This is a genomic window from Actinomadura sp. 1N219, assembly GCF_044326405.1.
Taxonomy (GTDB): Bacteria; Actinomycetota; Actinomycetes; order Streptosporangiales; family Streptosporangiaceae; genus Spirillospora.
Window position 1 is genome coordinate 344822 of the sequence record NZ_JBIRAY010000009.1, and the last position, 56578, is coordinate 401399.

General features: G+C 70.9%; 52 protein-coding genes (2 of these 52 cut by a window edge). 17 read left to right on the forward strand and 35 right to left on the reverse strand.

From position 1 onward, the window contains the following. From ACH35V_RS26830 to ACH35V_RS26840, 3 genes are all read left to right on the forward strand, one after another. Positions 1 to 740, forward strand: the 3' portion of a protein-coding gene (locus ACH35V_RS26830; RefSeq protein WP_395976151.1) for a serine hydrolase. Its footprint begins 202 nt before the window's first position; only the last 740 of its 942 coding nucleotides appear in the window; the start codon falls outside the window, past its left edge; its stop codon occupies positions 738 to 740. Between the two features lie 130 nt (positions 741 to 870). Further along, positions 871 to 3738, forward strand: a complete 2868-nt coding sequence (locus ACH35V_RS26835; protein WP_395976153.1) for an AAA family ATPase — start codon at positions 871 to 873, stop codon at positions 3736 to 3738. 56 nt (positions 3739 to 3794) lie between these two features. Beyond that, positions 3795 to 5336 carry a toprim domain-containing protein gene (locus tag ACH35V_RS26840; protein WP_395976155.1) on the forward strand — a complete coding sequence of 514 codons (1542 nt, stop codon included), beginning with the start codon at positions 3795 to 3797 and terminating at the stop codon, positions 5334 to 5336. A gap of 3 nt (positions 5337 to 5339) precedes the next feature. On the opposite strand, the gene ACH35V_RS26845 is transcribed toward ACH35V_RS26840, so the two are convergent. Next, positions 5340 to 6674, reverse strand: coding sequence for an amidase (locus tag ACH35V_RS26845; protein ID WP_395976157.1), 1335 nt, complete (start codon positions 6672 to 6674; stop codon positions 5340 to 5342). Positions 6675 to 7171: 497 nt separating this feature from the next. Here ACH35V_RS26845 and ACH35V_RS26850 point away from each other — a divergent pair, with 497 nt between their 5' ends. Both ACH35V_RS26850 and ACH35V_RS26855 read left to right on the forward strand, forming a co-directional pair. Beyond that, a complete protein-coding gene (locus ACH35V_RS26850) occupies positions 7172 to 9673 on the forward strand; it encodes a phosphoketolase (RefSeq protein WP_395976159.1) in 2502 nt (833 codons plus the stop codon). Then, positions 9661 to 10746, forward strand: coding sequence for an acetate/propionate family kinase (locus ACH35V_RS26855; protein WP_395976161.1), 1086 nt, complete (start codon positions 9661 to 9663; stop codon positions 10744 to 10746). The genes ACH35V_RS26850 and ACH35V_RS26855 overlap by 13 nt, the downstream gene beginning before the upstream one ends. Positions 10747 to 11094: 348 nt before the next feature. Here the strand turns inward: ACH35V_RS26855 and ACH35V_RS26860 are convergent, their stop codons facing one another. Beyond that, positions 11095 to 11481: an ATP-binding protein gene (locus ACH35V_RS26860; protein WP_395976163.1), complete on the reverse strand. Its 387-nt coding sequence runs from the start codon at positions 11479 to 11481 to the stop codon at positions 11095 to 11097. A gap of 162 nt (positions 11482 to 11643) precedes the next feature. Between ACH35V_RS26860 and ACH35V_RS26865 the strand changes: the two genes are divergently transcribed. From ACH35V_RS26865 to ACH35V_RS26875, 3 genes are all read left to right on the forward strand, one after another. Beyond that, complete coding sequence (locus ACH35V_RS26865) at positions 11644 to 12453, forward strand: Scr1 family TA system antitoxin-like transcriptional regulator (protein ID WP_395976165.1); 810 nt, start codon at positions 11644 to 11646, stop codon at positions 12451 to 12453. Beyond that, positions 12441 to 12629: a DUF397 domain-containing protein gene (locus tag ACH35V_RS26870; RefSeq protein WP_395976167.1), complete on the forward strand. Its 189-nt coding sequence runs from the start codon at positions 12441 to 12443 to the stop codon at positions 12627 to 12629. The genes ACH35V_RS26865 and ACH35V_RS26870 overlap by 13 nt, the downstream gene beginning before the upstream one ends. A gap of 92 nt (positions 12630 to 12721) precedes the next feature. After that, entirely contained in the window at positions 12722 to 12907 is a 186-nt protein-coding gene (locus tag ACH35V_RS26875) for a DUF397 domain-containing protein (protein ID WP_395976169.1), read from the forward strand. Between the two features lie 50 nt (positions 12908 to 12957). On the opposite strand, the gene ACH35V_RS26880 is transcribed toward ACH35V_RS26875, so the two are convergent. The 4 genes from ACH35V_RS26880 to ACH35V_RS26895 form a co-directional block, all read right to left on the reverse strand. Continuing rightward, a complete protein-coding gene (locus tag ACH35V_RS26880; RefSeq protein WP_395976171.1) occupies positions 12958 to 13578 on the reverse strand; it encodes a dihydrofolate reductase family protein in 621 nt (206 codons plus the stop codon). Then, complete coding sequence (locus tag ACH35V_RS26885; RefSeq protein WP_395976173.1) at positions 13578 to 14072, reverse strand: SRPBCC family protein; 495 nt, start codon at positions 14070 to 14072, stop codon at positions 13578 to 13580. The genes ACH35V_RS26880 and ACH35V_RS26885 overlap by 1 nt, the downstream gene beginning before the upstream one ends. Before the next feature lie 3 nt (positions 14073 to 14075). After that, positions 14076 to 14417: an ArsR/SmtB family transcription factor gene (locus tag ACH35V_RS26890; protein WP_395976175.1), complete on the reverse strand. Its 342-nt coding sequence runs from the start codon at positions 14415 to 14417 to the stop codon at positions 14076 to 14078. Positions 14418 to 15313: 896 nt separating this feature from the next. Next, positions 15314 to 15895, reverse strand: a complete 582-nt coding sequence (locus ACH35V_RS26895; RefSeq protein ID WP_395976177.1) for a hypothetical protein — start codon at positions 15893 to 15895, stop codon at positions 15314 to 15316. A gap of 759 nt (positions 15896 to 16654) precedes the next feature. Here ACH35V_RS26895 and ACH35V_RS26900 point away from each other — a divergent pair. Beyond that, complete coding sequence (locus ACH35V_RS26900; protein ID WP_395976179.1) at positions 16655 to 16984, forward strand: hypothetical protein; 330 nt, start codon at positions 16655 to 16657, stop codon at positions 16982 to 16984. 61 nt (positions 16985 to 17045) lie between these two features. Here ACH35V_RS26900 and ACH35V_RS26905 read toward each other — a convergent pair whose 3' ends face one another. The 4 genes from ACH35V_RS26905 to ACH35V_RS26920 form a co-directional block, all read right to left on the reverse strand. Then, positions 17046 to 17609 (reverse strand): dihydrofolate reductase family protein, encoded by a 564-nt coding sequence (locus tag ACH35V_RS26905; protein WP_395976181.1) that lies wholly within the window; start codon positions 17607 to 17609, stop codon positions 17046 to 17048. Position 17610: 1 nt separating this feature from the next. Further along, positions 17611 to 18426 (reverse strand): alpha/beta fold hydrolase, encoded by an 816-nt coding sequence (locus tag ACH35V_RS26910; protein ID WP_395976183.1) that lies wholly within the window; start codon positions 18424 to 18426, stop codon positions 17611 to 17613. Between the two features lie 58 nt (positions 18427 to 18484). Continuing rightward, on the reverse strand, positions 18485 to 19204 hold the full coding sequence (locus tag ACH35V_RS26915) for a helix-turn-helix domain-containing protein (protein WP_395976185.1): 720 nt from the start codon (positions 19202 to 19204) through the stop codon (positions 18485 to 18487). A 143-nt stretch (positions 19205 to 19347) separates the two neighbouring features. Next, on the reverse strand, positions 19348 to 19845 hold the full coding sequence (locus ACH35V_RS26920; RefSeq protein WP_395976187.1) for an Lrp/AsnC family transcriptional regulator: 498 nt from the start codon (positions 19843 to 19845) through the stop codon (positions 19348 to 19350). Positions 19846 to 19947: 102 nt separating this feature from the next. Here ACH35V_RS26920 and ACH35V_RS26925 point away from each other — a divergent pair, with 102 nt between their 5' ends. Continuing rightward, complete coding sequence (locus ACH35V_RS26925) at positions 19948 to 23685, forward strand: indolepyruvate ferredoxin oxidoreductase family protein (RefSeq protein ID WP_395976189.1); 3738 nt, start codon at positions 19948 to 19950, stop codon at positions 23683 to 23685. 7 nt (positions 23686 to 23692) lie between these two features. Here the strand turns inward: ACH35V_RS26925 and ACH35V_RS26930 are convergent, their stop codons facing one another. Then, positions 23693 to 24535 carry a DUF6338 family protein gene (locus tag ACH35V_RS26930; protein ID WP_395976304.1) on the reverse strand — a complete coding sequence of 281 codons (843 nt, stop codon included), beginning with the start codon at positions 24533 to 24535 and terminating at the stop codon, positions 23693 to 23695. Between the two features lie 217 nt (positions 24536 to 24752). On the opposite strand from ACH35V_RS26930, the gene ACH35V_RS26935 reads away from it, so the two are divergent. Both ACH35V_RS26935 and ACH35V_RS26940 read left to right on the forward strand, forming a co-directional pair. Beyond that, on the forward strand, positions 24753 to 26135 hold the full coding sequence (locus ACH35V_RS26935) for a protein kinase (RefSeq protein ID WP_395976306.1): 1383 nt from the start codon (positions 24753 to 24755) through the stop codon (positions 26133 to 26135). A gap of 92 nt (positions 26136 to 26227) precedes the next feature. After that, complete coding sequence (locus ACH35V_RS26940) at positions 26228 to 26632, forward strand: hypothetical protein (protein ID WP_395976191.1); 405 nt, start codon at positions 26228 to 26230, stop codon at positions 26630 to 26632. 67 nt (positions 26633 to 26699) lie between these two features. On the opposite strand, the gene ACH35V_RS26945 is transcribed toward ACH35V_RS26940, so the two are convergent. Continuing rightward, positions 26700 to 27530, reverse strand: coding sequence for a transporter substrate-binding domain-containing protein (locus ACH35V_RS26945; protein ID WP_395976193.1), 831 nt, complete (start codon positions 27528 to 27530; stop codon positions 26700 to 26702). 211 nt (positions 27531 to 27741) lie between these two features. Further along, on the reverse strand, positions 27742 to 29169 hold the full coding sequence (locus tag ACH35V_RS26950) for an MFS transporter (RefSeq protein WP_395976195.1): 1428 nt from the start codon (positions 29167 to 29169) through the stop codon (positions 27742 to 27744). A gap of 65 nt (positions 29170 to 29234) precedes the next feature. On the opposite strand from ACH35V_RS26950, the gene ACH35V_RS26955 reads away from it, so the two are divergent. Further along, on the forward strand, positions 29235 to 29720 hold the full coding sequence (locus ACH35V_RS26955) for a helix-turn-helix domain-containing protein (protein ID WP_207934220.1): 486 nt from the start codon (positions 29235 to 29237) through the stop codon (positions 29718 to 29720). A gap of 18 nt (positions 29721 to 29738) precedes the next feature. Here the strand turns inward: ACH35V_RS26955 and ACH35V_RS26960 are convergent, their stop codons facing one another. From ACH35V_RS26960 to ACH35V_RS27035, 16 genes are all read right to left on the reverse strand, one after another. Then, positions 29739 to 30434: a GTP-binding protein gene (locus tag ACH35V_RS26960; RefSeq protein WP_395976198.1), complete on the reverse strand. Its 696-nt coding sequence runs from the start codon at positions 30432 to 30434 to the stop codon at positions 29739 to 29741. Beyond that, on the reverse strand, positions 30415 to 30921 hold the full coding sequence (locus tag ACH35V_RS26965) for a DUF742 domain-containing protein (RefSeq protein ID WP_395976200.1): 507 nt from the start codon (positions 30919 to 30921) through the stop codon (positions 30415 to 30417). Before ACH35V_RS26965 ends, ACH35V_RS26960 begins: the two co-directional genes overlap by 20 nt. A gap of 6 nt (positions 30922 to 30927) precedes the next feature. Further along, positions 30928 to 31458, reverse strand: coding sequence for a roadblock/LC7 domain-containing protein (locus tag ACH35V_RS26970; protein WP_395976202.1), 531 nt, complete (start codon positions 31456 to 31458; stop codon positions 30928 to 30930). Then, positions 31455 to 34316 (reverse strand): nitrate- and nitrite sensing domain-containing protein, encoded by a 2862-nt coding sequence (locus ACH35V_RS26975; RefSeq protein ID WP_395976204.1) that lies wholly within the window; start codon positions 34314 to 34316, stop codon positions 31455 to 31457. The genes ACH35V_RS26970 and ACH35V_RS26975 overlap by 4 nt, the downstream gene beginning before the upstream one ends. A 110-nt stretch (positions 34317 to 34426) precedes the next feature. After that, entirely contained in the window at positions 34427 to 34792 is a 366-nt protein-coding gene (locus tag ACH35V_RS26980) for a hypothetical protein (RefSeq protein ID WP_395976206.1), read from the reverse strand. 42 nt (positions 34793 to 34834) lie between these two features. After that, positions 34835 to 35497, reverse strand: coding sequence for an ATP-binding protein (locus ACH35V_RS26985; RefSeq protein ID WP_395976208.1), 663 nt, complete (start codon positions 35495 to 35497; stop codon positions 34835 to 34837). Positions 35498 to 35779: 282 nt separating this feature from the next. Further along, positions 35780 to 36361, reverse strand: a complete 582-nt coding sequence (locus ACH35V_RS26990; RefSeq protein WP_395976210.1) for a PadR family transcriptional regulator — start codon at positions 36359 to 36361, stop codon at positions 35780 to 35782. 75 nt (positions 36362 to 36436) lie between these two features. After that, positions 36437 to 38212, reverse strand: a complete 1776-nt coding sequence (locus ACH35V_RS26995) for a fatty acyl-AMP ligase (protein WP_395976212.1) — start codon at positions 38210 to 38212, stop codon at positions 36437 to 36439. Between the two features lie 6 nt (positions 38213 to 38218). Then, positions 38219 to 40132, reverse strand: coding sequence for an acyl-CoA dehydrogenase family protein (locus tag ACH35V_RS27000; RefSeq protein ID WP_395976214.1), 1914 nt, complete (start codon positions 40130 to 40132; stop codon positions 38219 to 38221). Between the two features lie 34 nt (positions 40133 to 40166). Beyond that, positions 40167 to 40613, reverse strand: coding sequence for a nuclear transport factor 2 family protein (locus tag ACH35V_RS27005; RefSeq protein WP_395976216.1), 447 nt, complete (start codon positions 40611 to 40613; stop codon positions 40167 to 40169). Between the two features lie 33 nt (positions 40614 to 40646). Continuing rightward, positions 40647 to 41615 (reverse strand): SGNH/GDSL hydrolase family protein, encoded by a 969-nt coding sequence (locus ACH35V_RS27010; protein WP_395976218.1) that lies wholly within the window; start codon positions 41613 to 41615, stop codon positions 40647 to 40649. A gap of 56 nt (positions 41616 to 41671) precedes the next feature. Further along, positions 41672 to 42367 (reverse strand): SGNH/GDSL hydrolase family protein, encoded by a 696-nt coding sequence (locus ACH35V_RS27015; protein ID WP_395976220.1) that lies wholly within the window; start codon positions 42365 to 42367, stop codon positions 41672 to 41674. 31 nt (positions 42368 to 42398) lie between these two features. Then, on the reverse strand, positions 42399 to 42656 hold the full coding sequence (locus tag ACH35V_RS27020; protein ID WP_395976222.1) for an acyl carrier protein: 258 nt from the start codon (positions 42654 to 42656) through the stop codon (positions 42399 to 42401). A gap of 459 nt (positions 42657 to 43115) precedes the next feature. After that, entirely contained in the window at positions 43116 to 44138 is a 1023-nt protein-coding gene (locus tag ACH35V_RS27025) for a sulfotransferase family protein (RefSeq protein WP_395976224.1), read from the reverse strand. Between the two features lie 141 nt (positions 44139 to 44279). Next, positions 44280 to 45977: an alpha/beta hydrolase gene (locus tag ACH35V_RS27030; protein WP_395976226.1), complete on the reverse strand. Its 1698-nt coding sequence runs from the start codon at positions 45975 to 45977 to the stop codon at positions 44280 to 44282. A gap of 391 nt (positions 45978 to 46368) precedes the next feature. Next, positions 46369 to 46806, reverse strand: coding sequence for a hypothetical protein (locus tag ACH35V_RS27035; protein WP_395976228.1), 438 nt, complete (start codon positions 46804 to 46806; stop codon positions 46369 to 46371). A gap of 70 nt (positions 46807 to 46876) precedes the next feature. On the opposite strand from ACH35V_RS27035, the gene ACH35V_RS27040 reads away from it, so the two are divergent. After that, the gene (locus tag ACH35V_RS27040) at positions 46877 to 47485 is read left to right on the forward strand and encodes a hypothetical protein (protein WP_395976230.1); all 609 of its coding nucleotides are present in this window, start codon (positions 46877 to 46879) and stop codon (positions 47483 to 47485) included. A gap of 8 nt (positions 47486 to 47493) precedes the next feature. On the opposite strand, the gene ACH35V_RS27045 is transcribed toward ACH35V_RS27040, so the two are convergent. The 3 genes from ACH35V_RS27045 to ACH35V_RS27055 form a co-directional block, all read right to left on the reverse strand. Beyond that, complete coding sequence (locus ACH35V_RS27045; RefSeq protein WP_395976232.1) at positions 47494 to 48009, reverse strand: DUF892 family protein; 516 nt, start codon at positions 48007 to 48009, stop codon at positions 47494 to 47496. Between the two features lie 13 nt (positions 48010 to 48022). Further along, a complete protein-coding gene (locus tag ACH35V_RS27050; RefSeq protein ID WP_395976234.1) occupies positions 48023 to 48184 on the reverse strand; it encodes a hypothetical protein in 162 nt (53 codons plus the stop codon). 77 nt (positions 48185 to 48261) lie between these two features. Beyond that, positions 48262 to 48924 (reverse strand): DUF6084 family protein, encoded by a 663-nt coding sequence (locus ACH35V_RS27055; RefSeq protein ID WP_395976236.1) that lies wholly within the window; start codon positions 48922 to 48924, stop codon positions 48262 to 48264. Positions 48925 to 49133: 209 nt separating this feature from the next. Here ACH35V_RS27055 and ACH35V_RS27060 point away from each other — a divergent pair, with 209 nt between their 5' ends. Then, complete coding sequence (locus ACH35V_RS27060) at positions 49134 to 50198, forward strand: aldo/keto reductase (RefSeq protein ID WP_395976238.1); 1065 nt, start codon at positions 49134 to 49136, stop codon at positions 50196 to 50198. A gap of 29 nt (positions 50199 to 50227) precedes the next feature. On the opposite strand, the gene ACH35V_RS27065 is transcribed toward ACH35V_RS27060, so the two are convergent. Next, positions 50228 to 50821 carry a TIGR03086 family metal-binding protein gene (locus ACH35V_RS27065; RefSeq protein ID WP_395976240.1) on the reverse strand — a complete coding sequence of 198 codons (594 nt, stop codon included), beginning with the start codon at positions 50819 to 50821 and terminating at the stop codon, positions 50228 to 50230. A gap of 159 nt (positions 50822 to 50980) precedes the next feature. Continuing rightward, positions 50981 to 54145, reverse strand: coding sequence for an AfsR/SARP family transcriptional regulator (locus ACH35V_RS27070; RefSeq protein ID WP_395976242.1), 3165 nt, complete (start codon positions 54143 to 54145; stop codon positions 50981 to 50983). Between the two features lie 597 nt (positions 54146 to 54742). Between ACH35V_RS27070 and ACH35V_RS27075 the strand changes: the two genes are divergently transcribed. Further along, a complete protein-coding gene (locus ACH35V_RS27075) occupies positions 54743 to 55981 on the forward strand; it encodes a hypothetical protein (RefSeq protein ID WP_395976244.1) in 1239 nt (412 codons plus the stop codon). Continuing rightward, the gene (locus ACH35V_RS27080) at positions 55978 to 56481 is read left to right on the forward strand and encodes a hypothetical protein (RefSeq protein ID WP_395976246.1); all 504 of its coding nucleotides are present in this window, start codon (positions 55978 to 55980) and stop codon (positions 56479 to 56481) included. The genes ACH35V_RS27075 and ACH35V_RS27080 overlap by 4 nt, the downstream gene beginning before the upstream one ends. Here the strand turns inward: ACH35V_RS27080 and ACH35V_RS27085 are convergent. After that, on the reverse strand, positions 56447 to 56578 hold the 3' portion of the coding sequence (locus ACH35V_RS27085) for an ATP-binding protein (RefSeq protein WP_395976248.1). 1962 nt of this gene lie beyond the right edge of the window; only the last 132 of its 2094 coding nucleotides appear in the window; the start codon falls outside the window, past its right edge; its stop codon occupies positions 56447 to 56449. The two genes, ACH35V_RS27080 and ACH35V_RS27085, sit on opposite strands and share 35 nt — an antisense overlap.

The following is a 56578-nucleotide window of genomic DNA, read 5'->3' on the forward strand; positions in this document are numbered from 1 at the left end:
CGCTGCTCGTCACGTTCCACCGGCAGGCCGGAGAGGGGCTGATCGACCCGTCCGAGCAGGTCACGCTGCCCGCGGAGGGCCGCACCACCGGGCCCACCGGGGTGTCGGGGATGCTGGACGAGGCGCGCATGTCGCTCCGCGACCTCACCTTCCTGATGATCACGGTCAGCGACAACGCAGCCGCCGACGTCGTGCTGGAGCGGGTCGGCCGGGACGCGGTCAACGCGACGTCCGCGGCGCTCGGGCTGCGCGACACCGTCGTCGAGGCCAGCGGACGCGAGCTGCACGAGACCCTCCTCGCGGACGCCGGGGCGGGCAGCGTCGCCGACGTGTGGGCCAAACTGGACGAGCCCGGCGTGCGCCCCCGCCTCCGCGCCCTCGATCCAGCCCGGACGAGCCGCAGCACCCCCCGCGACATGACCCGCCTGCTGTCGATGATCTGGCGGGACGAGGCCGCCCCGCCCGCAGGCTGCGCGGCGATGCGAAGGCTGTTCGGGCTCCAGGTGTGGCCGCACCGGCTGTCGTCCGGGTTCCCCTACGACGACGTGGTCGTCAGCGGCAAGACCGGGACGCTGCCGACGCTGCGCAACGAGGTCGGCGTCGTCGAGTACCCCGACGGCGGGCGGTACGCGGTCGCGGTGTTCACGCGATCGCCGCTGCCCGTAGCCGTCCTGCCGCAGGCGGACGCCGCCATCGGCGCCGCCGCACGCATCGCCGTCGAGCACCTCCGCCGCCCCTGATCGGAGCGCCCTCGCCCGGGCGACCGAACGTGACAGCCCCAATACCTCTGATCGGACGGACCGCTAACCCGGCACTCCCTCGGGAAACGTAGGCTGTACCCCTGCTTTGATCGTTCTTGGGGAGACTTCTTTGCGGCTGCCGGAGCATCTGGAGCCATTGCTCACCGACGAGCCGGTGCTCGACGTCTACTCGCACGGCCCGTGGCGCGTCCCCGACGGGCTCTTCGAGGAGATCTCGGACCGGATCGACGGGCTCGCGGCCGACCCGCGGGCCGCGGACCTGACCACCGACGAGCACAAGCTGCTGACGCTGCCCGCGTCGCTGGTCACCGCGGAGATCTTCGGCATCCTGGCGTTCCTGCCCGGCGGCGGCGCGATCAAGGCGGGCTCGTGGTCGCAGCTCCCCGAGCGGCTGCTGTACAAGCACCTCGTCAACCCCGGGCCGCTCAGCACCCGCATGACCCGCTGGGACGCGCCCGGCGGACGGTGGCGGCCGCCGGTCGACTGGCTGATCGAGGCGCCGGACCGGGAGTTGGCGATCGAGCTGGCGCGCGACTGCCTGTCCGTCCTGGAGGGCGTCCAGCCGCTGGAGGAACGCCGCAAGGCGCTGCTGCGGATGTACGACGACCCGCCCGAATGCGACGTCAACCTGCCGAAGATGGAGCTGCGCGAGCACTGGCACGCGCACGCGGGCGACGACATCGTCACCGCTGTGCCCGAGCTGCTCGGACCTGTCGGCTACCTGGAGTGGGTGTGCGGGGGGCTGCTCGCGTCCTACGAGCATCTGACGGAGGTGGCGCCGCGCGAGGAGAGCGTCGAGGTCCACCTGATCCAGTTGCTGCTGCAGGGCAGCATGGAGCACGTCCCGGCTGAGCTTGCCGTGGCGCTGGGCGAGGACCGCTACGGCGATCTGCAGCAGCGGTTCCCCGGCGAGCGGCGCGGGTTCAAGCCGGGCGCGTGGCAGGAGCGGACGCGGGCGTGGCTCGTCCGGGCGCTGGTCGCCGGGGCCGCCGACGCCTGCCGCGGCTGGCTCGACATGGCGATGCGGTTCGTCGCCGTCGTGCAGGGGCTGCCGGGCGACCCGTGGTTCCCGAAGGCCGAGTGGATCCCGGTCGGGCAGTTCCAGACCGACCTGCGGCGCCTGTACGCGCCGCGCCGCCGCGTCGTGAACCCGCTCACCGAGACGTTGAAGAGCGTCCCGGCGAAGGCCCCCCGGCCCGCCGGGCCGCGCACGCGCGGACGTCCGGAGATCGCGACGTCGCTGGTCGGGCAGCCCGAGGTGGTGCAGGCGCTGGAGGAGCTGACCCGCGGCGACGAGCCCGTCCGGCTGCTGCTCGCCGGGCCCGACGCCACCGGCAAGCGCGACGCCGCGCAGGAGCTGGCGAAGGCCCTCGCGTTCGGCCGCGACCCGCACTGGGTCACCGACAACCTGTTCACCGGGCAGCGGCTGTCGGACGCCGTCGCCAAGCTGCACGCCGACGCCCGCGACTGCGCCGGCGACCGGCTGCTCATCATCGAGGGCCTGGACGGCATCGTCACCGATCCCGGCAACGGCGAGGCGATCGCGTCCGAACTGCACCGGCTGCTGGCCGTCCACCCGGATCTGCACCTGGTGGCGCTGTGCGACGCGGGCGGCGAGGACCGGATCCGCGAGATCAACCCCGTCCTGCCGCAGCGGTTCCGCATCGCCCGGACGCGCCCGTTCACGGCGGAGGGCCACGCCGAGCTGTTCCGCCGCGCGCTGGAGGCCCGCGGCGCCCGCGGCACCCGGCAGGCCGTGGACGCGGCGGGCGCGCTGCTGGCCGCGACGCCGCCGATGCAGACGCTCCGCAACGCCCGCCTCGCCCCCCATCTCGCCGACCAGGTCGTCGCCGCCGTCCGCGCCCGAGCCGCCAAGGACACAGCGCAGCCCGCCAAGAACACAGCACAGCTCGCCAAAGACACAGCGCAAGCCACCAAAGACACAGCGCAGGCCACCAAGGAGGCAGCGCAAGCTGCCAAGGACGCAGCGCAGGCCGCCGACGGCACGGCGCCGGAGGACGAGAGCCGGGACGCGAAGCCGGTCGTCCGCAAGCAGGACATCCCAGAGACGCTGGACACCTCGCTCGCCGCCGGGAACCCGCTCGCCGAGCTGCACTCCCTCACCGGCCTCGACACCGTCAAGCACGAGATCGCGCTCATCGTCGCCGGGACGCACGCGGCGCGGCTGCGCAGCGAGTCCGGGCTGCAGATCACCCCGCCGACCCGGCACATGGTGTTCACCGGCAACCCCGGGACCGGCAAGACGATGGTGGCGCGGCTGCTCGGCCGCATCTACAAGCGGCTCGGGGTGCTGTCGTCCGGGCATCTGATCGAGGCGTCCCGCGCGCACCTCGTCGGCGAGTACATCGGGCAGACCGCGCCGCGCACCCGCCGGCTGGTGGAGCGCGCGCTCGGCGGCGTCCTGTTCATCGACGAGGCGTACACGCTGACGCAGTCCCCGCTGAAGGGCGACTACGGGCACGAGGCGATCGCCGAGCTGGTCAAGCTCATGGAGGACCACCGCGACGACCTCATCGTGATCGTCGCCGGCTACCAGCAGGAGATGGCGGAGTTCCTCGCCGCCAACCCGGGCCTGGACTCGCGCTTCCCCAAGCAGATCCACTTCCCCGACTACACCGACGACGAGCTGATCACCGTGTTCGGGCAGCTCGCCGCCGCGGACGGCTTCAAGCTCGCGCCCGGCACCGACGACGTCCTGCTCGCGATGCTGCGCCGCGCGCCCCGCGGCCCGTCGTTCGGCAACGGCCGCCTCATGCGGAACATGCTGGACGTCGCCGTCGCCAACCAGGCCGACCGCGTCGCGACCGCCGCCTTCGCCGCCGCCAAGAAGAAGAACGATGGCACCGGCAAGAAAGCGGGCCGAACGCCCACGAAGAAGGAACTGATCACCCTCACGGCCGACGATCTGCCCCCGCTCCTGGATCATCCCGAGGAATTCTTCGGCCTGTATCTGTAGGCGGGCGGGTATGACGTAGATGGCTTCCCCGCCCGCTAGACGGCGAGGAGGCCTCCATGCGCCCGGACGACCGGCGTCTCCTGCGCGGCATCGCCGACCAGGAGACGGCCCGCCTGCGGGACGGAACCCGGCCCTGGTCATGGTGGCTAGAACGCGCCGTCCTGCACGGCCGCCGCCACGGCTACACCGCCATCCTGCTGATCGGCGCGCAGTGGCGCGGGGCCACGGACGTCCGCGCTTATGAGGAGTGGCGTTGGGCGGGCCGCCAGGTCAAGAAGGGCGAGACGGGCATCCGCGTCCTCGGCCGGACGGGCGCGCCGCGCGCCGTCTTCGACGTCTCGCAGACGGACGGCCTCCCCCTCCCGGACCGATCCGGACTCCCCGACCGATCCGTGCCGCCCCCGCCCGACGCCGGACGCCACCTCGCGGCCATCACGGCGAAGGCCCCTGAGCGAGGCGTGCGGCGGATCGAGGCCGACTCCGTCGCGTTCCTGGTCGCGGCCTGGCTCGGGCTGGACCCGCCCATGCCCGCCTTCCCGGCGCGGGCGTTCTGGGCGGGCCCGGGATTGGGCGACCGCATCCTCCGGACGGCCCGGCGCCTGCACGGACGCGTGTCGGGCGCGTCCCAGACCGGCGTCATGGCGGACGCCCAGCGCTTCTTCCGTGCCCGGCTCGCGGCGAGCTGGGTGCCCGGCTACCTGGCCGGACGCGGATTCCCGCCAGGCGTCCAACGTCGCTGGCAGATCGGATGCGCACCCGCGGGCCCGCACGCGCTCACCGAACACCTGCGGACGCTCGGCCACGGCGACGAGGACATCGCCGCCGCCGGGCTGGCACGTCCCGGCGGCGGCGCGGGACGGCTCCGCGACACCTTCCGGGACCGCGCCATGTTCGCGATCCGGACGCCGGACGGCGCGATCGCGGGCTTCATCGGCCGCCGCCGCGACGGCGGCCCCGGACCCAAATACCTCAACGGCCCCGACACGCCGCTCTTCCACAAGGGCGAGCTGCTCTACGGCCTGCACGAGGCTCGCGACCGGCTCGCCGCCGGGGCGCGTCCCGTCCTCGTCGAGGGGCCGCTGGACGCGATCGCCGTCACGATGGCGGGCCCCGCCGAGTACGCGGCCGTCGCGACCTGCGGCCTCGCTCTCACCGCCGCGCAACTGGACGCGCTCGCGGAGGTCGCCGATCTGGCGACGGCGGGCGTCCTCGTCGCGCTGGACGGCGACCCGGCCGGACGCTCTGGAACCGTCCGGGCATGGGAGCGGCTCGCCGGAGTCGGCGGCCCGGTCGAGACCGCGGGCCTGCCGGACGACCTCGACCCCGCGGGCCTCCTCCAGGCCGAGGGCCGCGCGGCCGTCCTGCACGCCCTCCGCACCCGGACGCCGCTGATCGACACCGTCGTCGACGCCGCCGTCGAACGGGCGGGCGGGACGCTCGCCACGCCGGAGGACCGCCTCGCCGCGATCCGCGCGGCGTCCAAGGTCATCGCCGTCCGCCCGGCGGAGGCGGCGCGCCAGGTCGTCCGCGTCGCGTCCCGCGTCGACGTGCCGCCCGCGCTCATCACCGAGGTCCTGGTGGACACCGTCAGCCCGTGAAGGTCAGCCCTTGAGGGACGGCAGTCGTGCCGCCGTGTCGAACAGGAGGCTTTCGGCGCCGCGACGTGTGACGAGTTGCGCCCCGACCGGCAGGCCGCCGACCGTCCCGGCCGGGACGCTCAGCGCGGGCAGGCCCAGCACGTTCCACGCGCAGGTGAGGGCGACCAGCGCCGGTGCGTGCCGGCCGAACGGCCCCTCCGTCTCGCCGATCTTCGGGGCGGTCATCATCATGGTCGGCAGGGCCAGCAGGTCGTAGCGGTCCAGGAGGCCCGCCACCTGCCGGGCGAACTCGTCCCGTTCGCGGAACGCCCGGAGGTACCGCCAGCCCGGCGTCCGCGCGGCCTGTTCCAGGCGTTCCAGCGTCGGCGGCTGGTACAGCTCGGGCGCCGCCGCGACGCGCTCGGCGTGGATCTCGTACGCCTCGCAGTCCTGGATCGCCCTGAAGATCCGCCGCAGCTCGAACAGGTCGAGCGGCTCTGCCGGGGCGTCCGGGAACAGCGCCCGGACCGTCCGCACCACCTCGGGGTCGGCGGCCTGCGGCTCGATCCAGGCGACGCGGCCGTGCGGGGCGCTGTCGTCGACGGGCGACGGGACGGCCTCCGCCGGGCCCGTCAGCGCGTGGTAGGCGATCCGGCAGTCGTCCGCGGACCCGGCGAGGACGCCCACATGGTCGAACGACGGCGACAGCGGGAACACGCCGTCGGTCGGGATGGCGCCGAACGGCGGCTTGAACCCGGCGATCCCGCAGAACGCCGCGGGGATCCGCACCGACCCGCCCGTGTCCGTGCCGAGCGCGAGCGGGACCATCCCGGCGGCGACGGCGACCGCGCTGCCGCTGCTGGAGCCGCCCGACATCCGCTCCCGGTCGTGCGGGTTGCGGACCGGGCCGTTCACCGACACGTCGCCGCTGCCGCCGTACGCGAACTCGTGCGTGCCGGTCTTGCCGACGATCACGGCGCCGGCGTCCCGCAGCATCGTCACGCAGGCCGCGTCCGCCTCCGCGACATGCCCGGTGAAGTGCGCCGATCCCATGCCGGTCGGCAGGCCCGCGACGTCGATGATGTCCTTCACCGCGACCGGGACGCCGTGCAGCGGCCCCCGGTCGATGCCGGACGCGAACTCCTCGTCCGCCCACTTGGCGGCCGCCTCGGCGCCCTCGCGGTCGAGGGTCACGAACGCGTTGAGCTCCGCGTTCGCCTCCGTGCCGATCGACTCCGTGCCGATCGACGCGAACGCGTGCGCCAGCAGCCCCGTCGCCGACGCGTCGCCGGAACGCAGGTCGCGCGCGAGGTCCGCAAGCGTCCGTCCGGTGAAGAACCCGCCCATACCGCCTCCCATCAGTACCGTCTCGTCCAGACGGCGCTCCGATCTGCGTACCATGACAGACCGCCCGAGGACGAGCCCCGTGCCGCGTATCGCACTGCGTGGCTCGTTCATCGCTGAGCGTGAACCTCTCGTCGCAGAACCTCGACCGTCCGTCGACAGCGCTGTCAAACCCCGGAACTTACGCGCGAGTACACGGCAGGCTGCAACGCACCTGGTCAGATGCTTCCGCCGGTTCGCTGGGGGGCGGGGCGGTGGCCGCGCCGCGTCCCGGACGCGGTCACCGCCCCTTGTAGCCGGGGACGTCGACAGGTGGGGGGACAAAGCCACGGCGGCACGGCAAGAACGCACACACCCGCCGCCGCCGTGGCTCTGTCAACCGCAGCGTTCGCCGGTTGCCGGTTGCCGGTTGCCGCGCATCGTCGGGTGACGGTTGAGGCGCCCCATCGCGGGGACGTGATCCTTTCGAGGTCCACGGCGATCCTGCGAGGCGGCACCGAAGGGACGGACCCATGACCCAGCCCGGCACGACTCCGTCCAGCACGACCCACTCCGCGGCGCATTTCCCCGCGACGCACTCCTCTTCGACGCACTCCTCCGCGGGCCATTCCGCCGGGCTTACCGACGACGACGTCCGGCAAATCGACGCGTACTGGAGCGCGGCCAACTACCTGTCCGTCGGGCAGATCTATCTGCTGGACAATCCGCTGCTCCGCGAGCCGCTGCGGCCGGAGCACATCAAGCCGCGGCTGCTCGGCCACTGGGGCACATCGCCCGGCCTGAACTTCTGCTACGCGCACCTCAACCGGGCGATCAAGGCCCGTGACCTCGACATGATCTACATCATGGGGCCGGGGCACGGCGGCCCGGCGGCCGTGGCGAACGCCTGGCTGGAGGGCACCTACAGCGAGGTTTACCCGGACATCTCGCTGGACGAGGCAGGCATGCGCAAGCTGTTCCGGCAATTCTCGTTCCCCGGCGGCATTCCCAGCCATGTGGCCCCGGAGACGCCGGGGTCGATCCATGAAGGCGGCGAACTCGGCTATTCGCTCGCGCACGCGTACGGGGCGGCGTTCGACAATCCGGGCCTCGTCGTGGCGTGCATCGTGGGCGACGGCGAGGCGGAGACCGGTCCGCTGGCGGCGAGCTGGCATTCCGACAAGTTCCTGGACCCGGTGAAGGACGGCGCCGTCCTGCCGATCCTGCACCTCAACGGCTACAAAATCGCGAACCCGGCCGTGCTGGCGCGGATTCCCGAAGAGGAACTCGTCCAGCTCCTCGACGGCTACGGATATCAGCCATTCCTCGTGAGCGGGGACGAGCCCGCGTCCATGCACCGGAAAATGGCCGTCGCGCTCGACCAGGCCCTGGACGAGATCGCCGACATCCAGCGGAACGCCCGCGAGGGACGCGTCTCCGAACGGCGGCGCTGGCCGGTCATCGTCCTGCGGTCGCCCAAGGGCTGGACGGGCCCGAAAGAAGTGGACGGCAAGCCGGTAGAGAACACGTGGCGCTCCCACCAGGTGCCGCTCCCCGGCGTGCGCGACAATCCCGAGCATCTCGCCCAATTGGAGGAATGGCTGCGCTCGTATCGTCCCGGCAAACTGTTCGACGGCGAAGGAAGCCCCGTCGCCGCCTTGCGAGCCCTCGCCCCCGACGGCGACCGGCGGATGAGCGCCAACCCGCATGCGAACGGCGGGCTCCTCCTGAAGCCGCTGATCCTGCCCGATTTCCGCGACTACGCGGTCCCGGTCGGCAAGCCCGGCACGACGTCGTCCGAGCCGACCCGCACGCTCGGGACGTTCCTGCGCGACGTCGTGAAGGCCAACCCGTCCAACTTCCGCATCATGGGCGCGGACGAGACCGCCTCCAACCGGCTCGCGGACGTGTTCGACGCGACCGACCGCGTCTTCCAGGGCGAACGCCTCCCGACCGACGAGCATCAGGGCCCGTCCGGGCAGGTGATGGAGGTGCTGAGCGAGCATCTCTGCCAGGGCTGGCTGGAGGGCTACCTCCTCACCGGACGGCACGGCCTGTTCAACAGCTACGAGGCGTTCGTCCACATCGTCGACGCGATGTTCAACCAGCACGCGAAGTGGCTGAAGGTCACCCGGCACCTCCCCTGGCGCCGCCCGATCGCCTCCCTCAACTACCTGCTCTCGTCCCACGTGTGGCGCCAGGACCACAACGGCTTCACCCACCAGGACCCCGGCTTCCTCGACGTCGTCATGAACAAGAAGCCGGAGATCGTCCGGGTGTATCTGCCGCCGGACGCGAACACGCTGCTGTCGGTCGGCGACCATTGCCTGCGGTCCCGCGACTACGTCAACGTGATCGTGGCCGGGAAGCAGCCCGCGCTGAACTGGCTGCCGATGGACGCGGCCGTAGCCCACAGCACCCGCGGCATCGGCATCTGGGAATGGGCGTCGAGCCCACCCCGCCCCACCGACCCCGCCGACCAGCACGGCGACGGCGGCGACGGCGACGGCGGCGGCGGCGACCCGGACGTCGTGCTCGCCTGCGCCGGAGACGTCCCGACGCTCGAAACGCTCGCCGCCGTCGACCAGCTCCGCCGGCTCTTCCCCGAGCTGCGCGTAAGGGTCGTGAACGTCGTGGACCTCATGCGGCTCCAACCGCCGAGCGAGCACCCGCACGGCCTCCCCGACCGCGACTTCGACGCGCTGTTCACCACCGACAAGCCCGTCATCTTCGCCTTCCACGGATACCCGTACCTCATCCATCGGCTCACCTACCGCCGCACCGGACACCCCAACCTGCACGTCCGCGGCTACAAGGAGGAGGGCACGACCACCACGCCGTTCGACATGGTCATGCTGAACGACCTGGACCGCTTCCACCTAGTCATGGACGTCATCGACCGCGTCCCGTCCCTCGGCGGACGCGTCGCCCACATCCGCCAGCGCATGGCCGACCGGCGCCTCGCCCTCCGCGCCTACACACGCGAGCACGGGGAGGACGCACCGGAGATCCGCGACTGGACGTGGCCGTACTGATGCGCGTCCTCACCGTCAACCCGGGTTCGAGCAGCCTCAAAATAAGCCTGCTCGGCCCGGACGACACGCTCCTGGCCGAAGACTCGGCCCCCGGCCACGAGATCGCCGGGATCGTCGCCGCGATGCCCGCCGAACCGGACGCGATCGGAGTGCGCTTCGTCCACGGCGGCACCGGCTACACAGAACCAACGCTCATCGACGCCACGGTCACCAAGCACCTGCAAGACCTCGCTGACCTGGCCCCTCTCCACCAGCCCGCGTCCCTGCACGCCCTCTCTGAGATCACCACCGCCCTGCCCGGCGTCCCGGCCGTAGCCTGCTTCGACACCGCGTTCCACGCCACACTCCCGGACGCCGCCGCCACCTACGCGCTCCCCGCCGATTGGCGCACCCGCTTCAACCTGCGCCGCTACGGCTTCCACGGCCTGTCGTTCTCCTACGCCACCCGGCGCACACGCGAATTGCTCGGCGCCCTCCCACCCCGCATGGTCGTCTGCCACCTAGGCTCCGGCGCTTCCCTATGCGCCGTCGCCGAAGGCCGCTCAGTCGACACCACCATGGGCTTCACACCCCTGGAGGGCCTGATCATGGCGTCCCGCGCGGGCAGTATCGACCCGGGCATCCCGCTGTGGCTGATCAAACACGGCGTCTCCCCCGAGGACGTCAACTCCGCCCTGGAACGCGACTCCGGCCTGCGCGGCCTCACCGGCACCGGCGACATGCGCCGCATCCGCGAACTCGCCGAGCAACGCGACGTGAACGCCCTGGCCGCCCTGGACGCCTACCACCACCGCCTCCGCGCCTGCACCGCCGCCATGACCGCCTCTCTCGGCGGCCTGGACGCGCTCGTGTTCACCGGCGGCGTCGGCGAGCACGACCCGTCCGTCCGAATGCGCCTAGCCGAGGACCTCGCCTACCTGGGCGTCTCCGTCGACCCGGATCGCAATACCGCCACCGCCGAGGATGCCGACATCACGTCGATGAACGCCTCCGTCCGCACCCTCGTAGTAACGGCCCGCGAAGACCTGGAAATAGCGTCCGGTGTCAGACAGACCCTCGCAACCGTCCGATAAACCACCATCACCGCCGCACCCCACCGACCGGGTCACGCGCCATTCGATCCCGCAACACGTCATCGAGAACGTTCGCCACCCGTCCGACCGCGTAACACGGGTACTGGACAGAGCGCCACACCTGGTAGACCCACTGCCCACGGACCCTTTTCGCCCTGACGCTCAACGCAACGTCCTCAGCGTCCTGGCAAAAGACCCGCAGCGTTGGAGGCGACTCCACATAGACCTTTAGATGCGACCAGCCACGCTCACGCATCGCAGACGCAAGCAGGTCCAGCTGCAATTCCGCAGTGGCGTGCCCATGCCGGACACGCCACCACCACACCACACCCGGCAAGCGCCCCACGTTCACACGCCGAGCCGCGCCCACGTCACCTTCCCGCCGTTGCCCAGCGCCCGGACGCCCCAGTCCTGGACGAGCAGCGACATCATGAGCAGCCCCCGCCCCGACTCCGCCGTGTCGTCCTCGCCCCGCACAACCGGCACCTTGCCGGACGCGTCCTCCACTTCCACCACCAGATGACGGTTCTCCAAGAGAAGACGTACGGAAACGAGTTCCGAGTCGGTGTGCTTATAGACGTTAGTCACCAATTCGGTGACCACCGTACGCCCGACGTAGTCGTCCCCCAGGCTCCACGCTTGGAAAACACCTCCGAGCCACTTCCGGGCAACTCCCGGCGCGCGCGCGGAAGATCGGATTGAGATCGCATCCATCGCCGTACCCATATCGATCATGGTCGGCCCGCCCTTTCTCAACGAGTTTCGAGTATGTCGACCTCATTGAGCCATCATCGGGCTACGCTATGTGACAAATCGCAGGCGACAGTCGGCAAGTCGCCCCAATGCAGATCAGTCGGTTGTTAGTCAGTTGGGCCGTACTTGAGAGAGGATGGATTCATGGCTCCGCAAAGGAAGCGGGGAACGGTCTCGCCCACCCTGCTCGCGTTCGGACGGCGGCTCCACCGGTTCCGTGAGGCGAAGAACTGGACGCAGGAGAGCCTCGCGCGCCGCGCGAACAACGGGCAGGGCGTCACGCCTCAGTACATCGGGGCGGTGGAGAACGGCCGCACGCGCTGCACCCGCGAGTTCGCGATCACGATGGACCGCGAACTGGAGGCCGACAACGAGCTCGTGGAGCTGTACGACGACCTGGTCAAGGACGCCGCCTTCCCGATCTGGTTCGACTGGCACCTCGTGGAGCCTGAGGCCGACGAGATCGAGTCCTACAGCCTCTCGGTCGTCCACGGCCTGTTCCAGACCCCCGCCTACGCCGCCGCCCTGCTCCGAGGCAACACCGATGCGGTCGAGGCGCGCATGAGGCGGCAGGAGATCTTCACCAAGAAGAACCCGCCCAGCTTCTCGCTCCTCCTGGACGAGGGCGTCCTGACCCGTCCCGCCGGAAGCACCGAGGTGATGCGCGAGCAGCTCGAACACTTGGCCACGATCCCCCTGGAGCTGGCCACGATCCAGATCGTCCCGGCCAGCGCCGAGCACGGTGGGAACGCGGGAAGCATTACGATCGCGACAATGGCGGACCGGACCCAGATCGCCTATGTCGAGTCCGGCGCCCGTGGGCTCACCATGAGCGAGCCGGAAGACCTGGCGACGTTGTCACGGACGTTGAAGGAACTACGCTCGTTGGCGCTACCGGTGAGCATGTCCAAGGACCTCATAGTGAGGACGGTGAAAGAAAAATGGTCGACCTGACCGGCGCTACCTGGCGCAAGGCAACCCGCAGCACCTCCAACGGCGGCGAGTGCATCGAAATCGCACGCGTCGACAACACCATCGCCATCCGCGACAGCAAAAATCCCGACGGCCCCAAACTCCTCCTCACCCCCCAAACCCTCCACCACCTCACTCAAGCCATCAAAAACGCCTAAGTAACACCCGGGACGCCCTCATTCACCAGAGAGGGCGTCCCACCCAGCTCTCAGGCCCTAGCCAGCTAATCCCTCAAGAAGAGGCCAGCAAAATGGACCTGAACACCGCTACCTGGCGCAAAGCGACCCGCAGCACTTCTAACGGCGGGCAGTGCATCGAAATCGCACGCATCCACGACACCATCGCCATTCGCGACAGCAAAAACCCCGACGGTCCCAAACTCCTCCTCACCCCCCAGACCCTCCAGCACCTCGCCCAAACCCTCAAGAACGCCTGACCAAACCCTGGACGGCCCGTGTCGTCCGCCGTGTGTCGTCCGCGGTGCGCCTATCGCTCGCGGACGGCATAGGTCAGGTGCGTCACCCTCGGGGAGGGTTCCGCGTGGATCGGCTCCAGGGCGACGCGGCCCGCGTCCACGCCCTCGAACAGGCGGATTCCGGAGCCGAACAGCACGGGCGACAGCGCGATCGAGAACTCGTCGATCAGGCCGGCGTTCACATACTCCAGGATCGTCTCGCCGCCGCCCGCGATGCGGACGTCACGGTCTTCGGCGGCCTCGCGGGCCCGATCGAGCGCGGACTCGATACCGTCGTTGACGAAATGGAAGATGGTTCCACCCGGCCGCTCCCAGGGGTCGCGCTTCTCGTGCGTCACGACGAAGACCGGCGTGTGGAACGGCGCCTCCTCCGGCCACATCTGCTCGCCGGCGTCGAACATGCGCTTGCCCATCACGCTCGCGCCAGTGCGCTCGAACGTCTCCCGCACGATGTCGTTGTCGCGCCCCTCCTCGCCGCCCTCGCCGAGCTTCAGGTTCTCCCGGAAGAACCGCTGCGGAAAGACCCACCGCTGCAGTTCCATCCACTGCCGTCCCATCAACTCCGCGCTGGACTCGGGTGCGATGAACCCGTCCAGCGACATCGACACGCTGAAGAACACTTTTCCGGCCATCAGTCCTCCACTCCCTTGGTGACGTAGGCGGCCAGGTTGCTCAGGGTCTGCCGACCGCCCTCGATCGCGTGGTACTTCTCGACCGCCTCGTCGCGCAATTGCTTGGTGGGGAACACCGTGCGCATCTCGATCCGGGTCGCCGCGCCGTCGGACGCGAACGTCAGGACCGACTCGAAGGCGTTCGGGTCGCCGCGGGACTCACCGTGCAGCAGCGCGATCCGCTCCGCCGGGACGATCTCGGTCCAGGAGATCCACTCGGTGTAGTCCGTGCCGTCTGGTCCGTGCATCACGAAGTCCCACACCCCGCCGACGCGGAACTCGAACGACCGCGTGGTGGTGGTGAACCCCTCCGGCCCCCACCACCGCGACAGGTGCCGGACCTCGGTGAACGCCTCGAACACCAGCTCTGGTGGGGCGTCGATGACCCGGGTGATGACGATCTCGCGGTCGGCCGTCACCGACTGCGCCGACGCCCCTCGTCCCGTCGCACTCATCAGCTATTCCTCCTGCCCTGCCTGCTTGAGGTCCTGCACGTAGGCGTCCAGCCGGTCGAAGCTCTCGTTCCAGAACCGCTCGAACCCGCCGGTCCACTCGTGGACCGGCCGCAGCCCGCGGGCATCAAGGCCGTACAGGCGCTGCTTACCCGCCTTGCGGTCCCGCACCAGCCCGACCTCCCGGAGCACACGCAGGTGTTTGGACGCCCCCGGCTGGGTCATCCCCAGTTCCCGGGCCAACTCCGTCACCGGCCGCTCCCCCGCCCGCAGCAGCACCAGGATCTGGCGGCGCTGCGGCTCAGCGATCGCGTTGAAGACGTCCGACGTCGTCGCTGCTCGTGCCATGCCCGCAATCATATTCCCATATCGGCATGCGTCAACCCAAGGGAACCAGGCGGGCCTTGGCCGGACGACGACCGCGCCGCCCACGCACAGGCCTTGGGTTCCAGGTCGCGATTGACGGGTCAGGGGGCGCGCCAGTGAACTCGACGAACCGGCCCCGCTTCACCACAACCTTGCCCGCGCCGGCGTTCTCAGCCATGGCGGTTGGACTCGACGAAGCACCCCGCCGCGCCCGCGTCCACACTCCCAGGTTCCGCAGCCACTCAAGCATCGACAATGCATCATGGCCCATGAACATCGCCCAACGCCGAAACTGTGAGGGCAGACTCAACAAAAATGGCCCATAACTACCGGCATCGCTTCGCAGTGGAACTCGCTTCCCACCCTCGACTTCGGAGCCTCTACGACCCCTCATACAGGTGGGTGCCGGGCAGGCTCGGCCTACCCGCCCCACGTGCCGCCTCCACCCCCGACCACGAAGCAGAAATCCGAAAGGCCACATATCGGTCAATATTCTCGAAGTTATGTGTTCGATCACGATAAACCTTGAGAGGGCGTCCACCGCCGAAATGGTGGGCGTGGCACCGCTGGACGGGCGTCCCCGGAACGATCATCGGGTCCTGGGACGATCGGGAAGCCGCCGAGATCCTTGGCCAGATCGCCGCGTTGCCGAGCGGCGGCGCCATGCGGTGCTTCCGACCCGGCTTCGGCATCCGAGCCCGCAGCACTGATCAAGTTCTCTTCGAGATCGCATTCTGCTTTGAATGTCACAACATGCTCTTGGGCAAGCCGGCCCCCGACGATCGAGGCGACCTCATCGGCTTCAAAGCAGACAGCCGACGAGCTTGGGACCTGCTCAGCCTGTTCCGAGCCTTCTGATCGGAGCGGCGCAGGAGCTGTTACAGGCCGGCGGGATGGGCGGAGAGCCAGTCGGGATGCGCGGCTTTGAGGGCGTCTCTGATGGCACTGTTGGGCGCGAACACATCTCCGCCGCCGTCGTAGGGATGGTAGAGCCAGCGAAGGTCGAGTGGGGCCAGGCCGACTCCCGCGATAACGTCGTCGGCCACCAGCCGGAGCAGGGGATCCAGGGCCTCTCGACTGCGCGGACGACGGCTGATGTATCGGTGCTCATAGAGAACGTCATCGGGGAACTCATCGTCGTGGACGTGACTGCCCCAGCGCCGGGCGTCCGGATCGACTTCTTGGAGCTGGCTCATGCGAACGACCGGTTCGAGGTCCCCGTTCCACTCGTGAGTGACCACATAAAGCTCGTTGTCATTCGGCCCCAGCTCGTTCAACAGGGTGTGATGCCGCTCGAGCACCATTGCGTACTCGGCCTCGTCCTCGGGGTATCGCTTGGACTCCGGGAGACTGTGAAAGCGAACCCACCGGTCTTTACACACAGACCGCATCTGAACGTCACCTGCTGGGGTTGGCCACTGCAGTTCCCACAGAGCCGACAGCGCATCGAGATCGTTCATGCTCACCACCCCATTCTCGAACCATACGCGCCCGCGCAGGTCACGAGCCCTTTGATACAAACCACCACGCGGCGGCGATGAGTCTGACGCGCCAACGCCCCAGGGCGCAAGGAAACCAGCTACAAATGGGCACGCCGAAGCCCGCCGTCTCGGCTCCTGGCATGTCGCGCGATCGGCGGGCATCGGTTCGGACGCTACCGACCTCCAGGGCGCACCCGCGAGGCCGGTGGTTCGGAAAGGCATACGGCTGGGCCGTAGGCAAGAGCCCGACCGACATCGACCAGCTCACCCTCACCTGCAGCTGGCACAACCGCTTCAAACACAGCCACCCCGACCAGATCCAGATCAATCGAGATCCCTTGAACGGGCGCTACACCTACCGGCTTCGCCCCCCACCCGACCGGCGGCCCGTTTCCGTCATCGGCCGTCCACCACCCCGGCCTCGCAAGTTCTCGCAGCAGAACACCGGCGAGCCGGACCCGCCGAGAGCGCCCCGGCCCACACGGACGGCGGCGTAGGCGGCCTGGTACCCAGCCGCAGGTCGGTCTGCGGACACCCGTAGGCCGTCATCAACGGACAGCCGCAGGCCATGGTCTGCGGACACCCGTAGGCCGTCATCCGCGGACAGCCGCAGGCCATGGTCTGCGGACACCTGTAGGCCTTGGTCTGCGGACAGCTATAGGCCCTGGTCTGGGGATGGGTTTTGTGCGTGCCTTGGCTGGTCGTTCGTGGCGGGTGGCTCCGGTTATTCTTCCTGGTATGGAGCTGGATCGGCCGCTTGTTCGTGATGCCTTTCCCGACCTCGTTGCTGAGCTGATCACTCTCTTGGAGGGTGAGGGTGAAGATGAGTTGGCTCTGCTTGTGCGGGATGTGCGGCTGGTGGCGATGTGCGACTGCGGCGATGACTACTGCCAAAGCATTTACGCTGCGGTCCATCCGGAGGGACAGCCGTATGGCGAGGGCCATCGGTGCGTGTCGTTGCTGCCCCCGGAAGGCATGCTGAATCTGGACGTCCTCAATGGTCGGATCATGTACATCGAGGTGCTGTATCGGACGCCCATGCACAATCAGCTCGGCCCGCAGTCCTGAAGTTCAATTGGAGTGGGCTCGCCGATCACGGCACCCGGAGCCGGCTCAGCGTCACTGCCAATCAGCGGGTGCGTTGGTGGGTGGTGACCAGGATGCCGTCGCCGTACGTCTTCGATTCGGTCAGGGCCCATGTGCTCTTGTCGGGGGTGTCCGTCCAGAGTTTGCGGCCGTGGCCGAGGATCACGGGGAACCACATGAGGCGGATCTCGTCGACGAGGTCGTGCGCGAGCAGGCCCTGGACGAGACGGATGCTGCCGGCCACGGAGATCTCGCCGTCGACGTCTTGTTTCAGGCGGTTGACCTCCTCGGCGAGGTCGCCGGAAAGGACAGTTGTGTTCTGCCATTCTGGGTCAGTTAGCGTGGTGGAGACGACGTATTTCGGCATGCCGTTGTATTTGTCGGCAAGCTCGCCTTCGTACTGCGGCCATGCGGACGCGAAGCCGTCGTAGGTGGCGCGGCCCAGCAGCAGTGCCGCGGACGCGAGCGCCTCGTCGGTCTTGAACTGCTCGCCGTCCTCGCCGCGGTCGAACTCGAAGCTCCAGTTCGGATACTTGAAGTCTTCGCCGCCGGGCGCCTCCACGACGCCGTCCATAGAGATGAACTCGGTCACGACGATCTTTCCCATGTCAGGCTCCCCTGGTGAATTCGCTCAGCGCGGGCGCGAGGACGTCCGCGGTCGTGCTGTGGTTCTCGCCCGGGATCGCTTTCAGCGTGGCGGTCGGCAGGTGGTCGGCGACCGCTCTCGCACCGGCGGCGAGGGCGGGCCAGGTGCTGTCGCCGTAGAGGACGAGTACGGGCACGTTGACCTTGTCCCATAGGGCGGTGCGGAGCGGCTTGCCGGACATGGTGTCTCCGACGATCCGTCCGTCGTAGGCAATCGTCGGCGCGATCGCTTCGAGTCCCGGCCAGAAGTCGCTCTCGCGCATTTCGGCGACGGCCTCTTCGGGCACTCCGGCAGCGGCGGTCATGAACAGGGCCACAGCGTCCCCGGGGCGGCCTTCGGCGACGGCGGCGTCGAGCCGCTCGACGTAGTCGGCGGGAAGCGGAGGGCGGACGTCGTCGACGACGACCGGCGGCTCCCACAGGGCCAGGCGCGCGATGGGGGCGCCGGCCTGCGCCGCGTGGAGGGCGAGGAGCGCCCCGGACGACCAGCCGTACACCGTCGCCGGACGGCCGCCGCCCGCCTGCTCGATGATCGCGGCGAGGTCCTCGATCTCGCGCTCGACGGCGTAGGGGGCGGTGTCGCCGCTCTCGCCGCGTCCGCGGCGGTCATAGTTGATCACCTGGAAACCGCCGGCGAGCAGCTCCGCGGTCTGGGCGTTCTCGGGGGTCGTGGCGCGGTGGGCGGTCGCGCCGTCGATGATGACGATCGGTTCGCCGCCGCCCCACGTGGTGTAGGCGATGGCGGTGCCGTCGGGCGAGGTGACGGTGCCCTGGGACATCGGGTGACACCTTTCTCGTGGTCGGTGCCGCGCTGTGATCGACGCGGCGGCACCCACCCTAGAAACGCTCGTCGCCCTCGATCTTGTACAGGAGCGACAGGGGCTCGTCGCCGTCGCGCCGCTGCAGCCGTGTTGCCGTCCGGCCGATGAACCGCTGGAGGGACCTCGCCAGGTGCGGCTGGTCGTAGTAGCCGAGCCTGTGGACGACGTCCAGGGACGGCGCGCCCTCGCCGAGGAGCACCGCGGCGTGCCGGGCACGGTCGATCTGCCGGATCGCGCCCTGGGTCAGGCCCGTCGCGGTGACGACGCGCCGCTGCACGGAACGGGCGCCGACCTTGGCGATGCCGCCCCACACGACCTCGTCCACGAGCGGGTCGCGCGTGAGGACGCCCGCGCGCACGAGCTTGTGGACGAAGTCCTCCGCGCTCTCGAAGCCGGGGATCTCCCATTCCTCGCCCCGCAGGACGAAGGTGCGCCCGTCGGCGTACGGGCTCTCCACCTCGGCGTCGACGAGCCGGGCGATCGGCAGGTGCGGCATCGACGTGCCGTGCGCGAACGTGATCCCGAACGCCTCCGAATCACCGCTGATCGCCGCGGTCGACGCGGTCGTCTCGGGGCCCCGGAGGGCGGCGTGGACGGCGCCCTCGAACTCCCAGAAGACGATCTCCCAGTTCGACGTCGCGACGGAGGTCATGTTCTCCTGCCCGCTCGTCCGTCCGCGCCAGACGCGCGCGATGTACGGCGAATCGGAATCGCGGTGGTCGCTTTCGATCGGCATGCGGCGTCCTTTCCGTCTCGTAGTGAGGCTATCGAGCGGTCTAGCGGGGTGGTCTCCGGGCTTAGCGGGCGGGTCGTCGGGCTTAGCGGGCTGGTTTCGGGGTTAGCGGGCTGGTTTCGGGGTTAGCGGGCTGGTCTTCAGGCTTAGCGGGGTGGTTTTCGGGGTTCGCGGGCGCGTTTCTCCTCGTCCTCCAGGAGGGGGCCCACGCGGAAGGGGACCTGGTGGGTGAGGACGATCGAGGTGATGCTGCGGCGGACGCCGGGGCAGGCGAGGATCGCGTCGATCACCTCGTGGAGCTGCTTGCCGTTCGGGGCGACCGCGCGGACCAGCAGGTCGCCCTGGCCGGTGATGCCGAGGACCTCCAGGACGCGCGGGATCGCGGCCAGCGCGACGGCGGCCTCGCGGAGGCGGCCCTGCGCGACTTCGAGGGTGACGAACGCGGTCAGCTCGAAGCCGATGGCGCCGAGGTCGACCTCGCGGCCGCGGTGCCCGATGACGCCGTCGCGTTCGAGCCGCTCGACGCGGGCGTGGGCGGTGTTGCGGGCGATGCCCAGCTTGGCGGCCAGTTCGGTGACGCCGATGCGCGGCTGCTCGACCAGGCGGCGGAGTATCTGCAGGTCGAGGAGGGTGGGTCGGGCCACAATGCTCAGCTCCGGCGGTTGTATCGGTCCATATTTGAGCAATCTGGTTAATTGTCCCGCTCTCATCTTGCATACCGCTCAGCGGGGCGGCTCAATGCAGGCATGAGCACCACCGCTACGCCTTCTCCGATCCGCGCCCGGCTTGAGCAGGAGCGGGGGCGGATCGCGATCGGCGGCGTCCACGCGCTCGTCCGGCTGCTGCTCGACCAGCGGCGCGCGGACGCGCGGCGTGGCTGGACGACCGCCGGGTTCGTGTCCGGGTACCGGGGGTCGCCGCTGGGCGGGCTCGACCAGCAGTTGATGCGGGACGCGCGCCTGCTGGAGGACCACGACATCCGGTTCGTGCCGGGGGTGAACGAGGAGCTGGCCGCGACGGCGGTCTACGGGTCGCAGCTTGTCGATCATCTGCCGGGGCCGCGGTACCAGGGCGTCTTCGGGCTCTGGTACGGGAAGGCACCGGGCGTCGACCGGTCGCTGGACGCGTTCAAGCACGCGAACTGGCTCGGCACGTCCGAGCGCGGCGGGGTGCTGGCGGTGGTGGGCGACGACCCGTCCGCCAAGTCGTCGACGCTGCCGTCCGCGACGGAGGGGGCGCTCGCGGAGGCGTTCATGCCGGTGCTCGTGCCCGCGTCGGTGGGCGACCTGCTGCGCCTGGGACGGCACGGGTTCGAGATGTCGCGGTTCAGCGGCGCCTGGACGGGCTTCAAGGTCGTGACCGACGTCGCCGACTCGCACGAGACCGTGGACGCGGAGCAGGTGCCCGACCCGGTCCTCCCCGAGTTCGCGTGGCGCGGACGTCCGTGGAAGCCGACCCGCAGGCCGGGCGTCGATCTGAAGGACACGACGTCGCTGGAGGCGGAGGTCCTGGAGGGGCGGTTGCGGGCCGCGACGGCGTATGTCGCGGCCAACGGCCTAGACCGGGTCGAGGGCGGCGGCGGTGACGCGACCCTCGGGCTGGTCGCCGCCGGACGGACCTACCTGGAGCTGCGCGAAGCGCTCGACCGCCTCGGGTTGGACGACGCGGCGCTGGCCAGGCGAGGCGTCCGGCTTCTGCGGCTCGCGATGGTCTATCCGCTGGACGCCGGACGGGTCCGGGAGTTCGCGCGGGGGCTCCGCGAGATCGTCGTGGTGGAGGAGAAGCGGGCGTTCGTCGAGACCCAGATGAGGGACGTCCTGTACGACGCGGCGGAGCGTCCGGCCGTGTACGGGAAGAAGGGGCCGGACGGCGCCGGGCTCGTCCCGCCGGACGGGGGCCTCGACGCGGACAGGATCACCAAGGCGCTGGCCCGGTTCCTCACCGATCGTGTGGGAGAGGAGCATGTCGATCTGCGCGATCCCGTGCTGCGTCCCCGCAAGCCGACGCTGAATCTGCTCGCGCCCGCGCGCACGCCGTTCTTCTGTTCGGGGTGCCCGCACAACCGGTCCACGGTCGTCCCGGACGGGTCGGTCGCGGCGAGCGGCATCGGCTGCCATGTCATGACCGTGTTCACCGACCGCAGCATCGGCACGACGCAGATGGGCGGCGAGGGCGCGATGTGGGTCGGGGCCGCGCCGTTCAGCGACACCGGGCACATGTTCCAGAACCTCGGGGACGGGACGTTCTTCCACTCGGGGAGCCTCGCGGTCCGGCAGGCCGTCGCCGCCGGCACGAACATCACGTTCAAGATCCTCTACAACGCGGCCGTGGCGATGACGGGCGGGCAGGACGCCGACGGCGGCTCCGACCCGGCGGCGATCACCCGGATGCTGCATGCCGAGGGCGTCGCGAAGATCGTCGTGGTGGCGGACGACCCGTCCCGCTACCCGCGCGGCACGGACTGGGCGCCCGGCGTCCGGGTCCGGCACCGCGACGACCTCGACGCCGTCCAGCGGGAGCTGCGCGAGGTGCCCGGCGTGACCGTGCTGTTGTACGACCAGGCGTGCGCGGCGGAGACGCGGCGCAAGCGCAAGCGCGGGCTCGTCCCGGATCCGCCGACCCGCGTGCTGATCAACGAGGCGGTGTGCGAGGGCTGCGGCGACTGCGGCGTGAAGTCGAACTGCCTGAGCGTGGAGCCGGTCGAGACGGAGTTCGGACGCAAGACGCAGATCAACCAGACGTCCTGCAACAAGGACTACTCATGCCTGGACGGCGACTGCCCCTCGTTCGTCACGGTCGTCCCGGGCAAGCAAAAAGCACACGCGGCACTACCGAAACGCGGCGCGCTGCAGGAGAACGGTGCGCTGGCGGAAAGCGGCTCTGTGCCGGAGTTGGGCGTGCTGCCGGAGATCGGGGTGCTGGCCGAGCCGGGCGTCCGGCCCCTGTCGGCGGACGTCCTGCTCGTCGGCATCGGCGGGACCGGTGTCGTGACCGTCAACCAGGTCCTGGCCATGGCGGCGCTCCTCGACGGACGGCACGCCCGCGCGCTCGACCAGACCGGGCTGAGCCAGAAGGCGGGAGCGGTCGTGTCGCACCTGCGGATCGGCGACGTGCACCGGGACCGTCCGGGAATGGTCGGCGCGGGCGGCGCGGACGCCTACCTCGTGTTCGACTCGCTGGCCGGAACGTCCGAGACGAACCTGCGCCGCTGCGCGCCCGCCCGCACCGCCGCGGTCGTGTCGACCAGCGAGGTCCCCACGGGACGGATGATCACGGACACGGCGGCGTCGCTGCCGCCGAACGCGTCCCTCGTGAAGCAGATCGCCGGCCGGACGGACGCGGACCGCCTCATCGCGCTCGACGCCCTCGGCCTCGCCGAACGCTGGTTCGGCAGCACGACCACGGCCAACTTCGTCGTGGTCGGCGCCGCGTACCAGTCGGGGCTGCTGCCGCTGTCGGCGGACGCGATCGAGGAGGCGCTCGCGCTGAACGGCGTCCAGGTGGAGGCGAACGTCCAGGCGTTCCGCGCGGGGCGCCGCCTCGTCCTCGAACCAGGCTGGGCGGCAGCGGCTTCCGAGCCGTCTTCTTCGCTTTCGGCTTCGGCTGCGGCCTCGGACTCGGCTGCGGGCTCGGCTTCGGCGCCGCGTCCGCTGGACGGGACGGCGCCTGCCGCGATGAGCCTGGTCGACGCGTCTGGCGCGGAGGGTGAGCTGGCCCGTGTGCTGCGGGTGCGCGTGCCCGACCTCGCGGCGTACCAGAACCTCGCGCTTGCCAAGCGGTACCTGGACGCCGTCATGCGCGTCGCCGCGGCAGAGCGCGCGGCCGGTGCCGGCGGGGGGCGGCTCGCGGTCGCCGTCGCGCGCAACCTGTACAAGCTGATGGCCTACAAGGACGAGTACGAGGTGGCCCGCCTGCATCTCGACCCCGAGCTGGGCCGCCGGGTGGAGGAGCAGTTCGGGGCGGGCGCGTCCGTCCGGTACATGCTGCACCCGCCGCTGCTCCGCGCCGTCGGGCTGGACAAGAAGATCGCGCTCGGCCGGACGGCCGGTCCCGCGTTCCACGCGCTGCGCGCGATGCGGCGGCTGCGCGGCACCCCCTTCGACCCGTTCGGGATGACGGCGCAGCGCCGCGCCGAACGCCGCCTCATCACCGTCTACGTCGCCGTCGTCAACGAGCTGGTCGCCGGTCTGGACGACACCGATCTGGACGACCCCGGGCTGGACCGCGCCGGGCTGGACCGCGCCGGGATGAACGGTGCTGGGATGAACGGTGCCGGGCTGGAGAGCGGTGCCGGGCTGGACGGCGGTGCCGGGCTGGACGGTGTTGGGCAGGCGAAGTTTGAGCTGGCCGTGCGGATTGCGGAGTTGCCCGACATGATTCGCGGCTATGAGGACGTCAAGACCGCGAACATCGTCCGCTACGAGGAGCGCCTTCGCGAACTGCTGACCGCTTGGCGCTCCGAGCCCTCCCCGGCGGTCGTCTAGCGCGAGGCTAGGAGAAGGCGCTGGACAGGGCGCCGACCAGCGCGATGAGGACGATCTGCACAGCGAGGACCTTGGCCAGGGCGCGGGGTGCCAGGCGGCCCTCGTAGCAGCGCTCGATCAGGGTCTTGAGCTGGTCGGTCAGGTTCGTGCGGGGCGCGGAATGGCGTGACGCGACGCCCCTGAACGTGACGGACGGCGGCGCGGCGGGCTGCTCGTCGATGGGACGCAGCAGGACGCTCGTGACCGCGCGGGTCGGGACGATCATCTGGTCCCAGTGCAGGGCGTCCAGCGGCAGCGGTTTCCCGTGGCCGTCGAGTTGGAAGATCGGCCCGTACAGGACGATGAAGCGGACCCCGTGGCCGTGCCCGGCGGCGGCGCATTCCTCGCCCAGCATTCCGCGATAGGTCTGGCCGCTGTTCAGCGTGATCTCGAGTTCGATCTCGCGGTCCGAATAGTCCGCGCGGGCGGTCGACATGCGAGGCAGGGCGGGGAAGGGGCCGGGACGGTTCTCCAGCCGCGTCAGGACAACTGCCGCAAATGCGGACAATGTCAGCGAGAAACCGAGAAAGCAGGCGACGGACCAGGCCGCGACCAGCGGGGAGTTCAGCGGCGGGGCGTTCTCGTCGAGAAGGCGGCGCAGGCTCAGTTGCGAATCCCGCCCGAGCAGGCCGAGGACCATCAGCGTACCGGTGGTGATCAACGTCCCCGCGATGACAACGCGGGCGAACTGCGGGCGTGGGTTTGCGGTCCGTCCCCTCTCCCCGGCACCGCGGATCTGATCGAAATGCAGCCCCGGAAGCGCCGCCAAGGCCAGGAGAGCAATAGGCACGACTATAGAAATTTCGGTCATCGTCACCCCTGCCCGTTTGGGGGCCATGAGCCCCAAATCTTCGCAGTTACCCCCTGGAATCTCAACATCACCACCCGCTGTTCTCGCCGCCCGGTCGAACCCGTCCGCCGGACGGCCCGTACCAGCTGGTACGCCGGGGAACGCGCCCGGCCTGGAAGCGTGACAAGGGTTGGTTCGAGTGGAATCGGGCTTGCGGCTGGCGGAGCGTTACCGCCTCGTGGAGCATCTCGGCTCGCCTGCCGGCAGGGCCGCTCGCGCTGACAGAGCCACTCGTGCTGACAGAGCCGCTCGTGCTGACAGAGCCCCTCGTGCTGACAGAGCCCCTCGTGCTGACAGAGCCCCTCGCGCTCGCGGGGCGCTGGAGGTCTGGCGGGCCTGGGACGAGCTGCTCGGACGCCCCGTCGCCGTGAAACTGCTGGCGCCCGCGCGCACCGATCTGCGCCGCGCGTTCCAGGAGGCCGTCAACCGGGCCGCCGGTCTCTCGCATCCCGCGCTGGAAACGGTCTACGACAGCGACCAGGCCCGCGATGCGTCCGGACGCCTCGTCTCCTACGTCGTGACCGAGTTCCTGGACGGCGAGACGCTCGCAGAAAGGCTCCGCCAAGGCCCGCTCAGCGTGTCGGAGACACTCGGCGTCTGCGCGCAGATCGCCGCCGCGCTGGACGCCGCGCACCGGGCCGGAGTGGCGCACGGCGATCTGAATCCGGGCAAGGTCATGCTCGTCTGCGGCGACGTCAAGGTCGTCGATACCGGGATCGGCGGGATCGTGCGCAGCGCCCGCAACGCGTCCGGCCCTCACCGCAACGCGTCCGGCCGCAGGAGGGCCGCCGTGCTCGCGCTGCCCACCGACGCTCAAAGCCAGGCAGGCGACGTGCGCGCCCTCGGCGTCATCATCTCCACCTGCCTCCCGTCCGGGACGTCCGGGGAACCGGCCTTCATCGCCGCGCGCTGCCTCGACGCGACCGCCGTGGACGGGCCGTCCTCGACGGAGATCGCCGCTCTCCTAAGCCGGGACGACGACGGCCCGACGAATGCGGTGTTCGCGCCAACGAATGCGGTGTTCGCGCCGAGGAAGGGCCTGGCGAACGACCCCGTCCAGGCGACGCAGCCGTTCCACGACCACCGGACGAAAGCGCTCCGCCTGCCGCCCCCGCCCCGTCGGCACGCGGCGGGCGCCCGTCTGGCGGCGGTCGCGCTCGTGGTCGCCATTCCCGTCACCGCCGCCGTCGCGATCCTCGTTTCGGCGCCGCGCAGCCCCGTCATCGTCCCGCCGCAGCCCCCGGCGAAGTCCTCCCGGACGCCGCCGCGCGAACCCGGGGCGCGCGAGGTGACCGACGCGCTCGGACGGCTGCGCCCCATTGTGAGCCGCGGCTACACCTCCGGCGAGATCCGATCCGACGTCGCCGTTCACCTCAACGACCGGATCACGAACCTGGAGAAGGCCCTGGCCTCCGACCGCGACCGCGAGGTGAAGCGGCGCGCCGTGAACCGGCGGATCGCCCTGCTGCAGGACGAGATCGTCACCCGGCAGCGGGAGCGCGGCCTGTCCCGGGACGTCGCCGCCGAACTCAACCGCGTCCTCGCGACGATCCAGACATGACGGCCGCGCAGCACGAATGGCGACGCGAGCACCCGCAGCCGCTCCGCGGGAGTCACAGGGTTCACTCCGTTCACGGGGCCGGCGGGTTCCGGATGCCCTGGCTGGCGCTCGCGAGTGTCGCCGCCACGATCGCCGCCGCGTCCGCGCTCGTCCTCGGGATCGGCGACACGCTCGACGGCGACGCCCCGCCCGGCCGCCTGCTCCCCCTCCAGGCGGCGTCTCCTCCGGAGTCTTCCGAGACGCGCATTCACGACGCGCTCGTCAGGCTCCGGCTCTCCGTGAGTCAGGGCGTCGAGGCGGGCGACGTCCGCGGCGACGCCGGGCTCGACCTCACCGCCGCGATCGAGCGCATGCTGGAGCGTCCTTGGTCGCCGCTCGAACACCGGCGCGCGGACGTCAGCTTCCTCCACCAGAGAATCGCCGTCCGGACGCGGGAAGGCGCGATCACCGGTCACCGCGCCGACGAACTCCACCTCATCCTCGACCGCGCCACCTGAGTCCGGAGACGACTCAGCTCAGGCAGCACAGATCAGACAGACGGATCAGACGGATCAGACGGCCGGGTCAGACGCAGCCCTCGAACTGGGGGATTTCGATGATCGACAGGTCCATGCCGCTGCCGTCGAACCATTTGTGCATCAGCTTGGCGGCCGTCCCGTCCTGGTACATCCGGGTGATGGCGCGGTTGAGGGCCTCGCATCCGTCGGGGTCGCCCTTCTGGATTCCGATCCCGGTGTTCTGCTCGCTGATGCGCGCGTTCACCAGCCGGAAGCCGCCGCCCTCGCGCCGGATGAGCCCGGCCAGGATCACGTCGTTGGTGGTGATGGCGTCCACCCGGCGTTCCTTGATCATGGCCATGCAGGTGTCGTAGTCCTTGGCCGGGACGATCTGCGCCGTCATCCCGTTGATGGCCAGGAGCCGTTTCGTCGGGTCGGCTCCCTCGACCGCGCAGAATCTCCGTCCCTTCAGATCCCGCACGCCTTTGACGCCGCGCTCGTCGGAGCGGACGAGCACGTCCTGGTTCGACATGTAGTACGGCCCCGCGTACGCGATCTCCGTCTTGCGCTCCGGTGTGACCGACAGCGTCGCGAGGACCAGGTCGGCGCGGCCCGACGTCAGGATCGTGATCCGCTCGGACGCCAGCGCCTGGACGAACCGGACCTTCTTCCCGAGCCGGTCCGCCACGTACCGCGCCACGTCGATGTCGAAGCCCTCGAACTGCCCGTCCGGCCGCCGGAGGCCGAGACCCGGCAGGTCCGCCCGCACCCCGACCACCAGCGTCTCCTTGTCGAGGAGCGACGCGTCGTCGCTCTGCCCGCACGCCGACAGCAGCCCGCCCGCCAGGACGCCCGCGGCCAGAATTCGGACGGCAGACCATTTCACGGAATTCCTCACGGCGTAACCATAATCGCCATGACCGCATCGGTCAGCGTCAGAGCTACCACAACAGGCACCTCCTCCGGATGAGGTGCCCGTTGTGGTGCGGGGCGGTCGGACGAACCGGGCCGTGAGGTCCGGGTCAAGGCTTCGTCCGGTGCCCCGGGCTTTGCGTGTTGCGTGTGTTTGCGTGTAGGCGTGCGCTGTGGGGGGCTTAGGTTGTGGGGGGCTAGGAGGTGCCGGCGACCACTTCCGTTTCTGTCTCGGGGACGGTGGGCGAGGACGGCCTGGTGCGGCGCGGGTTCATGCCAAGTGCGGCGATCGCGGCGACCGCCATGAACCCGGCGACCGTCAGCCAGGCGTTCACGTATCCGTTGTGCGCGTCGGCGTAGCCGTGCGGGGTGCCGAGGACGGCGACGGCGAGGCTGACGCCGAGGACGCTGCCGATCTGGCGGCTCATGTTCACGACGGCGCTGCCGGTGGCGTAGCGGTGGGACGGCAGGTCGACGGCGGCCGCGGACAGGATGGTGGGGAGCGCGAGGCCGACGCCCGTCCCGCCGATGAGCCAGCCCGGCAGCAGCTCGGTGGCGTAGGCCGGCGCCGGGCCGAGGCTCATCGCGATCATGACCACGCCGAACGCGCAGAGCATGCACCCGACGGCGGTGATCAGACCGGCGGGGACGCGCGCAGCGGCGAGCCTGCCGGCGACGAGGGCCATGATCGGGACCATCAGCGGGCCGGGCGCGACGGCGAGCCCGGTCCGGATGGGCGAGTAGTGCCAGATCTGCTGCATCCAGAGGACGCCGAGCAGGAGGTTGGCGGCGAACGCGACGGTGAACAGCAGGATCGTCGCGTTCGACCAGGAGAACGTCCGGACGGCGAGGAGGGACGGCTCGATCACCGGCGCGGGGTGGCGCAGGGAGCGGAGCCAGAACCAGGCGAGGCCGAGGAGCGCGGCGGCGATGACGACCGTGGTCCGCTCGCCCGGCCAGTCGTTGATCTTCACGAGGCCGAGGGCGAGGAGCGCGATGGCGAGGGTGAGGACGGCGGTGCCCGGCAGGTCGGGGACGCGGGCGGCGGCGCCGTCGCGGGAGTCGGGGACGAAGCGGAGCGCGAGCAGCGTCACCGCGATCCCGATCGGGATGTTGACCTCGAAGACCCAGCGCCAGGAGACGTCCACCAGGACGCCGCCGACCGCGGGGCCGGCCGCGGCGGCGAGCGCGGCGGACGCGGACCAGATCCGCACCGCGCCGGCGCGGCGGGCGGCCGGATAGGCCGACAGCAGGAGCCCGAGGCTGGTGGGGATGAGCGCGGCGGCGCCGGCGGCCTGGAGGACGCGGAACCCGACGAGCCACCACAGCGACGGCGCGACGGCGCACGCCTGGGAGGCGAGCGTGAAGACGAGGAGCCCGGCGATGAGGCCGGGCTTGCGGCCGTAGCGGTCGGCGAGGCGTCCGAGCGGGACGAGCAGCGCGGCGAACACGATCGCGTACCCGTTGAGCACCCAGGACAGGTCGGCCATCGACTGGCCGGGGAAGTCGCGTCCGATGTCGTTGAACGCGACGTTGACGATGAACAGGTCGAGGCCCGCCATGAAGGAGGCGACGGAGAGCACCGCGAGCACCGGCCGGGAGCGCACCTGACTTTGTTCCACCATAGTCAGGGAGGCTAGCGAGCGGCCTGACTTTGGTCAAGCGAAGTCAGCAGGTTTATAGTGGACGGGTGACAATCGCACTTGAGGGGCACTTCGCCGACCGTGACAGCTGGTCGATGCAGAACTGCCCGGTCGCGAGGACGCTGGCCGCGCTGGGCCCGCCGTCGGCGGTGCTCGTCCTCAGCGAGGCCTACTTCGGGACCAACCGGTTCGGCGACTTCGTCCGCAATCTGGAGATGACCGAATCGGCCGTGACCGCACGCCTGCGCCACCTCGTCGACGCCGGCCTGCTCAGCCGGGAGCCCTACCAGGAGCCCGGCCAGCGGACGCGCTACGAGTACCACCTGACGAAAATGGGCCAGGACCTCGCGCCGACCCTCGTCGGGCTCATGGAATGGGGCGAGACCTACCTGCCCGGCGAGGAGGGCCGCCAGGTCATGCTGACGCACGCCGGCTGCGGCGAGCCCGTGACGGCACAGGTCAGATGCGCGGACGGCCACGACGTAGGGGTGGACGAGATCATCATGCGCCCACCCCAGCCCGAGGAGGAGTGACCGGCCGCCGGGGGGCGGTCAGAGGCGGCGGCTGGAGCCGCCGGCGAGGCGTAGGGCGTGCTCGACCAGCGACACCAGCACCTGCTTCGCCGACACCGTGTGGCGCGCGTCGCACAGCAGGACGGGTACGTGCGGGTCGATGTCCAGCGCCATCCGGATCTCGGGCGGGTCGTAGCGTTCGGCGTCGTCGAAGCAGTTGACGGCGACGACGAACGGGGTGCCCTTCTGCTCGAAGTAGTCGATGGACGCGAAGCTCGCCATCAGCCGCCGCGTGTCCGCCAGGACGACAGCGCCGAGCGCTCCGCGCGACAGCTCGTTCCACATGAACCAGAACCGCTCCTGGCCCGGCGTCCCGAACAGGTAGATGGCGACGCCGTCGCGCAGGGTGATGCGGCCGAAGTCCATCGCCACGGTCGTGGTCGTCTTGGTGGCGACGCCGTCGAGGTCGTCCACGCCGACGCCGACGTCGGTCAGCGCCTCCTCGGTGCGCAGCGGCCGGATCTCGCTGACCGCACCGACCAGCGTCGTCTTCCCGACGCCGAACCCGCCGGCGACGAGGATCTTCAGCGCGACGCGCGGGCCGTCCAGCCGTTCGTCATGATCGGCGAGCCCGTCAGCGGGCGCGTCGGCGAGTCCGCCGGCGGGCGTATCCGGAGACTCCGGCGCGTGCTGAGCGTCCGGCTGGGTCGGGGGGTCAGAGCGCGCGGAGTTCATCGAGCACCCTCCTGAGCAGGTTCGGATCAGTGTGCGGCGCGCCCGCGTGCGGGCCGCCCGCCTGTGCGCTCGCGTGCGGTGCGCCCACGTGCGGCAGGCGCGTCTCGGGCAGGCCGGTGAGCGGGTCGCCGAGGGGCGCGGACCACCGCTGGACGTCCACGAGTCCCGAGTCGAGCAGATCGCCGACCAGGACCCTGATCACGCCGAGCGGCAGGTCGAGGTCCGAGGCCAGGTCGGCGAGCGCGTGCGGGCGGCGGCACAGCGCCAGCAGCCGCCGCTGGTGGCGGGACAGCCGGCCGGGATCGGCGGGCCGCCGGCCGGTCGCGACGAGGATCGCCACGATGTCCAGCGGCTCGCCGTTCGCCCGCGTGCGGCCGCGGGTCACCGCGTAGGGACGGACGATGGGTCCGGCGGCGGCGTCCAGCCACCGTTCCCTGCCCGGGCCCCCGTGATCGGGGGCGCCGGCCGCGTCGTCGCCGGGGTCCATCGCACGTCACCTGGTCCCTGGCCCGCCCGGCCCTGGCCCCGGCCCCGGCGACTGACCCGGACCTGGCGACTGACCTGGTCCTGGCGACTGACCTGGTCCTGGCGACTGACCTGGTGGCGGGCCTGGTGAGGGGCCTGGGCCGTTTTGCCTGACGCTCGTGGACAGCTGCCTGCCGACGCGCTTGACCAGCATCGTCATCTCGTAGGCGACGAGGCCCGCGTTCGCGCCGACCTCGCTGAGCAGGGCCAGGCAGCTGTTGGCCCCGGCGGGGACGACGAAGAACAGCCCGTCGTCCATCTCCACGAGGGTCTGCCGGATCTCGCCGGAGTCGAGCTGAGCCCGCGCCCCGGTCGCAAGGCTCTGGAATCCGGCCGCGAGCGCCGCCAGGTACTCGGCGTCCTCGCGGCCGACGCCCCGGGACATGCCCATGACGAGCCCGTCCCGCGACAGGACGACGACCTTGCGGACCTGCGGGACCCGGTCGACCAGATCGTCCAGGAGGAAGTTCAGCTCGGTCGCGACTCCCTGGCGGCTCATGATCGTCCTTCCGTGTCGTCCATCGGGTCCTCGTCGTCGTCCCTGCCGCGCAGCCATCCGGCCTGCAGCGAGGCGAACAGGTCGCGGGACGCCTCCGCCGAACGCGCCTCCCATGAGGCGACCGCGTCCTCGGGGGGCGCGTCCGCGGAGCCGGGTCCCGCGGCGAAGACTCCGGCTTGCGGGGCGGTGTCGCGCAGCTGCGGAGCGAGGTTGCCGCCGCGCACCCGGCGCGGCAGCGGCGTCCGTCCGCCGTTTCCCGCCCGCATCTGGGCTTGCGCTTGTGCCTGCGCCTCGCCGAAGGACGGGGGTGACTCGAAGGCGCCCGCCCCGCCGCCGTAAGGGTCGTGGCCGTAGGGCGGGATGTGGGGGCCCGCGGCCTGGAACGGGCGCGTCGCGTCGTACAGGGGCGTCCCGTATGGAGGGGTTTCGTGCGCCGGTGGTTCGTGCGCTGCTGGTTCATGCGGTGCTGGTGCTGGTTCGTACGACGGCGACGGCGGGGTCTCGTACGACGGCGGGGTCTCGTACCGCTCGTACGACGGCCGGTCCTCGGTGGACGGCGGCGCGTTGAACCCCGCCGCCGCGTCGTACGCCGGCGGATCCGCGAGGGAGGCCGACGCATCGGGCGGCGCGGTGTCGTCGTTAGGGGCGCTGACGGGGGCGGCGGTGTCGTAGGTCGGCGCGTTGAGCATCGCCGTGGACGCGGGCCCCTCCGGCACGGGCCAGGACTTCATCGAGCCGTTCCGCACGGACGCCCCGTTCTCCGCGCGGGCGGACGCCGAGCGGGCTACGGGGACGTGGCCGGAGCCGTCCTCGTCCTCGGGCTGGCCGGCGTCCACGATGAGCTCGCGCGGGATCAGCACGACCGCGCTGACTCCCCCGTACAGCGACGGCTGCAGCGCGACCCGGATGCCGTGCCGTCCGGCGAGGCGGGCGACGACGAACAGGCCGAGCCGGTCGGTGACGGCGAGGTCGAACTCGGGCGGCCGCGACAGGCGCAGGTTCAGCGCGTCGAGTTCGGACTGGTCGAGGCCGATGCCGCGGTCGATGACGTCCACGGCGAACCCGTTGGCGCCCATCTCGCCGCGGACGAGCACCTCGGTCGGCGCGGGCGAGAACACCGTGGCGTTCTCGATCAGCTCGGCGAGCAGGTGGATGATGTCGGCGACGGCCTCGCCGATCACCGCGGCCTGCCCGGACATCACGACGACCTCGACGCGCGTGTAGTCCTCGACCTCGGAGACGGCGGCGCGCAGCACGTCCTCGACGTGCACGGGCCTGCTCCAGCCGCGGCCCGGGGCCGTCCCGGACAGGATGACCAGGCCTTCCGCGTGCCGGCGCATGCGGGTGGTGAGATGGTCGAGGCGGAACAGGTCCTCGAGTGCCTTCGGGTCGGACGCGCCGCGCTCCATCTCGTCCAGCATGCGGAGCTGGCGGTGCAGCAGCGACTGGTTGCGCCACGCGACGTTGAGGAACACGCGGCTGATGCCCTGCCGCAGGTACGACTCGCGGACGGCGGTGTCGATGGCGGTGCGCTGCACCCGCGTGAACGCGTCGCCGACGCGGGCGACCTCCTTGGTCTTGCCGATGACGAGCGGCGGCACCTCGGCGTCGACGTCGACCTCCTCGCCGCGGCGCAGCCGGGCCACCACGGCGGGCAGCCGGTCCTCGGCGAGGTGCAGCGCGGCGCGCTGCAGCCCGCGCAGCTCGCGGGACAGGCTGCGCGCCGCCAGCAGCGACAGCACGACCGAGACGACCACGGCGAGCAGGCCGAACCCGGCCGCGAGGACGAGCCGGATGATGATCCGGTCCCCGATCGGCTTGGCCATCTCGTTCAGCGCCAGGCTCGCCTGCGTGACCTTCTGCGCCCACGCCTGGGACAGCAGCTGGGTGGTCGCCTGCCAGTCGGACGCCGCGGCGGGCAGCCGGTCGCCGCGCGCGCCGACGATCGCGGCCTCGGCGGCGCGGTACCGCTGGAAGCCGTCGGACGCGGCGAGCTGCTCCAGCGGCCCGCGGATCTCGGCGTTCAGGTCGGCGAGCCCGGCGTCGAACTCGCGTCGCCCCTCGGCCGCCCACTGGATGAACGCGGTGTGCTCGGCGGGCGTGAGCTGCCCGTTGCGCGCCATCGCGGCGGTGACGAGCGAGTCCTCGCGGAGCATGTAGGCGCGGGCGTTGCCGAGGCTGATCAGCGCGCGGCCCTGCGTCAGGATGGCGACGTCGTTGACCGTGACCAGCCCGTTGAAGACCTTGATGACCTCGTCCAGGACGGTGCTGTAGGCGTTGATGACGTCGAGCGGTTCGGCGCTTCCGGCGTCGACCTGGGCGCGCAGCGTCGGCAGCGTGTCCAGCGCCTTGATCGCGACGGCCAGGCGCCGCTTCGTCTCGGGTTCGGCCGCGTCGCGCGCCTCGGCCGACATCGCGGTCTTGCGGAAGGACGCCTCCACGGCGCCGGCCCGCACCCGCTGCGCGCCGAGCTTCTGCCTGTCCTTCGCGTCGCGGGTGCTGAGCGCGACGACGCTGAGGGACCGCTCGGCCTGGAGCTGGTTCACCAGGTGGATGCCGGGAAGGCCCATCTTCTCGTATGTGGTCGAGAAGTCGAACTTGTCGGACGCGTCGCCGACCGTGATGTTCGCGGCGAACGCCCACAGGGCGATGAGCGAGACCAGCGGGACCAGCAGCAGGGCCGTGATCCGCAGGCGGATCGGCCGCTTTCGCCTGTGCTCGCGGGCGGACGCATGGTGCGGAGACTCGCCGTATGGGGGCTCAGCGTGCGAAGGCTCGCTGTAGGGAGACTCGCTGTACGGGGGCTCATTGTTCGAGGCGGCCGCGTAGGGGTCCGCCGGCCGGCCTTCGCCAACCATCAGATCACAACCTCAAGCGGGGGAACGGGCCTCGAACCGTGGCCCGCTCTTTCGGTTTCTGGCTTGGCTCTTCGCTCTCGTCGGGCTCGCCGACCTCGTCGCGGATGGGGTCAGGGCCGCGCCTCGTCCAGGGCCGCGCGCGCGACCAGGCCGCGCAGGCGGCCGGTGATCTTCGCGACGGCACGGGCGTGCCCGTGCACGGCCTTCTCGCGCGTGGAGTACCGGCCGACGTCGGCGTGCATCGACAGATCGGACACGATCGTCTGCCACAGCAGCGGCCGCCCGTTCGCCGCGGATCCGAGGTCGATCACGGTGAACCAGGTCGACACGACCACCACGACGCCGCCGACGCGGATGACGTCCTGTGCCAGCAGGCGTCCCCGTACGTCCAGCAGAAGCCGCTGGGCCTCGTCGGAGGTGGCGCGTCTCCCGTCCGAGCGGTAGTAGTCAACGGACTGGTGCTTCTCAACCGACATGTGCTTCCCATCGCTGCGCGGGGTTGCGAGGAAAAGCGGGGCTCAGCGGCCGGGACGCGCGTCCCGCGGCCAGGCGCGGACCTCGCACCAGACGGCCTTGCCGGACGGCGTGTGATCGGTGCCGTGCCGCTCGGCCATGATCGCGACGAGGAACCAACCCCGTCCCGTCTCCTCCATGAGGTCGACGCCGCCACCGTCGGCGAACCGCGTCCGCGGCACGCCGGCGCTCTGGTCGTGGACCTCGATGCGGAGCCGGGTTCCGGCGCGCAGCAGCCGCAGCGACAGCGCCGAGCCGGGGACGGCGGCATGCCGGACGGCGTTGGTGACGAGCTCGGAGACCAGGACCTCCGCGTCGTCGCCGACGTGCCCGATCTCGGAGCCCGTGGTGACGGATCGGCTGAAGCGCCGGGCCTGGGGCACCGATTCATGCTCGGCGGGCAGCGCCAGCTCGCCCAGCAGGATCGGGGCGGCCGGTTCGGCGGGATCGTCCAGCATCGGCGGCCTGGGCGGATGGCTCGCGCCATTGGCCGCAGCCGCGCCGTTGGACGGGCCCGTGCCGTTGGGGACAGCCGTGTCGTTGGACGGGGCTGCGCCGTTGGGGGTAGCCGTGCCGCTGGACGTGGCCGTGTCGTTCGGTGGGGCTGTGCCGTTGGGTGGGGTGGTCAGGGTGTTAGGGAGTTCGATGGTGTGGTGTTCGCCCGACATGCTGAACGCCTCCTTGACTAAGGCGTGTCGCCCGGATCCAGCCCGGCCGGGACGCGGGGCTGGGAGGGGCTAGGGGGTTGGTGCGTGTGCCGCCGCCGTTCGGGCGTGCGGCGGCACGAGGGTCGAGGACGCGGGGCCGGCGACGCGCCGTGCACTCGGTCTCGACCGCGGGCACGACCTTGACGACGTGCACCGGCTTGACGACGTGCGCTGTCTTGACGACGTGCGCTGTCTTGACGCTGTGCACTGTCTTGGTCTGAGCGGTCTCGACCGGGTGGGCGGTCATGACGGTTCGCCTTCCTCGGCATGGGTGCCCGCCCGGGTGCGCAGCAGCCGGGCGGTGCTGGTGAACCACTCGTAGTTCTCCTGCTCGAAGCGCAGGCCGCGCATGCAGGTCAGATACGGGCCGACCGGGGAGCCGGTCCGCAGGAACGTCTCCTCGTCCAGGTCGCCGCGCAGGTGCTTCATGGTGTGCTCGAAGACCTCGATCTTGGCGGCGGACGCCACCGCCCGGTCTTCGAGCTGCGCGATGACGGCGGACGCGGAGATGTGGTCGACGGCCTGGACCATGGCGAGCAGGTTCTCGCGGATGATTCCGGGCTTGGCGGGGGTGGCGGCGAACCGTTCGAGCTCGTCGAGGCCGGCCTGCGTGACGGTGTACACGCGCTTGTTGGGACGGTCGTGCTGGATGACCTGCCGCCCGCTGATCAGACCTTCCGTCTCCAACCTCGACAGCTCGGAGTAGAGCTGCTGCGGTACGGCGTGCCAGAAGTTGGAGACCGACAAATCGAAGATCTTGGCCAGCTGGTAGCCGCTGTACTCGCCGTCGAGCAGCGCCGCCAGCACCGCGTGACGTAGCGCCATCGGCCTTCTCTCCCCGCCTTGACTCAGGGTGAACCCGACGGTAGCAGACAACGACATGAATAGTCATGCTTTTGACTAGGATTGGTTAGGGCGACTTTCCGGTCCGTTGAGAAGTTCCAGGTCGCCGGCGAGCCCGGTGATTTCTCCGTTCAGGAACGCGTCCCGGGTCTGGCGGCGCTGCGTCTTTCCGCTGGTCGTCCGGCGGACCGTGCCCCGTCCGGCCAGGACGACGCTCAGCGCGGGCAGCTCGAACGCGCGGGCGACCTCGGTCCTGATGAGGGACGCCAGCTCGTCCAGCGGCGTCCCGGCGGCGACCCTGGTGCTGATCTCCTGGACGATCACCACGTGTTCCTGGTCTCCGCCCTCGCCGAGGGTGAACGCCGCGCCGGTGAGCGCCGCCGGGTGGGCCGCGCCGGCGGCCTCCTCGATGTCGTGGGCGTGGACGTTGCGTCCGTTGACGATGATGAGGTCCTTGATCCGTCCGGTGACGAACAGTTCGCCGTCGGCGCGGAACCCGAGATCGCCCGTCCGGAGGTAGGGGCCCTCCCCCTCGGACGTGTGCGCGGCGAAGGTCTCGCGGCTCGCGGCCGGGTTCTCCCAATATCCCTGGGCGACGCTTCCGCCGCGGACCCAGATCTCCCCCACCTGCCCCTCCGGCAGCCGGGCGCGGGTCTCGGGATCGACGACGCCGACGTCCAGCGTGACGGGACGGCCGCAGCTCACCAGCCGCCGCGCACCCGTGCCTTCCGGGGCCGGGACGGCCTTGTCGAGGGTGAGGGCGTCGGCGTCGAAGTCGCGGACGACCGGGCCGGTGCCGAGGGGCGCGGCGGTGACGAGCAGCGTCGTCTCGGCCATTCCGTAGCAGGGCATCCACATGCCGGGCCGGAACCCGACCGGCGCGAAACGCTCGGTCATCCTCTCCAGCGTCGCGGCCCGGACGGGTTCGGCGCCGTTCTTGACGACGCGGAGGGACGACAGGTCCAGGCCGTCCAGCTGGCGGTCGGTGACGCGGCGCAGCGCCAGCTCGTACCCGAAGTTCGGCGCGACGGTGATCGTGCCGCGGTACCGGGTGATCAGCTCCAGCCACAGCACGGGACGTTTGACGAACGTGATCGGCGAGGTGAACACGTACCGGCAGCCGAGGTAGAGCGGCTGCAGGACCTGACCGACCAGGCCCATGTCGTGGTAGTGCGGCACCCAGCCGACCCCGACGGTGTCGGACGTCCCCTCGATGCGGCGCTTGATCTCCTCGCCGTTGCACAGCAGGTTCCCGTGGGTGACCATCACGCCTTTGGGTTCGCTGGTCGAGCCGGACGTGTACTGGAGGAAGGCGACCGTGTCCGGGCGGAATTCCGGCGGCGTCCAGAAGGCGGGGTCGGCGGGGTCGGCGTCGGACTCGGCGTCGGCGCTCTGGGTGTCGAGGGCGTGGACGCGTCGTTCCAGGTCGGCGCCGGCCAGCCAGTTCTCGACGGTGGCGCGGTGGGCGGTGTCGGTGAGGATGAGCGCTATGTCGGCGTCCTCGATGATCCGGCGGGTGCGTCCGAACCGTCCGGCGTCCAGGTCGGGCAGCGGCGCGGGGACGGCGATGGCGCGCGCGTACAGGCAGCCCAGGAACGCCGTAAGGAACTCCAGCCCCTCGGGATACAGCAGCAGGACGGCCCTGTCCTGCAAGCCGCGGGCCTGTAAGCGGCAGGCCAGCGCGCGGGCCTCGCGGTCGAGTTCCGCGAATCCGAGCACGTTCTCCTTGTATTTCCCGAGCCGTTCTTCGCTGATGAAGGTGAACGACCGGTCGTCGCCGTGAGCGTGGACGTTCTCCCGGACGAGCGACACGAAGTCCTGATGCTTCTGCATCGACGGTCACTCGTCCTTTGCGTCGGTCAGCTCTGCACCGGTCAGCTCCGCGTCGGCCAGGGACAGCAGTGAGAACCAGCGGCCTTCGTCGAAGTTGCGGAACATCGCGTCCTCCAGCGACGGGAGGAATTCCTCCGACAGCAGGGTGTCGGGCTGCGCGCGCTGGAGCAGGCGTTGCAGGCACAGCACCAGCCACTGCCCGTCGGCGAACGGCCCGCCGAACTGGTGACGGTTGTGCAGCCAGGTGAGGACGCAGGAGAACATCGCGTGCAGTTCGCAGTACCGCTTGGCACGCGCCAACGCAGCCACCGACGACGTGTCGCCGTCGCTCGCCCTGATGCCCTGCTCCACCTTGGCGCGCATGCCGCCGATGCCCGACATCAATTCCTTCAGTTCCGCGGCGACGCCGGGCGCGGCATGGGCGTTGGCCGCGGTCAGCAGCTCCTCCGACATCACGTCGAAGCGCTGGCCGATCTCGTCGCGGCCCTCGTTGGTGAGCTGGAGCAGGCGGCCGTCCGGGGTCCAGGCGGGGGGCGTCCGCGTCCAGGAGAACAGGTCGGCGAGCAGTTCGTCGGCGTCGGAATCACCCGGGCCGCCCGTCCCATCCGGCTGGTCGATCAGGAATGGGAGCTGACCTGCGACGTTGGCGAGGTTCACGTGCGTGGTGCCCTCGAAGATGCTCGCGATCGCGTGGTCGCGCTGCAGCTTCTGGAACACGCCGTGCGCCACGCCCTCGCGCAGGTAGCCGCGCGCGGCGAGGACCGTCCCAATGCTGGCCACGACCTCCTCGCCCAGAACCGGGACGAAGTACTTCACGATGGACGACCACAGGCTCAGCCGTCCGGGCGCGACCGTCAGGCAGCGCGCCACCGGGATCGCGACGCACTCGGCGATCAGCAGGTCCAGATGCGCTTTGACCAGATGGTCGCGGATGACGGGGATCTGGTAGATGTCCGAGCCGTAGAGGGTGCGGCGCCGCGAGTACTCCATCCCGATGCGCACCACCGCGTCCATCGTCCCGACCGACAGCGCGGCGATCGCCGTCCGGGTGATCTGCAGCGTCTTCAGCGTCTGGACGAGCCCGGACCCGCGCCGCCCGATCACCCGGTCGGCCGGGACGCGCGCCCCCGAGAACGCGACGCCGCTCAGGTCGTGGCCGCGGAGCCCGACCGTCCGCACCGGCGGCAGCGTCGACCACGTGTCCGGGTCGAGCTCGTTCTTGTCGACCAGGATGAGGGAGAAGTCACGCGCGCCGGTCTTGGCGTAGGTGGTCACGAAACGTCCGCGGGTGGCGTTGCCGACCGGCCATTTCGTCCCGGTCAGGACGAGGTCGTCGCCCTCGGGCTCGGCCTCCGACTCCGACGCCATCACATCGCTGCCGTGATCGGCCTCCGAGACGCCGAAGCAGGCCAGGTCGCCGTTCAGGACGCCGTCCGCGACCGTGCGGCGCTGCCGGTCGTCCCCCCACAGCCACACCGGGTTCACCGCCAGCAGCCCCGACCCGTACATCACCGCGACGGTCACGCTGCGGCGCGAGATGCCGCGCGTGACGAAGAACAGCTCCTCCAGCGTCGTCAGCCGCCCGCCGAGGCCGCTCGGCACCAGATACTTCGGGAAACCCCAGGCCCGGACGGTGTCGACCGCGCCCGGCGGAAGCTCGTCGCGCTCCTCCGCCTCCACGATCGCCTTGTAGGAGAAGGGCCCGGCGGCGTCGTCCATCGGGTCGCCGAGCCGGCCGTCCAGGTCGGCGGCGATGCGATGCGCGGGCGACAGGCCGGGCTCAAGAGGGTCGGGTCCGGGGGGCGGCGGCTCGGCGCGTCCGGGATGAGGCCGGAGCGGGGGGCGCGGCGCCGGGACGGCACTCGCCAGATCAACGGGGGTCGCGGGGGGAACGGGGTTCGCGGGGATCTTGCTGTCCATCTCTTCCTTCAACTCTCTAGAGGTGGGCCGGGCTCTAGTGCTGAACAGGGTCGGACGGGTCCCCCGATCCCTCCGCCGCCTCCATCCGCCGTCCGACCACCCGGGCGAGCGTCATCGCCGCGGGCAGGGGGCGGACCATGACGGTCAGTCCGGTGACCAGGCCGGTGTCGCCGAACCTGAGCAGGTCGAGCCCCTGGACGGCCTTCCCCGCCACCCGGGCCGTGAAGATCAGCGCCACCGCCGGGGGGCCGCCGCCCGCGGCGAGGCCGCCGGCCGGGGCGGGGCTCACCAGCTCGTCGGTGTACCGGAAGTCCTCGAAGACCTCCAGCAGGACGCCGAGCAGCGTGGCGACCGACTCGCGTCCCAGGTAGGGCCGCACCATCACCGGGCTGTGGAACTCGATGCCAGGGTCGAGCGCACTGGTGATCGCGGCGAGGTCTTTGGCCTCCACCGCCTTCCGGAACGTTCCGCGGGCCGTCACCTGAGCTGCTCCCTTCACCCGCCGTCGGACGGGTCAGTTCGTCGTCTGGGGCGGGACGGTGTCGGCGGGGGGCGCGCTGTCCGCAGAACCGGGCACGGAATCCGACGCGGGATCGGAAAGCGGCTGCCCGGACGAAGAGCTGGGTGAGGAGCCGGGCGGGGAGCTGGGCGGCGGGGTGGACGGGGAGCCGGGCGGGGAGCCGGGCGGGGAGCCGGGCGGGAGGGTGGCGAACGGGTGGGGGGTCGGGGCGGCGGCGCGGGCGAGGTCCTCGGCCCAGGCTCGGTAGCCCGCGGGGGACGGGTGGAAGCCGTCGGACGCGAACAGCCGGCGGTCGCGCGCCATCGACTCGTCCATCGGGGCGTGGACCGCGCCGCCCGCCACGGCCACGTCCCGCATGATCCGGTCCATGGTCCGGGCGCGCGCGCCGAGGACGAGGCGCAGCGGCTGCGGGATGGCCGGGAACCGGTGCACGGGCGGCATCCCCGCGACGACCAGGGTCGCGTCCGCGTACCTGCCGCGCAGGACGGCGACGAGGTCGGCCAGGTCGGCCGTCCACCTGCGCATCGGCCGCCGCCGGATCAGGTCGTTGATCCCCACGGTGACGACGACGAGGTCCAGGGCGGGGCCGAGGACGGGCGGGCCGGCCGCCGCCGGGACGAGGCCGGTCGCGACCCGGCGGGCCGTGGCGCCGTTCTCGCCGGTGACCGACCAGGCCACGCTCCGCCGCAGACGCTCCATCAGCGCCTCCGCGAGGAAGCCCGGCAGCGCCTCCGCGTGCTGCGACGCGCCCACCCCGGCGGCCGTGGACTCGCCGATCACCACGACCCGGAACGCCGGGCCGGCTCCCGGATCGGCCCCGGGGACGAAGCCGTGCTCGTCGCCCGTCGCGGGGTCCAGTCGCGGCGTGCGGCGCACCGTCCGCCATGCCTGGACGGCCAGGACCGGCGCGAGCGGGATGAGCATCATCGACTGGGGGACGCGGGGTCGCCGGCGTCCGTTCAAGAAGGTGAATGGATTCTTCATCTCTATCCCAGACTTCGAAAATTGGCCCCCGAGGCTCAGATCGCCCGCTCGCCGAGCAGGCTCCGTGCGATGTCCGCGATCACCTCCGCGACATAAGCGTGCCCTCTCGGGTTGAGGTGGATTCCATCGGCGCTCCACATCGCGGGGTCAGCGACTTTCGCCACCGATTCGCGCGCGGGAAAAGACATTCCGAACTCGCGCGCGGCGCGGCCGAGCTCCTCGTTGAAGTCGTGAATCCGCTGGACGGTGCGCTTCTTGCGGAACTGCGACATCGGGGCGAGATCGAGCAGCGGCGGGCGCGGCACCGGGATCGCGAGGGCGACCGCGCCGATGCCGGCGGCCCAGCCGAACAGCTCGTCCAGCCGGGCGGCGGCGTCCGGGCGCTCGAACCCGCGGAGCGCGTCGTTCATGCCGCAGCCGAGCACGACCAGGCCCGGCCGCAGCTCCCGGACGGCGGGAAGCTGGTCGCGGACCACGTCCTCGACCGTCGCGCCCGGGTCGGACGCGTTGAGCATCTCCTCGCGGGGAATGCCCAGGTGACGGGCAAGCCGCCCGGCCCAGCCGAGCCACCCGCCGGCGGGGTCGGGATCGTCCTGGCCCTCGGCCACGCTGTCGCCGAGCACCACCATGGCGGGCACGACCGCGCCGGTCACGAGGGCACTGCCCTCGGGGGCGCGAGCCTCGCGAACGCCGACCTCGGGGACGCCGGCCTCGCGGACGCCGCCGCCCATCACGCGCCGCCGCCCGGCGCACCGCCGCCCATCACGCGACGAGTTCGAGCAGGTAGTCGGTGAGGGCGGTCACCGTCTCCCGGCGCCTGGCCTCGGCCACGTCGACCTCGACCTGCAGGTGGTCCTCGATGTCGCTGATGATGCTGATGGCGTACACCGAGTCGACGCCATAGCGCGCGAGTTCCACCGTCGGATCGATGTTTTCAGCGGGCTTGTCGAGGTAGAAGGCGATCCTGTCAAGAAGCCACGATTGAAGCTCGTCGTGGGAAATTGTTTCCGATCTGGTCACCGCACTCCTCCTTATGTCAGAGGATCTTCGTAGCATTAGCGATTGCTATCGGAAGACGAGCAACACGCAAGATACAGGGAAATGGATGATGTGTCTCAGATCCAGATGTGAACGATCGGACACAACCATGTCTCCGTTCCGTAAATTATGTCAGTGGCATGGTAAAAACGGCGCATTGTTACCACTGGGTAACCCGTTCCGTTAAGGGACCCATCCGGAACCATGATCGGAAACCGCCGTCCCCCGCGTCCCACCGATCCGTTCCTTCTCCCGCGCCGCATCACGGCACGCGACCTGCGCCGTTCCCCAGCGGACCCGCGGCGAACCGGCAGCCGCCGCACCCGCCCGCACGCGGGCATACGGCACGTTCCATGAGAATTTCGGACAACTGCACTCGCCGTCCAACACGGTCGGGCGAGCCGCGCCTTGCTCAGAGGGAAGGGAGACCTTGCGGCGGGGTCAGCTCTCGTCCTGCCGGTCGGCCACCCGCACCGGGCCCCGCACCCGGGAGACGACCGGGTTCGGCTCGCGGGCCTGCGCGAACCGGTCCAGCACCGCGTGCGCGTGCCGCGACCGCCAGCGGTGCGCCGCGACCCGGTGGAACCTCGCGAGCTCCGCGGCCCCGGGACGCGCCGCCCCGGAGAGCGTGTAGCCGTGGTCGAGCAGGCGGGACGCGAGGACGTGCTCGACCAGGTCCGCCTCCGAGCCCCTCAGCCGGTCCCGCCACGCCCCGACGTTGCGGGTGTTGGGCTCCTCGTGCGTGCGCAGATGCCACTTCCGCGCGGACGGCACCGTCCGCCGGGCGTGCCGGTACGCCATGGTCATCTCGGCGTCGTACTCCTCGCCCAGGAAGGCGCACAGCCTCACCAGCGCGGGCTCCGGATCGGTCACGAGGTCCTCGTACCGGAGTTCGTAGAACGTTCCGCTCCCCAGGCGCGGGGCGAGCCGCATCCCCGTGTCGACCGCCTCCCGCCAGGTCAGCGCCGCCGCGTAGATGTCGCCCTCGAACCACGGCATCCGCATCAGCGAGCTCACCGCGTCCCGGCCGTCCCGGACGAGATGGACGAACTGCGCGTCCGGGAACATCCGCCGGAGCATCGGCACCCGGCGGAAGTAGCTCGGGCGCTTGTCTCCCCAGCGCGCCTTGCCGTGCCGCCGCGCGTAGGCGCGGAACACGATCGCGAGCGCGGACCCGAGCGTCGGGGGCCCGTGCACGATCTCCTCGATCACGTCCTCGGCGTCCAGCTCCAGGACCCTGAACTTCGTGTCCCCGCCGCGGGTGATCCACTCGGCCAGCGCCCGCCGGTTCCGCTCGCGCTCCAGATCGCCGAACCGGTGCCGGGCCTCGTACGAGGTGTGCACGAACCTCGTCTCGGACGGGAACGCGATGCGCCGGTGCGAGTGCAGCATCTGCTGGAGCAGCGTCGTCCCGGAACGGGGGCAGCCGAGCACGAAGATCGGGCGGCTGGTCTGCGGATTCATGGGCCGCGAAGGTACCCGCGCCCCCTGAGCCGAAGCCCAAAGCCATCTCAACGCAGCCTGAAAGTTCCTTCCGGAACCGATCCGTTCGTGCGATGGCCCGCTGCGCCGCCCCTTCGCGGGGCGCCTGTTCAGCGCGTCCGTTCAGCGCGTTGCCTCCGGGTGGGGGCAGTCGATGTCGGTGGCGGGCAGGGCGCCGGTGCGCAGGTAGGCGTTGACGACGCGGTCCGCGCACGGGACGGGCGTCAGTCCGTCGGCGGCGCGTCCGTAGACGCCGTGCGAGCGGAGGTCGGCGGAGACCAGGCGGGAGCCCTTGAGCCTGCGGTGCATGGCGACGGCTCCGGCATACGGGACGTTGTTGTCGCGCTTTGCCTGAAGGAGCAGCAACGGGACCCGGTTGCGGACGTCCACGCCGGGTTCGCGCGGCTCGGTCTTCCAGAACGGGCACGGGAAGATGGCGTTGGCCGTCGCCGCGAAGACCGGCTGGGTGCAGCGTGCGCGCTCGATGTCCCGCCAGTACCGCTCGGGGTCGGACGGCCAGCCCCCGGCGGGCCAGCCGCCGTCGCCGCAGAAGATCGCGTTGCCGCTGTTGAACTGGTTGTCGAGGTCGGGGCTCGGGGTGTTGAACACGTCCAGCCACACGCGGAGCTCGGGGATCGGCTCTACCGGACGGCCGGCGGCGGCGTCGACCAGGTTGCGGACGGCCCTGGCCAGCACGTCGTCGTACTCCTCCGTGCCGACGAGCTGGCGCAGGATGAGGCCGAGCGCGCTCGCGTCCAGCGTGTACTCGCCGATGCGGAGCGGACCCTCGTCCACGCGGGCGGACAGGCTCTCGACGGTCGCCCTGACCTGGCGGGGAGTGCGTCCGAGGCGGTAGTCGCCGGCGCGGCGGGCCGTCCAGGCGGCCCATTCGTCCAGGCCCTGCTCCTGGGCCGCGCCGGCGGCCTGGAAGTTCTCGTACTGCGTCATCGCCGGGTCGGTCACGCTGTCGATCACGATGCGGTCGGCGTGCCGGGGGAACAGCTGGGCGTATACGGCACCCAGGTCGGCGCCGTAGGAGATGCCGTAGTAGGACAGCCTGCGCTCGCCCAGGACAGCGCGGATCAGGTCCATGTCGCGGGCGACGTTGCGGCTGGACGCGTGGGGCAGCAGCGCGGCGTTGTTCCCATGCTCGTGGCAGCGCCGCGCAGTGTCGCGCGCGTTCCGCACCGACGCCTCGAACGCCTCGCGCCGTGAGTGCGTCGGCTGCGCCTTCGGGGAGATGCCGCAGTAGATCGGGGTGCTGCGTCCGACGAACCGGGGGTCGAAGCCGATCAGGTCGTACCGGTCCGCGGCGTCCTTCATCGCGGTTCTGATGTGCGCCGCGTAGTCCAGCCCCGGGCCGCCGGGCCCGCCGGGGTTGGCCAGCAGGACGCCGCGGCGGTGCGCGCGGTCCTTGGCCTTGATCCGCGAGATCGCGAGCCTGATGGACGGACCGCCGGGAGCCCCGTAGTCGAGCGGTGCCGTGACCTGCGCACACTCCGCCCCCGCCTTGATCAGTTCGGTGGCGCCGGCCGGACACGCACCCCACTCAAGGCGCTGCCCGAGGTGACCTGCCAGACCTGGGGACGGGACCGGGGACGAGAGTGTGGACCCTTGGGACGGCGAGGGCGGGGGCGAGGACCTGCGCGAGGACGGTTGGGACGGCGAGGCCGCGGACGGTCGGGGTGGCGAGCCCTCGGACGGTCGGGGTCGCGGGCCCTCGGACGGTTGGGGTGGCGAGGCTGCGGCGGTGCCCGTCAGGACGACGAGGCCGGCTGTGGCGATCGCGGTGGCGGCCATCGCGGTGCGTGGGTGGGTCATGGGTTTCGATCCCATCGGCTCCGGGCGCGGAGATCATTACGGCTGGCCCGCGGCTCCTGGTGGGGGCAGCCCCACCGCCTCGGCGTTCCGCCGTTCGGGCGACGCGAATGGCAGGTTCGGCTTCCGGCCATTCCTCGCGCAACGCCATACGATCCAGGAAAGGACTTCCCTTATCGCGAGAAGTAAGCTAGAGTAACGATCGGTGTGCCGGGAAGTCTGGTCGGCGGGACAGGATATGTCTCCGACCAGAAGGAGTTTCATGACTCCCCGGCACTTTTTTGTTGCGCCGCGTCCACCACGGCGCCCCGCCCTCGGCCCCCCGTGCGGCCTGACCGTCGCGGCCTGGGCGAACGCGTTCCCAGATAGCTGAGCCGCGCAACCACTCCACCCCTTACCAGGGTCTTTCTTCGCACCACCTTCCCGCCCGGCGACGGCGTTTTCGGACGTCCCGGCGCGCGGTCAATGACGGCTCGATGCGGAAGCGTGCAATCAAATGGGCGAATTCGTCGACGTGGCGCTCGGTTTCCCGACCGCCCTTTTCACCTTCTCTCTCCTCGTCGTCGCCGGGTACTGGACGCTCGTCCTGCTCGGCGGGCTGGGAACCGACGTCCTCGGCGGCGCGGCCGGTGGCATGCAAGCCGGACGCTGGACGGAGATCAAGGCCGCTTACCAACGTTCCAAAACACTGTCGGGCAATGCCGGGGATCCGTCCGTTGGCGCCCTCCTCCACGTGGCCGACAAACTGTCCGCCATAGAGGAGGCCCTTCGCGGCCCCCGATGGCCGCACCTGGTCCCTCCCGGGGCCCGGGAACCTCTTGACGATCTTCACGGTGGATCCGGAGGATTCAGTCGTCCTTGCCGGGAATCGCCCGGCCGGACGCCCGGAGAGGGGTCCGCGCATGCCGCTCGCCATCGACCGAGACCAGAAGATCGTCTTCGCGCACCGGACGAACTTCGTCGGCAAGCCGACCGGTCCCAGCACCGCGTCGTGGGACTACAAGGGCGAGGAGCACGTGATCGTCCGCCCCGACGACGGGCAGCCCGCGAAGACGTGGCAGGTCAAGTGCAAGGAGTGCGGCAAGAGCCTGGAGTTCACCGTGCACGGCGTCGCGGCCACCCGGCGCCGCCAGGCCCGCTGGCGCGCCATCGCCTGGACGGGGCTCGCCGTCCTCATCGCCGCCGTGGCCGGCTGTTTCGTCATCGGCGGCGCCGCACTGGCGGTCCTGATCCCGGCCGCGATCATCGGGTCGGCCACCGGCTACTACGTCGGCGGGATCGCCTCGGACGAGATGGGCATCAGGGGGCACGGCGCCGGAATGCCGATCGTCGCCAAGCACTCCGTGACGCTCGTCGAGTCCCGTCCCGCGGAGTTCGAGGAGCTCGTCTGCGAGAAGTGCGGGCACGAGGAGCCGTACCGCTGGGGCTCACACCTGCGCAAGGGGTTCGCGGAGCGGCAGTACCGGGAGGCCAAGGCGCGGCTGGACGCCCACACCTGCCGTCCCAAGTAGCCGTTACATCAGGTGTCCGGGGGTGGCGGGATGTCCTTGACGCCGTGCTGCCTGAGCGACATGTCGACGGCCAGGTCCCACCGGTCGGACAGCTCCCGCGACATCGCGTACGCGTCGTCGCACATCGCCGTCGCGATCTCCGCCGTCTCCCGGTCCCCGGCGCGCTGCGCGACGCGCCGCAGCATCTCCCCCGCCGCGATCTGCAGGTGGGCGGCGACGTAGGCGTCCCGCATGTGCTTGCCCGCGGGGTCGCGGCGGCTGCGGCCGAGCCCGCCCTCGACCACCGCCGCGAACAGCATCCCCGCGTCCCGCACGATGGACGGCGCGGACCCGTGCGCCTTCAGCCGGGCCTCGATCGCCCGCGTGTGCGCCCGGGACCGCTCGGCGTAGCGGCCGAGCGGCCGACACATCTCCGGCTCGTTCGCCGCCGTGGTCAGCATCTCGCTGAGGGCGGCCTGCACGTGCTGCTGCAGCGCGTGCGCGTCCTTCAGATAGCCGATCAGCTGCCTGTCGACCGTCGTCATGCGCGAAGCCCCGTCACCTGGACTTCCCCGCGCGACGCATACGGCGCGCGCGGCGCGGCGAGCGCGGGCGGCGCGGCGTCGGCAGCTCCTTGACGATCACGGCGATCACGGCGAGCGCGAACAGCGCGATCATCAGGCGGATCACACCCGGGCCGATGCGGAATCCCTTTCTCATTTCTCACTCCCCTCCCCTGTCGATGCGTGTGTGCTCGTTCCCCTTGCAGGCGGCCGGACGATCCCGTCCGGCCACGTTCATGCGGTCGGCTCCCCCTCGCGAAGCACCTCATGCCCGGAGGACGCCTCGCGGCTAAGGGGCTGCTCGTGACTGGGGGACGCCTCGCGCCCGAGGGACGGCTCACGCTTCGAGGACGGCTCGCGCCCGGCGGACGGCTCACGCTTCGAGGGCGGCTCGTGCCTGGAGGGCGGCTCGTGCCTGTGGGGGATCTCGGTCCTGCGGAGGCCGGGGACGGCCATGAGGTCTCGCCACGTTTCGACGGGTAGCAGCGCCGTTGTCTCGTGGCGCCAGGGGGCCTGGCCGGTGCGGGGCGTCTGGCCGTTGCGGGGCGTGCCGTCCTCGCCGGGGTAGAAGACCGTCCCGTCGAAGGCCAGGTCGAGCGGGACGCCGCCGTCGCCCAGCGCGTGCAGGTGCCGCTCGGCCGCCGCCCGCACGCCGTTCCGGCACGGCAGCGTGAGCGTCAGCTCCGTCCCGCCGCGGAACGTCGGGACCGTGGCGCCGACGCGCGCCCACGACAGGCCGGCGGGCGCGATGGTCACGGTCGTGGTGAGCAGCACGCACTGCACGGGACCGCCGTCCATCCGGCGGAGCCCGACGCGCAGGCTCAGCGCCGGCGCCGCCGCGGCCGTCCCGGCCTTGACGCCGAGCACCTCCAGGCCGAGCTCGGGCGGCCCGTTCATGATCAGCACCTCGGTGGACTGCCCGGCGGAACAGGCACGAAACCCGAGCCGCAATCCCGGGCCGCGGGGATTGGGGAGATTTTCCGGTGCCATTCCGGACCCCTGCCGAAACTTCGCGGACGCGTTGCTTGACCTTGAGCGCACTCCAGCTCGTACGTTCGAGCGCGATCGCCGTTCGGGCGCGATCGCCTTCCGAGGGAGTCATCCGCATGCAGTACCGCAAGCTCGGCCGGACCGGCGTCGAGGTCAGCACCCAGTGCCTCGGCGCGATGATGTTCGGCGACGTCGGCAACCCCGACTACGACGAGTGCGAGCGCATGGTCCACCGCGCGCTGGACGCCGGGATCAACTTCATCGACACCGCCGACATGTACTCCGCCGGGGAGAGCGAGCGGTTCGTCGGACGCGCGATCAAGGATCGGCGGGACGAGGTCGTCCTCGCGACGAAGTTCTTCTTCCCGTCAGGCGAGGACCGCAACAGGCGCGGCGGGTCGCGGCGGTGGATCGTCCAGGCCGTCGAGGACAGCCTCCGCCGCCTCGGCACCGACCACATCGACCTTTACCAGATGCACCGGCGCGACTGGGACACTGATTTGGAGGAGACGCTCGACGCGCTCACCGATCTCGTCCGCCAGGGCAAGGTCCTGTACCTCGGCTCGTCGTGCTACTCCGCCGACCAGATCGTCGAGGCGCAGTGGGCGGCGCAGCGGCGGGGCACGGCGCGGTTCGTCTGCGAGCAGCCGCAGTACTCGATCTTCGCGCGGTCGGTCGAGGAGTTCATGCTGCCCGCGGCGCGGCGGCACGGGATGGGCGTCATCCCGTGGAGCCCGCTGGCCGGAGGCTGGCTGACCGGCAAGTACCGGCGCGGCGAGCAGGCCCCGGCCGGATCCCGGTTCTCCGGGACGTCGCATCCGGCGTGGGAGCGGCGCGCCGTGGACGTGGACCCGAACTCCCCCGCCCGCTACGACGCCGTCGAACGCCTCGCGAAGATCGCCGAGAACGCCGGGCTCTCGCTGACGCATCTCGCGCTGGGCTTCGTCGCCGAGCATCCCGCCGTCACGTCGACCATCATCGGCCCGAAGACGATGGAGCAGCTGGACGACCTGCTCGCCGCCGCCGACGTCAGGCTCGACACCGCCGTCCTGGACGCGATCGACGAGGTCGTCCCGCCGGGAACCGACGTCGCGGGCATCGACCACGGCTCCGGAACCCGCGCCCTGAACCCCGAGAACCGCCGCCGTTCCTCGGCGGATCACCTCTCTGCCATGGGCTGACCGGCCGGGGCGGGGCTCAGGGGCGGGGCTCAGGGGCGGGGCTCAAGGAGGGGGCGGCGGCCGAGGAAGGCGATCAGGCGGTCGCCGGCGGGGGCGTCCGGGGCGGGCTCGACGGGGTCGGCGAACAGCGGGCGGCGCGGAGACTCGGGCACCACCAGCGGGCAGATTCTCAGCAGCTCGTCCGCCAGCGCCGCCGGGATGGGCGACGCCCGGCCCGACGCCTGCGCGATGTCCCAGCCGTGGACGGCCACCTCCATCGCCCCGATCGCGGCCATCAGGTCGCCGCCCAGGTGGCGGTCACCGATCTCGACCCGCTCCGGCGAGCAGGACGCGCGCAGCAGCCGGACGGCGCGCACCCGCACCGCCGACACCGGATCGTCGTCCGGTTCGGGCGGCTCCGGCAGCATCGCGACGCGTCCGAGGCGGATGCCGTCGTGCAGCGCCGCGAGGGAGTCGCGGAGGTGGAGCAGCAGCATCTCCAGGTCCCACGACGCGCACGGCGTGCGGCGGGACATCATGCCCGGCGTGACCGCCTGGACGGAGGTCAGCGCGAAGCCGATCGCGCGCTCCATCAGCCCGCCGTCCAGGGGGACGGGCCGCGGCGCATTCGCCTGCTCGTGCATCCGCGCTCCAATCGTGGTGATGGCCTCTGTTCTGTGGACCATCCGCACGACGGAAATTCATCGGGCGGCACAAATCACGCGAGATCTTCTGCACTCGAAGAGCGAAACGCCACAATCGACCCAATATCCCCCCGTTCGCATCGACCGGGTCCGCTCGGGTCAGGACGCGACGCCGTCCACCATCTGCAGCCGGATCGCGATCGACCGGGCCTCCGGAACGTCGAGCATCTCGAACAGGTCGAGGGCCTGCCGCCAGTGGATCCGGGCGGCGTCGGCGCCGCGGAGCTGCAGGATCGCGCCGGCGATCCCCTCGTGCGCCTTTCCCTCCCCGTACAGGTCGCTGATGTCGTGGGCCAGGGAAAGCGCCTGCTGGTAGTGGTCGAGTGCGGCGGTGCACCGTCCGGAGGCGCGGTGCGCGTCCCCGGCGCCCTGCAACGCCCGCACGCGCTGATGCGGGTCCCCCACTTCTCGCGCCAGCCGTTCCGCGTCCTGATGGTGGACGAGCGCCTCCGTCGGACGGTCCATCAGCAGATACGTCACACCGAGACTGTTGAGCGTGTCCGCGATGTTCCGCCGCTCCCCCGTCGCACGGAATACGGCGATCGCCTCGCGATGGCAGCGCAGCGCCTGCTGATATTCGCCCTTGTACAGATGGACGTTCCCGATGTTGCTCTTGAGAATGGCGTTGTTGCGGCCCTCGTCGATCCGGCCGAAAACGCGGGCCGCCTCCAGGTAATGCTGGACGGCGTCGCGATGGTAGCCGCGCTGCCGCTGCACCTCGCCGAGGTTGTTCAGCGCCGCCGCCTCCCCGCGCTCGTCCCCGGTGCGCCGGTACCCGTCCAGCGAACTCCGCATATGGACCATGGCTTCTTCGTAGCGGCCGAGATACCACAGAGCCATTCCCGCGTGGTCGAGCGCCTCCGCCTCGCCGTGCCGGTCGCCGAGCCAACGGTAGATTCCCTGGGATTCCTGGCAATGCGCGAGCGCCTCACGGTAGCGGCCGGTCGCCAGCAGGTAGATGCCCATCCGGTCGAGCACCTCGGCGGTGGCCGGCCGGTCGTCCGCGGACCGGTTCAGGGCGAGCGCCTGTTCCGCCGCTTCGAGCGCCTCAGCGAAACGTCCGGTGCGCGCGCTGGTGACGCTCAATTCGTGGAGCGTCTGCGCGGTGAACGCCGCGTCGCCTAGTTCGCGTGCCGCCCGGAGGGCTACTTCTTGGGCTTCGCCGGCGCAATCATGGTGCCCGTGCACCTCCAGGTAGCGGGAGAAGAGGTGCACCAGAAGCACACCGTCCTGCTTCCTTTCGTGAGCCATAGCGTGGTGCGCCAGGGCGAGACCGTTGCGCCATTCCTCGTTCATCCATTTCTGTGCCTCGCCGATGCCGGGCGGGGCCGTGTCGGCCGCGGTCCCGTCCGGAATGGGAAGCCTGCGCCGGTGCGGGTGCAAGACGCGGTCCGCGCGATGGACGCATCCGAGGTAGTGGTTCAGCAGGCGTCCGATGGCCCGCCTCCGGTCCCCGTTCGAGTCCTCGGCGAGCGCTCGGGAATGGGCGAAGGCGCGGACGAGGTCGTGCATGCGCAGGCGTCCCGGCCGGTGCTCGTTCACGAGGTGGTGATCGATCAGGGTCGCGACGGCGTCGTCCGCGACGTCCGCCGGGCCTCCGCTCAGGATGGCGGCCGCCCGCGATCCGGTCTCCGGGCACGGGCTCAGGCCCAGCCGCCGGAAGACCGTCCGCTGGTCGTCGGTGAGCGCGCGGTAGGAGAGCTCGAACGCCGCCTCGGCCAGGCCCTCGTCCTCTTCGGGGAGCGCCGGACCGTCGAGGTGGCCGTCCTCGGGGCTCGTCGCGGCGCGTCCGGCGGCCACCCGCAGCGCCACCGGCAACCGGCCGCACCGGTGGACGATGTGGTCGACCTGCTCCGCGTCGAGGCGGTCGCCCGCGATGCCGCGGACCAGCGCGCGTGCCTCGTCCATGCCGAGAACGCCGAGCGGCAGGTAGTTCGCGCCGGGGAGCCCGGCCAGCCGCCGCCTGCTGGTGATCAGGAACCGGGCCGTTCCGGCGGCGACGATCGCGCGGACCTGGTCCACGCCGGTGGCGTCGTCCAGGACGACGATCGCGCGCCGCCCGCCCAGCTCCCGCCGCCACAGCACGACCCGCCCTTCGAGATCGGCCGGAATCCGCTTGGACGGGACGCCGACCTGCCGGAGCAGCTCGGCGAGCGCGGCGTGCGGCGACATCGGCGGCCGCTCCGGATCGTGCCCGCGCAGGTGCAGGTAGAGCTGGGCGTCCGGATACCGGTGCGCGAGCATGCGCGCCGCGCGCATGGCGAGCGCGCTCTTCCCGACGCCCGCCAGGCCGGTGATGACCGAGATCCGCGCGGGAGCGTCGCCGACCTCGGTCCCGGCCCCCGGATGGGTGAGGGCACCGAGTTCCGCGTCCCGTCCGATGAAGTCGTCGGGGCCGGGCGGCATCAGCTCGTCTGGGAACGGCTCGGACGCCTGCGGACCGGCGTCGGCACCCGCCTGGCCGGACGGCGCGGCGGCAGCGGCGGCGGCGCGGCGGTATCGCGGAGTCGCGGCCAGGTCGAGGTCGCGCCGGAGTATCCGCTCGTGGAGGGTGCTGAGCCGCTCCCCCGGTTCCGTGCCCGTCTCGTCCGCGAGCAGCCGGTGGACGCGCCGGTAGACGGCGAGCGCGTCCGCGTGCCGGTCGCACCGGTAGAGCGCGGTCATGAGCAGCGCCGCGGCCCGCTCGTCGAAGGGGTTCGCGGCCGTCAGCCGGGACAGGTCGCCGACGACGACGTCATGGAGCCCGAGCCGCAGCTCCGCCTCGATCCGCTCCAGCTTGGCGGCGTGGAGTTCCTCGCGCAGGCTCGTGCGCAGGTCGCGTGCCCATTCGCCGGGGAGCCCGGCGAGCGGCTCGCCGCGCCAGAGCGCCTCCGCCTCGATGAGCAGCGCGCGGGCGTGCTCGTCGTCCCCGCTGTCGGCGATGGCGCGCGCCTGGCGGCGCAACCGCCGGAACCGGTGGAGGTCGACCGCCTCGGGGTCGAGGGTCAGGACGTAGCCGCCCGGACCGTGCCCTAACGGCGCGTTGTCCGCGTCGGCGTCCCGGAGTCGGCGGCGCAGCCGGGACAGATAGCTCGTCAGCGTCGCGCGCGCCCGCGCCGGCGGGTCGGGCCCCCAGACCTTGGCGGCCAGGGTGTCCGGGGAGACGGTCCGACCGCATTCCACGGACAGGACCGCCAGCACGCAGCTTTCCTTCGGCGAACCGGCGTCCAGCCGCCGACCGTGCACGCTCAACTCGACCGGACCGAGGAGCGCGACCTCCTCCATCTTTCCCTCCGTATGACCCCGTTACGGAAGGTCTCACACGAGATAGCCAACTACCACCCAACTGGGGCGCAAATGAGTGCTTTTGGTATAAATGCACACAACACATCCGGGAACATATGTTCGATAAGCACCTCACCGGACCACTGCCCGAAAAACTGATTCTCCATCCCCCTTGCCCGTTTTGACGGAAATGGACGGTTCCGAAGCGGCCAATCGGACGTCTCCGACAAGACTTCGATAACATCATTTACCCCTCGCGTCCCACCGAAGGGTCTATGCTGGCCATACCGCCCAGCTCCCAGGGACCTCGGGCGTTGAGCAGTTACGGCTTCGGACACGTGCGGCGCACGCACATGCCGAAAAGCCTTCACATAGATCGGAGCACCATGCTTCCAATATTCATTTGGTGACAAAAGACCGGGGGGATCTCGTGAGAGTTTCACCCCGGTCTTTCATTGGTGCTCACCAATCCCGCTCCCACCTGGGATGCAATCGGGCCGTCCAGTTCCCTGCAACAGTCCTGTAAACGTCGCACGCCCATCGTTGCTTCGAGGCGGTCATCCAGGTCGCCGAATCAATCGGGGCAAGGGGGACGCGATGTCTGTCGACGGATGGTCCATAGGGCCGTTCGGCCTGGACAGCGGAGTAGGGGCGACTCTTCAGGAGCTGCACAAGGTCCTGATGGTCGTCCACCATCTGACGGCGGCGACCAGGCTCGCCGACGTCGCACCGCTGGTCGAACGCGACCGGCGGATCCAAACGGTGTACACGGTGGCGCCGACGTCGCCGCGGGCGGCGGGGACGGCCCGCCATCTCGCCGCGTCCGGCGCGGTGGTCATCCCGTTCGCGCAGGCGGCGCAGACGTCGTTCGACCTGGCGGTCGCGGCGGGAGACGGCGCATTGGACAGGATCCACGCGCCGGTCCTGATACTCCAGCACGGCGCGGGCCCGGCCACGCTCGCGCGCCGCTGGGACGGCGCCGGGCCCGCGGCGGAATTGCCGATCGCGGGTCTGCGTCGCGAGGGGATCGTCGCGGGTGGACGGGTCATCCCGTCCGTCCTCGCGTTCGCCCACCGCGACCACCGGGACGTGCTGGCGCGGATCTGCCCGGAGGCGCTTCCCGTGGTGCGCATAACGGGCGATCCCACCCTGGACCGGCTGCTGGCCAGCGTCGCGTTCCGGGAGCGGCATCGTGAGGCGCTCGAGGTCGCGGACGGACGGCGACTGATCGTCGTCTCGTCCACCTGGGGGGCGCGGGCGCTGCTCGGACGGAACCGCGAGCTGGTCCGGCAGCTCGCGCTGGATCTGCCGTCCGAGCACTACCGCATCGTGCTGGCCGTGCACCCGGTGACCTGGGGTTTCCACGGGTATCGCCAGGTCAGGGCCTGGTTCGACGACTGCCTGCGGCTCGGTGTCGGGCTGCTGCCGTTCCACGAGGGCTGGCGCGCCGCGCTGGCGGCGGCGGACCTGGTGATCGGCGACTGCGGGTCGGTGACGTCCTACGCGGCGGCGGCCGGTGTTCCCGTGCTGCTCGGCGCGTTCCCCGCCCACGAGGTGCTGCCGGGGTCGGTGAGCGACCTGCTGGGCCGGCGCGCCCCGCACCTCGCGCCGCACCGCCCCCTCCTCCCGCAGGTCGAGGACGCCATCGCGAACCCGTACCCGGCGGCGCCGCTGTGCGACCGGCTGACCTCGGAGCCGGGACGGGCGGCCGTACTGCTGCGGCGCGAGATGTACTCGCTGATGGGCCTCGACGAGCCGGCGGAACCGCCGCCCACCGAGCCCGTCCCGCTGCCGGAGCTGATCCCGGCACACCGCGAGCCGAGCGGTCTGTCATGAGCGCACACCACGAAAGCGTCCGTCTCGTGCGGGCCCGCCTTGTGCGATCACCAGGATCGGACGGCGGCGACGTTCACGTGACGGCGGACGGGCCGCACGACGCGCTGGACGGGCCGCGCGACGCGCTGAGCTTGGTGCTGACCCGCGTACACGTCACGGACGACCCTTCCCCCTCCTGCCCGATGCTCGACGAGCACTTGGCAGTGCACCTGGCGGATGGGGACGCCACTGCGTGGGCATCAATCGCCGACGTACTGCTCTACGACAGCGCCTCGCGGCCCCCTACAGGCTTCTACGGTCTGGTGGCCTGCGCGCTAGAGCCGGACGGACGCTGCGCCATCACGGTGAAGGACGAGCCGGGGACCACCCTCGTGGCGTCCCTGGACGACGCCGTCTGGGTCGCGTCGTTCGTCCACGCGTGGCGTGTCTCCGGGCGGCGTGCGGCGGCGCTCATGTCCATGCGGATCACGGTCCGCCGAGTTCCGACAACCGTTCCCTGATCTCCCGCGCCTGGTAGGAACCGAGTTCGTCGAGGACCGCGGCCGCCCGCTCGAGGTGGCCGCGCTCGGCGGCGGGGTCGTCGCGACGCGCCGCGAG

Bases quoted from the DNA above. Each gene is read 5' to 3' on its own strand.
- ACH35V_RS26840 (WP_395976155.1), top strand. From the start codon at position 3,795: ATGCGCCCGGACGACCGGCGTCTCCTGCGCGGCATCGCCGACCAGGAG.
- ACH35V_RS26845 (WP_395976157.1), bottom strand. From the start codon at position 6,674: ATGGGAGGCGGTATGGGCGGGTTCTTCACCGGACGGACGCTTGCGGAC.
- ACH35V_RS26850 (WP_395976159.1), top strand. From the start codon at position 7,172: ATGACCCAGCCCGGCACGACTCCGTCCAGCACGACCCACTCCGCGGCG.
- ACH35V_RS26860 (WP_395976163.1), bottom strand. From the start codon at position 11,481: ATGATCGATATGGGTACGGCGATGGATGCGATCTCAATCCGATCTTCC.
- ACH35V_RS26865 (WP_395976165.1), top strand. From the start codon at position 11,644: ATGGCTCCGCAAAGGAAGCGGGGAACGGTCTCGCCCACCCTGCTCGCG.
- ACH35V_RS26870 (WP_395976167.1), top strand. From the start codon at position 12,441: ATGGTCGACCTGACCGGCGCTACCTGGCGCAAGGCAACCCGCAGCACC.
- ACH35V_RS26875 (WP_395976169.1), top strand. From the start codon at position 12,722: ATGGACCTGAACACCGCTACCTGGCGCAAAGCGACCCGCAGCACTTCT.
- ACH35V_RS26880 (WP_395976171.1), bottom strand. From the start codon at position 13,578: ATGGCCGGAAAAGTGTTCTTCAGCGTGTCGATGTCGCTGGACGGGTTC.
- ACH35V_RS26885 (WP_395976173.1), bottom strand. From the start codon at position 14,072: ATGAGTGCGACGGGACGAGGGGCGTCGGCGCAGTCGGTGACGGCCGAC.
- ACH35V_RS26890 (WP_395976175.1), bottom strand. From the start codon at position 14,417: ATGGCACGAGCAGCGACGACGTCGGACGTCTTCAACGCGATCGCTGAG.
- ACH35V_RS26895 (WP_395976177.1), bottom strand. From the start codon at position 15,895: ATGAACGATCTCGATGCGCTGTCGGCTCTGTGGGAACTGCAGTGGCCA.
- ACH35V_RS26900 (WP_395976179.1), top strand. From the start codon at position 16,655: ATGGAGCTGGATCGGCCGCTTGTTCGTGATGCCTTTCCCGACCTCGTT.
- ACH35V_RS26905 (WP_395976181.1), bottom strand. From the start codon at position 17,609: ATGGGAAAGATCGTCGTGACCGAGTTCATCTCTATGGACGGCGTCGTG.
- ACH35V_RS26910 (WP_395976183.1), bottom strand. From the start codon at position 18,426: ATGTCCCAGGGCACCGTCACCTCGCCCGACGGCACCGCCATCGCCTAC.
- ACH35V_RS26915 (WP_395976185.1), bottom strand. From the start codon at position 19,204: ATGCCGATCGAAAGCGACCACCGCGATTCCGATTCGCCGTACATCGCG.
- ACH35V_RS26925 (WP_395976189.1), top strand. From the start codon at position 19,948: ATGAGCACCACCGCTACGCCTTCTCCGATCCGCGCCCGGCTTGAGCAG.
- ACH35V_RS26930 (WP_395976304.1), bottom strand. From the start codon at position 24,535: ATGACCGAAATTTCTATAGTCGTGCCTATTGCTCTCCTGGCCTTGGCG.
- ACH35V_RS26940 (WP_395976191.1), top strand. From the start codon at position 26,228: ATGCCCTGGCTGGCGCTCGCGAGTGTCGCCGCCACGATCGCCGCCGCG.
- ACH35V_RS26950 (WP_395976195.1), bottom strand. From the start codon at position 29,169: ATGGTGGAACAAAGTCAGGTGCGCTCCCGGCCGGTGCTCGCGGTGCTC.
- ACH35V_RS26960 (WP_395976198.1), bottom strand. From the start codon at position 30,434: ATGAACTCCGCGCGCTCTGACCCCCCGACCCAGCCGGACGCTCAGCAC.
- ACH35V_RS26965 (WP_395976200.1), bottom strand. From the start codon at position 30,921: ATGGACCCCGGCGACGACGCGGCCGGCGCCCCCGATCACGGGGGCCCG.
- ACH35V_RS26970 (WP_395976202.1), bottom strand. From the start codon at position 31,458: ATGAGCCGCCAGGGAGTCGCGACCGAGCTGAACTTCCTCCTGGACGAT.
- ACH35V_RS26975 (WP_395976204.1), bottom strand. From the start codon at position 34,316: ATGGTTGGCGAAGGCCGGCCGGCGGACCCCTACGCGGCCGCCTCGAAC.
- ACH35V_RS26980 (WP_395976206.1), bottom strand. From the start codon at position 34,792: ATGTCGGTTGAGAAGCACCAGTCCGTTGACTACTACCGCTCGGACGGG.
- ACH35V_RS26985 (WP_395976208.1), bottom strand. From the start codon at position 35,497: ATGTCGGGCGAACACCACACCATCGAACTCCCTAACACCCTGACCACC.
- ACH35V_RS26990 (WP_395976210.1), bottom strand. From the start codon at position 36,361: ATGGCGCTACGTCACGCGGTGCTGGCGGCGCTGCTCGACGGCGAGTAC.
- ACH35V_RS26995 (WP_395976212.1), bottom strand. From the start codon at position 38,212: ATGCAGAAGCATCAGGACTTCGTGTCGCTCGTCCGGGAGAACGTCCAC.
- ACH35V_RS27000 (WP_395976214.1), bottom strand. From the start codon at position 40,132: ATGGACAGCAAGATCCCCGCGAACCCCGTTCCCCCCGCGACCCCCGTT.
- ACH35V_RS27015 (WP_395976220.1), bottom strand. From the start codon at position 42,367: ATGGGCGGCGGCGTCCGCGAGGCCGGCGTCCCCGAGGTCGGCGTTCGC.
- ACH35V_RS27025 (WP_395976224.1), bottom strand. From the start codon at position 44,138: ATGAATCCGCAGACCAGCCGCCCGATCTTCGTGCTCGGCTGCCCCCGT.
- ACH35V_RS27030 (WP_395976226.1), bottom strand. From the start codon at position 45,977: ATGACCCACCCACGCACCGCGATGGCCGCCACCGCGATCGCCACAGCC.
- ACH35V_RS27040 (WP_395976230.1), top strand. From the start codon at position 46,877: ATGCCGCTCGCCATCGACCGAGACCAGAAGATCGTCTTCGCGCACCGG.
- ACH35V_RS27045 (WP_395976232.1), bottom strand. From the start codon at position 48,009: ATGACGACGGTCGACAGGCAGCTGATCGGCTATCTGAAGGACGCGCAC.
- ACH35V_RS27050 (WP_395976234.1), bottom strand. From the start codon at position 48,184: ATGAGAAAGGGATTCCGCATCGGCCCGGGTGTGATCCGCCTGATGATC.
- ACH35V_RS27055 (WP_395976236.1), bottom strand. From the start codon at position 48,924: ATGAACGGGCCGCCCGAGCTCGGCCTGGAGGTGCTCGGCGTCAAGGCC.
- ACH35V_RS27060 (WP_395976238.1), top strand. From the start codon at position 49,134: ATGCAGTACCGCAAGCTCGGCCGGACCGGCGTCGAGGTCAGCACCCAG.
- ACH35V_RS27065 (WP_395976240.1), bottom strand. From the start codon at position 50,821: ATGCACGAGCAGGCGAATGCGCCGCGGCCCGTCCCCCTGGACGGCGGG.
- ACH35V_RS27070 (WP_395976242.1), bottom strand. From the start codon at position 54,145: ATGGAGGAGGTCGCGCTCCTCGGTCCGGTCGAGTTGAGCGTGCACGGT.
- ACH35V_RS27075 (WP_395976244.1), top strand. From the start codon at position 54,743: ATGTCTGTCGACGGATGGTCCATAGGGCCGTTCGGCCTGGACAGCGGA.
- ACH35V_RS27080 (WP_395976246.1), top strand. From the start codon at position 55,978: ATGAGCGCACACCACGAAAGCGTCCGTCTCGTGCGGGCCCGCCTTGTG.